The sequence below is a fragment of the Pseudomonas mandelii genome (assembly GCF_024138395.1).
Taxonomy (GTDB): Bacteria; Pseudomonadota; Gammaproteobacteria; order Pseudomonadales; family Pseudomonadaceae; genus Aquipseudomonas; species Aquipseudomonas mandelii_E.
This window is the reverse complement of sequence record NZ_JAMYDU010000028.1, coordinates 1-56390: the sequence shown is the minus strand read 5'-3', so window position 1 is coordinate 56390 and position 56390 is coordinate 1. Positions and strand designations below refer to the sequence as shown.

50 protein-coding genes and 2 tRNA genes are annotated in these 56390 nt (G+C 60.8%); 26 read left to right on the top strand and 26 right to left on the bottom strand.

The genetic code is table 11. The features are described from left to right. Window positions 1-241: 241 nt before the first annotated feature. From NHU87_RS25380 to NHU87_RS25365, 4 genes are all read right to left on the bottom strand, one after another. On the bottom strand, window positions 242-1540 hold the full coding sequence (locus NHU87_RS25380) for a virulence factor family protein (RefSeq protein ID WP_253553431.1): 1299 nt from the start codon (window positions 1538-1540) through the stop codon (window positions 242-244). Continuing rightward, a complete protein-coding gene (gene mprF, locus NHU87_RS25375) occupies window positions 1540-4182 on the bottom strand; it encodes a bifunctional lysylphosphatidylglycerol flippase/synthetase MprF (protein ID WP_253553428.1) in 2643 nt (880 codons plus the stop codon). Before mprF ends, NHU87_RS25380 begins: the two co-directional genes overlap by 1 nt. A gap of 276 nt (window positions 4183-4458) precedes the next feature. After that, window positions 4459-4535 (bottom strand) — tRNA-Met (locus tag NHU87_RS25370). Between the two features lie 220 nt (window positions 4536-4755). Beyond that, window positions 4756-4832 (bottom strand) — tRNA-Met (locus NHU87_RS25365). Window positions 4833-5133: 301 nt separating this feature from the next. On the opposite strand from NHU87_RS25365, the gene dinB reads away from it, so the two are divergent. Then, a complete protein-coding gene (dinB, locus tag NHU87_RS25360; protein WP_201059867.1) occupies window positions 5134-6195 on the top strand; it encodes a DNA polymerase IV in 1062 nt (353 codons plus the stop codon). A 100-nt stretch (window positions 6196-6295) separates the two neighbouring features. Here dinB and NHU87_RS25355 read toward each other — a convergent pair whose 3' ends face one another. The 4 genes from NHU87_RS25355 to NHU87_RS25340 all read right to left on the bottom strand — a co-directional run bounded on the left by NHU87_RS25355 (window position 6296) and on the right by NHU87_RS25340 (window position 11082). Beyond that, on the bottom strand, window positions 6296-7249 hold the full coding sequence (locus NHU87_RS25355; RefSeq protein ID WP_253553425.1) for a hypothetical protein: 954 nt from the start codon (window positions 7247-7249) through the stop codon (window positions 6296-6298). 17 nt (window positions 7250-7266) lie between these two features. Continuing rightward, window positions 7267-8982: a proline--tRNA ligase gene (locus NHU87_RS25350; protein WP_038979208.1), complete on the bottom strand. Its 1716-nt coding sequence runs from the start codon at window positions 8980-8982 to the stop codon at window positions 7267-7269. 142 nt (window positions 8983-9124) lie between these two features. Further along, window positions 9125-10684: an AmpG family muropeptide MFS transporter gene (locus NHU87_RS25345; RefSeq protein ID WP_253553421.1), complete on the bottom strand. Its 1560-nt coding sequence runs from the start codon at window positions 10682-10684 to the stop codon at window positions 9125-9127. A gap of 44 nt (window positions 10685-10728) precedes the next feature. Continuing rightward, on the bottom strand, window positions 10729-11082 hold the full coding sequence (locus NHU87_RS25340) for an MGMT family protein (protein ID WP_038979210.1): 354 nt from the start codon (window positions 11080-11082) through the stop codon (window positions 10729-10731). A 167-nt stretch (window positions 11083-11249) separates the two neighbouring features. Between NHU87_RS25340 and NHU87_RS25335 the strand changes: the two genes are divergently transcribed. Next, the gene (locus NHU87_RS25335; RefSeq protein WP_253553419.1) at window positions 11250-12257 is read left to right on the top strand and encodes a DUF481 domain-containing protein; all 1008 of its coding nucleotides are present in this window, start codon (window positions 11250-11252) and stop codon (window positions 12255-12257) included. 203 nt (window positions 12258-12460) lie between these two features. Here the strand turns inward: NHU87_RS25335 and NHU87_RS25330 are convergent, their stop codons facing one another. Continuing rightward, window positions 12461-12670, bottom strand: coding sequence for a cold-shock protein (locus NHU87_RS25330; protein ID WP_002554837.1), 210 nt, complete (start codon window positions 12668-12670; stop codon window positions 12461-12463). Between the two features lie 353 nt (window positions 12671-13023). Here NHU87_RS25330 and dcd point away from each other — a divergent pair, with 353 nt between their 5' ends. Both dcd and NHU87_RS25320 read left to right on the top strand, forming a co-directional pair. Continuing rightward, window positions 13024-13590 carry a dCTP deaminase gene (gene dcd / locus NHU87_RS25325; RefSeq protein WP_007904652.1) on the top strand — a complete coding sequence of 189 codons (567 nt, stop codon included), beginning with the start codon at window positions 13024-13026 and terminating at the stop codon, window positions 13588-13590. 107 nt (window positions 13591-13697) lie between these two features. Beyond that, a complete protein-coding gene (locus NHU87_RS25320; RefSeq protein WP_253553417.1) occupies window positions 13698-13907 on the top strand; it encodes a hypothetical protein in 210 nt (69 codons plus the stop codon). A 120-nt stretch (window positions 13908-14027) separates the two neighbouring features. Here NHU87_RS25320 and NHU87_RS25315 read toward each other — a convergent pair whose 3' ends face one another. From NHU87_RS25315 to NHU87_RS25275, 9 genes are all read right to left on the bottom strand, one after another. Beyond that, window positions 14028-14792 carry an ABC transporter ATP-binding protein gene (locus NHU87_RS25315; RefSeq protein ID WP_253553416.1) on the bottom strand — a complete coding sequence of 255 codons (765 nt, stop codon included), beginning with the start codon at window positions 14790-14792 and terminating at the stop codon, window positions 14028-14030. Window positions 14793-14805: 13 nt separating this feature from the next. Next, window positions 14806-15924 carry a succinylglutamate desuccinylase/aspartoacylase family protein gene (locus tag NHU87_RS25310; RefSeq protein WP_253553414.1) on the bottom strand — a complete coding sequence of 373 codons (1119 nt, stop codon included), beginning with the start codon at window positions 15922-15924 and terminating at the stop codon, window positions 14806-14808. Between the two features lie 12 nt (window positions 15925-15936). Beyond that, a complete protein-coding gene (locus NHU87_RS25305; protein ID WP_253553412.1) occupies window positions 15937-16647 on the bottom strand; it encodes an ABC transporter permease in 711 nt (236 codons plus the stop codon). Further along, window positions 16644-17372, bottom strand: a complete 729-nt coding sequence (locus NHU87_RS25300; protein WP_253553410.1) for an ABC transporter permease — start codon at window positions 17370-17372, stop codon at window positions 16644-16646. The genes NHU87_RS25305 and NHU87_RS25300 overlap by 4 nt, the downstream gene beginning before the upstream one ends. A 56-nt stretch (window positions 17373-17428) precedes the next feature. Next, window positions 17429-18211, bottom strand: a complete 783-nt coding sequence (locus NHU87_RS25295; protein WP_253553407.1) for a transporter substrate-binding domain-containing protein — start codon at window positions 18209-18211, stop codon at window positions 17429-17431. Between the two features lie 379 nt (window positions 18212-18590). Continuing rightward, complete coding sequence (locus tag NHU87_RS25290; RefSeq protein WP_253553404.1) at window positions 18591-20279, bottom strand: ATP-dependent DNA ligase; 1689 nt, start codon at window positions 20277-20279, stop codon at window positions 18591-18593. Beyond that, window positions 20276-21307 carry a ligase-associated DNA damage response exonuclease gene (locus NHU87_RS25285; RefSeq protein ID WP_253553402.1) on the bottom strand — a complete coding sequence of 344 codons (1032 nt, stop codon included), beginning with the start codon at window positions 21305-21307 and terminating at the stop codon, window positions 20276-20278. The genes NHU87_RS25290 and NHU87_RS25285 overlap by 4 nt, the downstream gene beginning before the upstream one ends. 165 nt (window positions 21308-21472) lie before the next feature. Further along, a complete protein-coding gene (locus tag NHU87_RS25280; protein WP_253553399.1) occupies window positions 21473-23923 on the bottom strand; it encodes a penicillin acylase family protein in 2451 nt (816 codons plus the stop codon). 372 nt (window positions 23924-24295) lie between these two features. After that, window positions 24296-24940 carry a glutathione binding-like protein gene (locus NHU87_RS25275; protein WP_038979220.1) on the bottom strand — a complete coding sequence of 215 codons (645 nt, stop codon included), beginning with the start codon at window positions 24938-24940 and terminating at the stop codon, window positions 24296-24298. Window positions 24941-25086: 146 nt separating this feature from the next. Here NHU87_RS25275 and NHU87_RS25270 point away from each other — a divergent pair, with 146 nt between their 5' ends. Beyond that, entirely contained in the window at window positions 25087-25644 is a 558-nt protein-coding gene (locus NHU87_RS25270) for a cysteine hydrolase family protein (protein ID WP_253553397.1), read from the top strand. 155 nt (window positions 25645-25799) lie between these two features. Here NHU87_RS25270 and NHU87_RS25265 read toward each other — a convergent pair whose 3' ends face one another. The 4 genes from NHU87_RS25265 to NHU87_RS25250 form a co-directional block, all read right to left on the bottom strand. Next, the gene (locus NHU87_RS25265; protein WP_007906737.1) at window positions 25800-26009 is read right to left on the bottom strand and encodes an SEC-C metal-binding domain-containing protein; all 210 of its coding nucleotides are present in this window, start codon (window positions 26007-26009) and stop codon (window positions 25800-25802) included. Window positions 26010-26014: 5 nt separating this feature from the next. Continuing rightward, the gene (locus NHU87_RS25260) at window positions 26015-26506 is read right to left on the bottom strand and encodes an LEA type 2 family protein (RefSeq protein WP_253553394.1); all 492 of its coding nucleotides are present in this window, start codon (window positions 26504-26506) and stop codon (window positions 26015-26017) included. Window positions 26507-26710: 204 nt separating this feature from the next. Continuing rightward, window positions 26711-27187 (bottom strand): YchJ family protein, encoded by a 477-nt coding sequence (locus NHU87_RS25255; RefSeq protein ID WP_253553392.1) that lies wholly within the window; start codon window positions 27185-27187, stop codon window positions 26711-26713. Window positions 27188-27191: 4 nt separating this feature from the next. Then, entirely contained in the window at window positions 27192-27689 is a 498-nt protein-coding gene (locus tag NHU87_RS25250) for a DUF6231 family protein (protein ID WP_123499293.1), read from the bottom strand. A gap of 191 nt (window positions 27690-27880) precedes the next feature. On the opposite strand from NHU87_RS25250, the gene NHU87_RS25245 reads away from it, so the two are divergent. The 4 genes from NHU87_RS25245 (at window position 27881) to NHU87_RS25230 (ending at window position 30588) form a co-directional block, all read left to right on the top strand. Next, window positions 27881-28576, top strand: coding sequence for an OmpA family protein (locus tag NHU87_RS25245; RefSeq protein ID WP_253553389.1), 696 nt, complete (start codon window positions 27881-27883; stop codon window positions 28574-28576). Window positions 28577-28666: 90 nt separating this feature from the next. After that, the gene (locus NHU87_RS25240; RefSeq protein WP_253553386.1) at window positions 28667-29380 is read left to right on the top strand and encodes an OmpA family protein; all 714 of its coding nucleotides are present in this window, start codon (window positions 28667-28669) and stop codon (window positions 29378-29380) included. Between the two features lie 178 nt (window positions 29381-29558). Next, window positions 29559-29837 carry a DUF1145 domain-containing protein gene (locus NHU87_RS25235; RefSeq protein WP_253553382.1) on the top strand — a complete coding sequence of 93 codons (279 nt, stop codon included), beginning with the start codon at window positions 29559-29561 and terminating at the stop codon, window positions 29835-29837. After that, window positions 29830-30588, top strand: a complete 759-nt coding sequence (locus NHU87_RS25230) for a collagen-like protein (protein WP_253553379.1) — start codon at window positions 29830-29832, stop codon at window positions 30586-30588. Before NHU87_RS25235 ends, NHU87_RS25230 begins: the two co-directional genes overlap by 8 nt. Window positions 30589-30627: 39 nt before the next feature. Here the strand turns inward: NHU87_RS25230 and NHU87_RS25225 are convergent, their stop codons facing one another. Beyond that, on the bottom strand, window positions 30628-31086 hold the full coding sequence (locus NHU87_RS25225) for a CopD family protein (RefSeq protein ID WP_253553376.1): 459 nt from the start codon (window positions 31084-31086) through the stop codon (window positions 30628-30630). 99 nt (window positions 31087-31185) lie between these two features. On the opposite strand from NHU87_RS25225, the gene dinG reads away from it, so the two are divergent. The 5 genes from dinG to pdxH all read left to right on the top strand — a co-directional run bounded on the left by dinG (window position 31186) and on the right by pdxH (window position 39201). After that, window positions 31186-33330, top strand: a complete 2145-nt coding sequence (dinG, locus tag NHU87_RS25220; RefSeq protein WP_008005800.1) for an ATP-dependent DNA helicase DinG — start codon at window positions 31186-31188, stop codon at window positions 33328-33330. A 96-nt stretch (window positions 33331-33426) separates the two neighbouring features. Then, window positions 33427-35949: a beta-agarase gene (locus NHU87_RS25215; RefSeq protein ID WP_253553373.1), complete on the top strand. Its 2523-nt coding sequence runs from the start codon at window positions 33427-33429 to the stop codon at window positions 35947-35949. 236 nt (window positions 35950-36185) lie between these two features. Then, window positions 36186-37331, top strand: a complete 1146-nt coding sequence (locus NHU87_RS25210; RefSeq protein WP_253553370.1) for a serine hydrolase domain-containing protein — start codon at window positions 36186-36188, stop codon at window positions 37329-37331. 112 nt (window positions 37332-37443) lie between these two features. Then, on the top strand, window positions 37444-38529 hold the full coding sequence (locus NHU87_RS25205; RefSeq protein ID WP_253553367.1) for an OmpA family protein: 1086 nt from the start codon (window positions 37444-37446) through the stop codon (window positions 38527-38529). 24 nt (window positions 38530-38553) lie between these two features. Further along, window positions 38554-39201 (top strand): pyridoxamine 5'-phosphate oxidase, encoded by a 648-nt coding sequence (gene pdxH / locus NHU87_RS25200; RefSeq protein ID WP_217856680.1) that lies wholly within the window; start codon window positions 38554-38556, stop codon window positions 39199-39201. A 196-nt stretch (window positions 39202-39397) separates the two neighbouring features. On the opposite strand, the gene NHU87_RS25195 is transcribed toward pdxH, so the two are convergent. Then, window positions 39398-39601, bottom strand: a complete 204-nt coding sequence (locus NHU87_RS25195) for a hypothetical protein (protein WP_253553364.1) — start codon at window positions 39599-39601, stop codon at window positions 39398-39400. A 169-nt stretch (window positions 39602-39770) separates the two neighbouring features. Between NHU87_RS25195 and NHU87_RS25190 the strand changes: the two genes are divergently transcribed. Further along, the gene (locus tag NHU87_RS25190) at window positions 39771-40235 is read left to right on the top strand and encodes a glycine zipper 2TM domain-containing protein (protein ID WP_123719780.1); all 465 of its coding nucleotides are present in this window, start codon (window positions 39771-39773) and stop codon (window positions 40233-40235) included. 69 nt (window positions 40236-40304) lie between these two features. On the opposite strand, the gene NHU87_RS25185 is transcribed toward NHU87_RS25190, so the two are convergent. Together NHU87_RS25185 and NHU87_RS25180 are read right to left on the bottom strand one after the other, a co-directional pair. Beyond that, entirely contained in the window at window positions 40305-41447 is a 1143-nt protein-coding gene (locus tag NHU87_RS25185; protein WP_253553361.1) for a fatty acid desaturase family protein, read from the bottom strand. A gap of 26 nt (window positions 41448-41473) precedes the next feature. After that, window positions 41474-42943, bottom strand: a complete 1470-nt coding sequence (locus tag NHU87_RS25180; protein ID WP_253553358.1) for an amidase — start codon at window positions 42941-42943, stop codon at window positions 41474-41476. Between the two features lie 349 nt (window positions 42944-43292). Between NHU87_RS25180 and NHU87_RS25175 the strand changes: the two genes are divergently transcribed. From NHU87_RS25175 to NHU87_RS25125, 11 genes are all read left to right on the top strand, one after another. Further along, a complete protein-coding gene (locus tag NHU87_RS25175) occupies window positions 43293-45140 on the top strand; it encodes a fatty acyl-AMP ligase (protein WP_301271564.1) in 1848 nt (615 codons plus the stop codon). Beyond that, a complete protein-coding gene (locus NHU87_RS25170; RefSeq protein ID WP_253553352.1) occupies window positions 45137-46006 on the top strand; it encodes a LuxR C-terminal-related transcriptional regulator in 870 nt (289 codons plus the stop codon). Before NHU87_RS25175 ends, NHU87_RS25170 begins: the two co-directional genes overlap by 4 nt. Window positions 46007-46357: 351 nt before the next feature. Next, the gene (locus NHU87_RS25165; protein ID WP_253553349.1) at window positions 46358-46624 is read left to right on the top strand and encodes an acyl carrier protein; all 267 of its coding nucleotides are present in this window, start codon (window positions 46358-46360) and stop codon (window positions 46622-46624) included. A gap of 3 nt (window positions 46625-46627) precedes the next feature. Next, the gene (locus NHU87_RS25160) at window positions 46628-49240 is read left to right on the top strand and encodes an aminotransferase class III-fold pyridoxal phosphate-dependent enzyme (protein ID WP_253553347.1); all 2613 of its coding nucleotides are present in this window, start codon (window positions 46628-46630) and stop codon (window positions 49238-49240) included. Window positions 49241-49268: 28 nt separating this feature from the next. Beyond that, window positions 49269-50405, top strand: a complete 1137-nt coding sequence (locus NHU87_RS25155) for an acyl-CoA dehydrogenase family protein (protein ID WP_253553345.1) — start codon at window positions 49269-49271, stop codon at window positions 50403-50405. A 61-nt stretch (window positions 50406-50466) separates the two neighbouring features. Beyond that, a complete protein-coding gene (locus NHU87_RS25150) occupies window positions 50467-51771 on the top strand; it encodes a fatty acid desaturase (RefSeq protein ID WP_253553343.1) in 1305 nt (434 codons plus the stop codon). After that, window positions 51768-52799 carry a ferredoxin--NADP reductase gene (locus NHU87_RS25145; RefSeq protein ID WP_253553341.1) on the top strand — a complete coding sequence of 344 codons (1032 nt, stop codon included), beginning with the start codon at window positions 51768-51770 and terminating at the stop codon, window positions 52797-52799. The genes NHU87_RS25150 and NHU87_RS25145 overlap by 4 nt, the downstream gene beginning before the upstream one ends. A gap of 26 nt (window positions 52800-52825) precedes the next feature. Continuing rightward, window positions 52826-53782, top strand: a complete 957-nt coding sequence (locus tag NHU87_RS25140; protein ID WP_253553339.1) for a fatty acid desaturase family protein — start codon at window positions 52826-52828, stop codon at window positions 53780-53782. A gap of 48 nt (window positions 53783-53830) precedes the next feature. Then, the gene (locus NHU87_RS25135) at window positions 53831-54328 is read left to right on the top strand and encodes an HIT family protein (RefSeq protein ID WP_253553335.1); all 498 of its coding nucleotides are present in this window, start codon (window positions 53831-53833) and stop codon (window positions 54326-54328) included. Between the two features lie 97 nt (window positions 54329-54425). Next, on the top strand, window positions 54426-55940 hold the full coding sequence (locus NHU87_RS25130; RefSeq protein ID WP_253553331.1) for a flavin-containing monooxygenase: 1515 nt from the start codon (window positions 54426-54428) through the stop codon (window positions 55938-55940). After that, window positions 55937-56314 (top strand): hypothetical protein, encoded by a 378-nt coding sequence (locus NHU87_RS25125; protein WP_253553329.1) that lies wholly within the window; start codon window positions 55937-55939, stop codon window positions 56312-56314. The genes NHU87_RS25130 and NHU87_RS25125 overlap by 4 nt, the downstream gene beginning before the upstream one ends. The last annotated feature ends 76 nt before the right edge of the window (window positions 56315-56390 follow it).

Sequence of the window (56390 nt, the reverse complement as noted above, 5' to 3'; positions counted from 1 at the left end):
TCTTAAGGACGCCTTCGCCGGCAAGCCTGGCTCCTACAGAAAAGCGGCTTACTCGCTTAACTGACTGGCATTAGGGCTGGCCCGCGATACCGGCGGCAGACCGACATTGATGTGACAGACATACCGCCATCGCGGGCAAGCCCGCTCCCACAGGGATCTGCGGTGCAGGTTAAATTGCGCTCATATGAAAAAGCCCCCGCAACCATAAGGCTGCGGGGGCTTTTTGTGAGCGCGGCTCAGATCACTCCTGAGCCGCCGTCTCCTTCGCTTGACGCTTCTCGATCACACCCACCAACCGCTGAGCCAGCGCCGGATAGTTCTCGTCGAAGTGATGGCCGCCAGGCAGTTTCATCGCTTCGCCCACCGCAGTCTTGTCGGTACACCCGCTCTCGTCTACTTCTTCTTCACCGTAGATGCACACCACTTTTTCCGGTGGCAGCTTGGCCATTTCCGGGCCGGTGGCGGCTTCTTTGCCGGCGTTGCCGAGCCAGCCTTGGACTTCGATTTCGAAGCTGCCAGTGCGGGCGAAGGCCAGCAGGATGATTGCGTCGACGCGCTGCTGCTCCGCTTCCGGCAGGTGGTTGTAGATGGCGGGCAGTACGTCGGCGCCGAACGAGTAACCGGTCAGGATGAAGCGCTTGGAGCCCCATTTCTGCCGGTAGTGCTGCATCAGTTCGGTCAGGTCCAGAGCACTTTGTTCCGGGCTCTTGTGCTGCCAGTAGTAGCGCAGGGTGTCGATGCCGACCACTGGGTAGCCGATTTTGGCCATTTCGCCGGCCACGTCGCGGTCCAGATCACGCCAGCCGCCGTCGCCAGAAAGGAACAGGGTGACGGTGTCCTTGGCTTGGCCGGCCGGCACTTCCACCACCGGGATCTGCAGGCCGCCGGCGGCTTTATCGCCACCGACGAGGATTTTGCGCAGTTCGTTGTTCAGCACTTGCGGCAGGTTGATGTCGTAGTCGCTGATGCTGGTTTCGGCATTGGGCTGGTCACGCACGAAGCCGGCGCTGGTGTCGTCCGGATTGTCGTTCCAGGCCACCAGCCAATGGCCATGGGCGGCTTTTTTCGGCAGCAGGTGAGTGCAGCCACCGGGTTTTTCCAGGGCCAAGTCAACCGAAATGGCCTGGGCCTTGTCGTCCTTCTGTTCGGCGAGCCAGCGCCACGCGAGCACGGCGCCTGGGCCTATGCCGCTGACCAGGGTAGCCGGGCCTTTCAGTTCGCGCAGACCCGCTTGCAGGGCGCGGCTTTGCAGTAGACAGTCCTTGGGCAAGATCACCTGGACGATCTGCGCCGAGGCGCTGCGGCTCAGGGTGGTCAATTGCTTGTCATTGAGCTTCTGGTCTTCATTGACCGCCACCAGCACCTGAGCCTTCGACGTGGTGCCGGGGATGACGCGGGTCATCGCGGCGCCATCGGCCGGCGTCAGCCGTTCGAGGGTCGGTTCTGGTGCCGGGCGGTTCAGGTACCAGTAACCGCCACCGACCATCAGGGCCAGCACTACCAGTGTGGCGAGTACGTACCGCAGGGAGCGTTGAATCATCAGCGTTTCACCAATCCAGTCAAGCCACCCGCAATCAGGGCGGCAGTGTCGGCCAGGGCCACCAGCGGATCGAGTCCGGCGGGCACGGCCATATAACGGGGTTCCCAGTCGGGCTGGAACTTGTCTTTGAAGCGGCGCAAACCTTGGAAGTTGTACAGCTGCTCACCACGGCGGAAAACCATCGAGCCCAAGCGCTGGGTCAATGGTGCACCGCGCCGGGGTTGTAACCCCGACAACGGCACCATGCCCAGGCTGAAGCGCGCGTATCCATGATTTTTATAATGTTGAATCAAGCCGACCATCATGAACTCCATGGTCAGCTTTGGGGCGTCGGGGTGCGCGCGCATCAGGTCGAGGCTGGCCAGGTCATGGCCGTAAGTCTCGAGCAGGTTGGCGAATGCCACCGGGCGCCCTTCGAAACGGATCACCGCAACCCGGAAGTGCTTGAGGTAGTCATCACTGAAACGCCCGAGCGAGAAGCCTTTCTCGCGCACGTTCTTGCCGGTCAACCAGGCGTCCGAAATAGCCTTGAGCTCATCCATCGGCGCTTGCCCCGGCTCATGGATTTCCAGCGACAGGCCATCACGGGTGCCGCGGTTCCAGGTGTAGCGCAGGTCCTTCATCTCTTTGCCCTTGGCTTCGAGATCAAAGCGGTGCAGATCGACCCGGGCTTCTTCGCCGAGCTTGATCGCGGTCAGGCCGATGTCCATGTAGTACGGCAGATTCTCGGCGCGCACTTGATAGAACACGGGCCGGGCATGGTGGATATCGCAGAGGTCGCGGAACTGCCAGATCATTTCCGCCCGCTGCTGGGGCGGGCCGATCGGGTCGTACAACGCCACCAGGCTGCGGCCACGGCGGGCGTACATCAGAAACGCCTCGTCGTTGGGGTGAAACAGCAGCGCCTTGTCACCGGTCAGGGCCAGGCCGCCATCCGGTTGGGACGAGGCCATGAGAATCTTTACCGCGCGCTCCAGCTCATCGGGCGTCGGCAAGTGGATCACCGGGCGCGCGGTACGCAGCAGCCAAGTCAGGGATACCACCACCAGCAGGACCGCGGCGCCGAGCAGCGAGCGCAGCCCACGCGGGGCATCGGCATCGAGGGTGAACTGCCACCAGAGTTGATGGCTGTAGGGAACGTCCTGATAGGCGAACAGCAGCAACCAGATCGACGCGCCGAGTACGCAGAGGCTGGACACCAGATACAGCGGCGAAAACGGCACTTCGGTCAGGCGACTGGGGCGATAGAACGAACGGCGGAAAACCCCCAGCAAGCTCGCCGTCAGGGTCATCAGGCAAGCCTCTTCCCAGTCGAACCCTTTAAGCAGAGAGAGCAGGGCGCCGACCAACAACAAAATGGTGGTCAGCATCCACGCGGCCGACAGGCGGCGACGCAGCCCCTGAGCCAGCAGCAGGCAAAGCACGCCGACCAGGCTGGCGCCGAAGTGCGAAGCGTCGACCAATCGATGTGGAATCAGAAAACCGATGTGTTCAAGGCGGGTATCGATCTCCGGCGTCACACCGGAAAACAGCAACACCACGCCGGACAGGAACACCAGCACTGCCAGAACAGGCGCGGCCAAGCCAGATGCTGCACGCAACGACTGGCGTGTCTGAAACAGGCGCTGGCCTTCGTTGACCAGCAGCAATACGCAAGCCACCAGCAGCGGCAACACCACGTAGATCAGGCGGTAGAGCAGCAACGCGGCAGCCAATGGCGCGGCACCGAGCTTGTCGGCGAAGGCGGCGAGCAAAATCGCCTCGAAGACCCCGACGCCACCCGGTACATGGCTGAGCACGCCAGCGGCCAGGGCCAATAGATAGACCAGCAGGAACGCACCAAAGGGCGGCGCTTCCGGCAGCAATAGATAGAGCACGGTCGCGGCAGCGGCCACGTCCAGCGCGGTGATGACCAGTTGCAGGAACGTCAGGCGGCGACCCGGCAGGCGCAAGGTGCGGCGACCGGCCTTGACCAGCAGGTTGTCCGGGTAAGGCTGTTCCGGTAAGCGACGGCGATAGATGCCGATGGCCAACACCGTGGAGAGCAGCAGCACGGCTACTGCAATCGCACCCAGCAACGTCTCGGAGAAACCCAGGGCCGCGGAGGCGGCGGGCAGGTTGCTGAGGGTGGCGAGGGCGGCCAGGGGCGGAAGGGCGCAGCCAAGCGAGAGGCTGGCAAACAGAGTCATGTGCGCGACTTCCGAAGCCCCCACACCATGACGTGCATATAAACGGTAGCGAACCGAGCCGCCTGACAGCAGCGAAAGGCCGATGGCATTGCCAATGGCAAACGCGGTGAAGCCGCCCAATGCCAATATTCGCGGCGCCAGCGTCACGCCGGCATAACGGCTGGCCGACCATTCGTAACCCAGCAGAATAATGAAGCCGATGACGGTCGCGCCGAGCGCACCCAGCAAGGCCGGTTTCGGCACTTCCAGAATCGAGTCGTGCAGCGCGTACAGATCGAGTTCGCTCAGCAGGTGACGACAGGCAATCAGCGCGATGGCGAACAACAGCAAAGTGACCGCCAAACCGATGGGTTGACGATATTTGCTGATTCGATCCAGCACGCGCAGACGCTCGGCTTTGATCGGTTGTGTCGCTGTGACGGTGTCTTGTGAATCAGACGAGTTGGCGCGCATCAATCACCTCTTGGATTGTGCGCGACAGGATGGAGGTATCCAGCCAAGTTACCAATCCCTGTGGAAAAAATAATCACAAATATTAACGCCTCTCACCGGGTGTCGGCGGCGGCGCGTCATCAGTCGTAGAAGGTTTCATCTGCGGTTCAGTCTGCGCTGAACTCACAGTCTGGCGATCCCGAATGGCTCACTGCACAGTGACAGATCATTGTTGCGAAAGGACTTTTTCAACAGATACAAAAAAGGCCACTCTTTCGAGTAGCCTTTTTTGATGTTTGGTTGCGGGAGCCGGATTTGAACCGACGACCTTCGGGTTATGAGCCCGACGAGCTACCAGACTGCTCCATCCCGCGTCTGTGTGGCGGCATTCTACAGGCGAACGCCGGAGTGTCAACCGTTAATCCCAGTATGGCTCAAATAAGTTTAAAACGACGGCGAATGGTCGCAGGGGAGACCTAAGTTTCGGAATCAGAACGATTTCTTGTTTCTGGGCGGTAAGGCATAAACGGCTGATTTTTATAAAACAGGCGCGCACAAAAAAGGCCACTCTTTCGAGTAGCCTTTCTTGATGTTTGGTTGCGGGAGCCGGATTTGAACCGACGACCTTCGGGTTATGAGCCCGACGAGCTACCAGACTGCTCCATCCCGCGTCTGTGTGTCGGCATTCTACAGAGGATCGCGGGGCTGTCAACCTTCAATCTCGGTAAAACCTGTTCCTGTTCAAGCGCTTAGGTGAAAAAGGCTACAGCTGATCGGTCTGAAAGGCAGGCAGGGCAAGGCTTGTGGCTCTATCGGGAGGGCGCTTTCGATTGAGAAAATAAATTCCTCAGGTGCTTTTCCTACAAGGGAAAAAGAACATTCAGAGTACTGGTGCTATATACAGGTGTCAGTGAGATACTGCCGGTATGACTCACCCTCACATCATTTATTCGCCATGAACACTGCTTTTATATGACGCAGCGAAAAATCATCCACGTCGATTGTGACTGTTTCTACGCCGCCATCGAGATGCGTGACGACCCGCGCCTGGCCGGTAAGCCATTGGCGGTGGGCGGCTCGGCGGATCGGCGTGGGGTGATTGCCACCTGTAACTATGAAGCGCGGGCTTATGGCGTACGCTCGGCCATGTCTTCCGGGCATGCCTTGAAACTCTGTCCGGACCTGACCATCGTCAAGCCGCGCATGGATGCCTATCGAGAAGCGTCGAAGGAAATTCATACGATCTTTCGCGATTACACCGACTTGATCGAGCCGCTTTCCCTGGATGAGGCCTACCTCGACGTGTCGGACAGCGCGCATTTTGGCGGCAGCGCCACGCGAATCGCCCAGGACATTCGCCGCCGCGTCTCTAATCAATTGCACATCACCGTGTCGGCCGGCGTGGCGCCGAACAAGTTTCTAGCCAAAATCGCCAGCGACTGGAAGAAGCCTAACGGCTTGTTCGTGATCACGCCGGATCAGGTGGAAGACTTCGTCAGTGGTTTGCCGGTGAGCAAGCTGCATGGCGTTGGCAAGGTGACCGCCGACAAACTCGGCAGGCTCGGCATCGTCGATTGCTCGCATTTACGTGAGTGGGACAAATTGGCGTTGGTGCGCGAATTCGGCAGCTTCGGTGAGCGACTCTGGAGCCTGGCTCGTGGGATTGATGAGCGGTTGGTGCACAACGACAGTCGTCGACAGTCGATCAGCGTCGAAAACACTTACGACGTGGACCTGCCGGATTTGGTGAGTTGTCTGGATAAATTGCCCGAGTTGCTGGAATCCCTGAATGGCCGCATGGCACGGATCGACAGCAGCTATCGGCCAGGCAAGCCGTTCGTCAAAGTGAAATTCCATGATTTTACCCAGACTACTTTGGAGCAGGCCGGGGCAGGGCGGGATCTGGGGAGTTATCAGTTGCTGCTGACTCAGGCCTTCAATCGAGGCGGGAAACCGGTGCGATTGTTGGGGATCGGGGTGAGGCTGGAGGATTTGCGGGGCGGGTTTGAGCAGATGGAGTTGTTTGAGCGGTAGTTCAGCGTTGAATGTTCGGGCCTCTTCGCGGGCAAGCCTCGCTCCTACAGGTATGGCATGTTCCCTGTAGGAGCGAGGCTTGCCCGCGAAGCTTTTGACTTTAATTCGGTCCCGGATCCGCCACCAATCGCCCGGCATCCTTGGTCAATGACTTGAGGAATTCGGTCTGCAACTCGGGATCGTTGCGGGTCAGTTCGATCAGGCTCTGTTCCAGCTCGCTGGCTTCTTCTTCCAGACCCAGTTCCGACAGACGTTTGACCCGGTGTACCCACTGGCTCACTTCGTCGTCTTCGAGGTCGTCGTAAATCAGCCCGTGCGCTTCGAGCAGCTTGCCGCGCAAATTGCTGCTGATCGCCAGGGACGAGTCGGTGTGCACATCGTCCTTGTTGTCCTCGACACTGATCTGCAGCTTGCCCAGATGATTGAGGTCATGTTCGGCGAACGGGCTGTCCAGCAGGTTCAGGCGCAACACGCCGTTACGGTCGGTGCTCAGTTCAAAAGTGTTCTTGCCAGCCTTGACCTGCACTGGGCGCTCGCTCCACGGCAGGCTCGAGTATTCCGTGCGCTTGTCGCGCTGGACTTCGTCGATACCTGCCAGGTTCTGTTGCGCCCGGCCATGAGACTGCGCGTTCATGAACGGGTTGAGCCCGGCGAAACCATAGCTGAGCCAGTCCTTCGTCACGCCGTCCGGCAGATTGCCGAGGGCGAACACATTGACCACGTTCGCACCGACACCGGCCACCACGGCCACCGCGCCCAGCGGGATCTCGTAGACCTCCCTCCAGGGTTGGTAAGGCGTGTAGCGATCGTAGTGACGCGTGACTTCGAACTCGGTGACTTCGAAGGTTTTCTGCTCGTGGATTTTCACCCGACGTTGCGGCAGCTCAAGCACCTTGGGCTCGCCGACATCGATCTGCAGGCTATGATCGAGCAATTTGCGCTCGACCCGTTCCTCGTGCTCGCTGCGTTGTGACATCTGATTGGCACAGCCGCTGACCAGCAGGGCGCCGCACAGGGCGGCGCCACCGAGGCCTAAGGTGTTTCGCTTGAACATGACGTCTCTATCTGGTGTCAGCGGCGGATACGGGCCTGGAGGAAGGACAACACGTCAGCGACCGGCAGCGCTTGCGCCTCGGCCTCTGTGCGGCTCTTGTATTCCAGATTGCCGTCGGCGAGGCCGCGGTCACTGACCACGATCCGATGCGGAATGCCGATCAGCTCCATGTCCGCGAACTTGATGCCCGGGCTGGTTTTCTTGTCGCGGTCGTCCAGCAGCACTTCGAAGCCGGCGGCAGTCAGTTCTGCGTAGAGCTTGTCGGTGGCTTCGCGAACCTGTTCGGTTTCGTAGCGCAGCGGTACCAGAGCAATCTGGAATGGGGCCAGAGCATCGCTCCAGATAATCCCGTTTTCGTCGTTGCCCTGCTCGATGGCGGCAGCCACCACGCGGGACACGCCAATGCCATAGCAGCCCATTTCCAGGGTGACTGGCTTGCCGTTCTCGCCCAGCACTTCGCACTTCATCGCTTTGCTGTACTTGTTGCCCAGCTGGAAGATGTGCCCGACTTCGATGCCGCGCTTGATTTCCAGAGTGCCTTTGCCGTCAGGGCTCGGATCACCGGCCACGACATTGCGCAGGTCGGCAACGGTCGGAACCGGCAGATCACGCTCCCAGTTCACGCCGAAGTAGTGCTTGTCGTCGATGTTGGCACCGATGCCGAAGTCGCTCATCAACTCGACGGAACGGTCGATGATGATCGGCAGTGGCAGGTTCAACGGGCCAAGAGAACCGGCGCCGGCGCCAATGGCGTCGCGCAGTTCAGCTTCGGAAGCCATGACCAGCGGGCTGGCAACGCCAGGCTGGTTGGCGGCCTTGATTTCGTTCAGCTCGTGGTCGCCACGGATGATCAGGGCAATCAGTTTGCCTTGCTCTTCAGCATGCACCACCAGGGTCTTGATGGTCTTTTCGATCGGCAGGTTGAAGCCTTCGACCAGTTGCGCAATGGTCTTGGCGTTCGGCGTGTCGACCAGACGCAGCTCTTCGGTAGGCGCGGCACGGGAGGTTTCGCGTGGTACGGCTTCGGCCTTTTCGATGTTCGCTGCGTAGTCGGAACCGTTGCTGAAGACGATGTCGTCTTCGCCGGATTCGGCCAGTACGTGGAACTCGTGGGAGCCGGCGCCACCGATCGAGCCGTTGTCGGCTTCAACCGGGCGGAATTTCAGGCCCAGACGGGTGAACACGTTGCAGTACGCCTGGTGCATGCGGTCGTAGGTGATCTGCAGCGAAGGCTGATCAGCGTGGAACGAATAGGCGTCCTTCATGATGAATTCGCGGCCGCGCATCAAACCGAAGCGTGGGCGGATTTCGTCACGGAATTTGGTCTGGATCTGATACAGGTTGATCGGCAGCTGTTTGTAGCTGCTCAGCTCGTTACGCATCAGGTCGGTGATGACTTCTTCATGAGTCGGGCCGGCGCAGAAATCGCGACCGTGGCGATCCTTGAAGCGCAGCAATTCAGGGCCGTACTCTTCCCAGCGACCGGATTCCTGCCACAGCTCAGCCGGTTGAGTGCTCGGCATCAACACTTCGAGAGAGCCGGCGGCGTTCATTTCTTCACGCACGATGGCTTCAACCTTGCGCATCACTCGCAGGCCCATGGGCAGCCAGGTGTACAGGCCCGAGGCGAGTTTGCGGATCATGCCGGCGCGCAGCATCAGCTGATGGCTGATGACGACCGCGTCGGAAGGCGTTTCTTTCTGTGTGGCGAGCAAAAATTGACTGGTGCGCATGGTTGGCCGTTGTCGGTTGCTGATGACGAGAAATGACGGAACATTGTACGGGCGAGATCTGCTGGCGTACAGGAGTGCGGCCGGCTGTGTGGCAGAGGGCGAAAATCTGCTCGCCCTCTGCGATGTTTCCTGCATAAAGAGCCTACGATTCTTCCGCGACCTGGGTCGGAACCGGTTCCGGCGTCGGTGTCGGACCGGCGCGGCGGTTTTCCTGGAACCAGTGCAGCGCGATCAACAGGAGAGTCGGAACGCCCAGCAGGGCAGTGATCAGGAAGAAGTTGTGATAACCGAATTTCTCCACCATGACCCCTGAGTAACCGCCGATCAAGCGGGGCAGCAAGAGCATGATCGAGCTGAGCAGGGCGTACTGGGTGGCGGAGAATTTGAGGTTGGTCAGGCTCGACAGGTAAGCGACAAATGCCGACGTCGCCAGGCCCGAGCTGAAATTGTCCAGTGAGATGGTGGCGATCAACATCTGCAGATCGGCCCCCATATCCGCAAGCATCAGGAACAGCAGGTTGGTGCCGGCCGATGCAACGCCGCCAATGAACAGGATAGGCAGGATGCCGAAGCGCACGATCAACAGGCCGCCCATGCCGGCGCCGACCAGCGTCATGATCAGCCCGAAAATCTTGCTGACGCTGGCAATCTGATCCTTGGTGAACCCTTGGTCGATGTAAAACACGTTGGCCATCACGCCCATGACCGTATCGGACATTCGATAAGTAGCGATCAGCCCGAGCAGCAACAGAGCCTGCCAGCGGTAACGCAGAATAAAGTCGTTGACCGGGGTCAGCACCGGGGCCAGGCCACGGCGGCCCACGGCCGACAAGCACAGGCCGGTAAGCGTGATATAGAGGATCGCCCGCAGGAACGCGCGGTCTTCGAGCAGCAGGTCGAGCACGCTTGCGTCTTCGAACAGTACGCTGGCGAAGTCAGTGTTGTAGAGCTGAGTGAACAAGGCCGGTACGGACACCAGCAGCACGATCAGCACGAACACGGACGCCAGTTGGTGCACGAAGCTGTAGCGTCCGGCCTGCAACTGAGTGCGCAAAGGCACCGGCGGTTCGCGCATGAACAGGGTGGTCAGCAGCGCCGGGACCATCAAGACGCCAAACAGCACGTAGGTGCCGGTCCATGCCGCATGCTTATAGTTGAAACCGGTCGAGCCGAAGCCTTCGGCGAAGAACAGCGCGCCGGCCGTCGCCAGCAGAGCCGCGACCCGATAACCGGCCATATAGCTGGCTGCCAATGCGGCCTGGCGGCTTTCGTCGGCGATTTCCAGACGATAGGCATCAACAGCGATGTCTTGCGTCGCCGAGGCAAAGGCGACGACCACGGCGATGGCGATCAGCCAGGACAGGTGTTTTTGCGGATCACAGAAGCCCATGCCGATCAGGCCAAGGATTACGAGTGCCTGAGCCAGTACCAGCCAGGAGCGTCGTCGACCGAGCTTGCCAAGAAATGGCAGGCGCCATTGGTCGAGCAGCGGGGACCAGACCCATTTAAAGGCGTAGGCCAAGCCGATCAGGCTTGCGTAGCCGATGGTTTCGCGGGCAACACCGGCCTCGCGCAGCCAGACTGAGAGCGTCGAAAACACCAGCATGTAAGGCAGGCCGGCGGCGAAACCAAGCAGCAAGAGCACGAGCGTCGAGGGGCTGGCATAGGCGGCGAGCGCGGCGCGCCAGGTTTTACGGGGCATGGGCTGGAGTCTGCCTCAAGAATTACGGAAACAAAGCGCGCACTCTAACCGCTGTGCTCTACCGGGCGCCAGCCATGGCGCTGAATATCAACACGATTGTTCAGGATACTGATGCCTTCCATGCGCAATCGGGCCCGTTGTTCATCCCCCGAAGGGCTTCCCACGGGCAGGCTGATCCGACCGCCGGCACCCAGCACCCGGTGCCAGGGTAATTTGGTGTCACCGGGCAATTGGCTCAGTGTCCGCCCGACCCAACGGGCGGCACGACCCAATCCCGCGAGCTCGGCGAGTTGGCCATAACTCACGACTTTGCCCTCGGGTACTTGCGCCAGGGTCAGGTAGAGTGCCGTGCGTCGGATTTGCGCCGCGCTTTCGGTTTCTGCGTTTGAGTCGGTCACGTCCCGGGTTTCCTGAAAGAATGCGCAATTGACCGTCTGTAGAGTAAATCCTGAATCGCCCATTGAGAAATGAACTCAATAGAAATAGTCGGGTCAGTCCTTGTCAGGGCCTTATTCATGAGGATAATGCCGACTTTTTTTCGCAAAGTTGAGCCTTCGATTCGCTTATGTTGTCCAGAACCTTGCTGTGCCTCGCTGTCGCCAGTGCTTCCACTCCCTTGCTTGCCGATACCGTCTGGTTGAAGAACGGTGACAAGTTGAGCGGCAAAATCACCGTCTTTGACGGTGGCAAACTGCTGATTCAGACCGAGTACGCGGGCGCGATCCCGATCGACTGGAAACAGGTCAAAACCCTGGAAAGCGATCAGCAACTGTTGGTCAAACAGGATGCCTACACCGGTGAGAAGTCCAAGTCGCTGCATGCGGCGGAGGATGGCAAGGTCACCCTGGACAATGGCGATGGCCCCAAAACCGTGGAGCTGGCCAGTATCCAGCAGATGCTCAAGCCCAAGCCGGTAGTTGAGGATTTGGTGTGGAAAGGTAATGTCGACATGGCGCTGGATTATCAGCGGGCCGAAAAAGATACTGATGATTATGACGTTGGTTTCAAAACCACCGCGCGTCATGGTCGGTGGCGTCATACGGCGGAAGGTGAGTACAACCGCGAGTTCCAGGATGACGTTGTCACCACTGATAACTGGCGTGCCGAATATTCTCTCGACCGATTCCTCACCGAGAAGTGGTTCTGGCAAGGGCGTTTGAATTACAAGCGTGACCAGATCGAAGAGCTCGCCCGCCAGCGCACCATCGGTACCGGTCCCGGTTATCAATTCTGGGATAACGAACTGGGCGCCTTCTCCTTAGGCTCGCTCCTGAACAACACGGACTATGAGTATTCCAACGGCAACAAGGAAAACTTCTACTCCCTGGCGATGAAGTGGGACTACAACCGCTACCTGATCGGCAAGAAGGTCGAGTTCTTCACCAATGGCGAAGTGGGCAAGCCGTTGTCAGGGGTGGCGGATTACGCCCTCGATGCCGAGGTCGGCCTGCGCTACAAAGTCACCGATTGGGCGTCGCTGAACCTGAAGGCCGAGAAAGACATCATCAGCGGTAGTGATGAGGCTGATCTGAGCAAGACCCGATACACCGCAGGGTTTGGCGTGACCTGGTAACACTGAAAGATCAAAAGATCGTCCGAACGCGGCCCGAACCTTCGGCAGCTCCTACAAATTCGATGTTCGCCGCCATACCGCGGCTGAATACAATCCCCTGTAGGAGCTGCCGAAGGCTGCGATCTTTTTTGCGAGGCAAAAACACACGCCCACAAAAAAGCCCCGCTTTTAAGGGCGGGGCTTTTTACTAAAGCAGTTACAAGTTAGATAACTTGAACTTCTTCAGCTTGCATGCCTTTCTGACCGCGGGTAGCGATGAAAGAAACCTGTTGGCCTTCTTTCAGGCTTTTGAAGCCGTCGGATTGGATAGCTTTGAAGTGAACGAACAGGTCGTCACCGGATTGTGGAGTGATGAAGCCGAAGCCTTTTTCATCGTTGAACCACTTAACGGTACCGGTTTGGCGATTAGACATGGTGTAACTCCTTGAACAAAGATAACTGCGACGCAGGAAGAACCCTGGCCGAGACTGAGTGCAAAGAGCAGGAAAAATTCTTGTAGATGGTTGGATCGAAATTCAACATATCGTGTAGAGATTCTCAGTGACACAAGCAGCACAGTGGCGCCACCTTAACCCTTTTTCCGGAACGTGCCAATGGTTCTTGCGAAGGTTTCTCTGTTTTCATGACTGACGGTGCGTCGAATAGCGGTGAAGACCCTGAATTCACGGGGGATCGGCGAGAATTGTTTCCCGGACTTTGAACCGGAGCGCCTGCCCGGTAAGATGCCGGACAGAATTTTTCCACCTCGCTATTCAGGACACCCGCCATGAGCATCAAATCGGACAAGTGGATTCGCCGCATGGCGCAGGAACACGGCATGATCGAGCCTTTCGTCGAGCGCCAAGTGCGCGGCAGCGACGATAGCCGTGTGATCTCCTACGGCGTGTCCAGCTACGGCTACGATGTGCGTTGCACCAATCACTTCAAGGTGTTTACCAACATCAATTCGGCGATCGTCGACCCGAAAAACTTCGATGCTGGCAGCTTCGTCGACATCCACAGCGACGTGTGCATCATTCCGCCGAACTCCTTCGCTCTGGCCAGCACCGTCGAATACTTTCGCATCCCGCGTAACGTATTGACCATTTGCCTGGGTAAAAGCACCTACGCGCGTTGCGGCATCATCGTCAACGTCACGCCGCTCGAGCCTGAGTGGGAAGGTCACGTGACCCTGGAGTTCTCCAATACCACCAATCTGCCGGCGAAAATCTACGCGAACGAAGGCGTGGCGCAGATGTTGTTCCTTGAGTCGGACGAAGAGTGCGAAGTCTCCTACAAGGACCGTGGCGGCAAGTACCAGGGCCAGCGTGGCGTGACCCTGCCGCGTACCTGAGTCAGCCGTCTGACAAACCGTTGGAATTCCTGAGCGAGCGTACACTCTATGGAATGTACTGCTCCGATTCGCGCAAGGCGGATCGGGCCATCGCTCAGGAGTGCTTCATGAAGATCGATCCACGAATAAGTGCCGAACTGGCAAGGCTTGAGCCCAATCAGGTTGGCGTGCTGGCCTGGTCCTTGTTGGCACATCCGCCAGTTACCATGGCAGGGGGCATCCCCGGCCAGCCTGATCCCGACACCCCCAACGAACAGCCGACAGAACCCGGAGAGCCCACCCTGCCGGATGAGCCGCCTCCTGCGCCTGTGGCCTAAGATTCTGTAGGAGCTGCCGAAGGCTGCGATCTTTTGATCTTAAAAAAATCAACATCAAAAGATCGCAGGCTTCGCCAGCTCCTACGGTGATTCGTAGAGTGGGCGAAACCTGCGATTTTTCTATTTCAGGTTGCCGCTGAGGAACTGCTTCAGCCGCTCACTCTTCGGATTACCCAGCACATCCTCTGGCGCGCCTTCTTCTTCCACCAAGCCCTGGTGCAGGAACAGCACCTGGCTCGAGACCTTGCGGGCGAAGCTCATTTCGTGGGTGACCATGATCATGGTCCGGCCTTCTTCGGCCAGGCCCTGGATCACCTTGAGCACTTCGCCGACCAGTTCCGGGTCGAGCGCCGAGGTGGGCTCGTCGAAGAGCATGACTTCCGGCTCCATGGCCAGCGCGCGGGCAATGGCTACCCGTTGTTGCTGACCGCCCGAAAGGAACGCCGGGTACTGATCCGCCACGCGCGCCGCCAGGCCAACCTTGTCGAGGTAACGCCGGGCACGGTCTTCGGCTTCTTTCTTGCTGCAGCCGAGCACCCGGCGCGGGGCCATGGTGATGTTCTCCAGCACCGTCATGTGACTCCACAGGTTGAAATGCTGGAACACCATGGCCAGGCGGGTGCGGATTCGTTGCAGTTCATCTTCATCGGCGACGCGCATTCCATGACGGTCGTGGATCATCCGGATCGGCTGGCCGTCCATAGTCATGGCGCCGTCGTTGGGTTGTTCGAGAAAGTTGATGCAGCGCAAAAAGGTGCTTTTGCCCGAGCCGCTGGCGCCGATCAGGCTGATGACGTCGCCGGTTTTGGCCTTGAGCGAAACGCCTTTGAGCACCTGATGATCGCCATAGCTTTTATGCAGGCCTTCAATGGTCAGTTTGTACATGGGGCATGCATCCTCAAGGCGAAAGTAGGTAGCCGCTGCGATAGGCTTCGGTGCCCGCGACGTGGGCGATCACCATGCCGGCAGTGGCCATGCGCCGCAGCGAACGGGCGTACATCAGCCCGGCGGCGGTGCAATGAACAGGGGTGACGCGATCATTGATCGGGTCGATCACTTCGGCGATCAGTTGCCCGGCCTCCAGATATTCCCCGGGCAGGGCCGTGAACACCAGCAGCCCGCCCACGGGTGTCGCCACCGGTTCGACACCGGCCAGCGGCGTGGCCGGGTAGGGCAGCTCGGGTAATGGCGCCGGCTCACCGGCAATCGCGCCGAAGTGAATCAGATAATCGATCAGCGCCTGACAGTCGAGGCTGGCCAGCGGGTGATTGACGTCACCTTGGCCGCGCAATTCGACGGTGACTGAAAAACTCCCCAGCGGAATCTCGAACTGCTCGCCGAAGCGCTCTTTCAGCTGCCACCAGAGCAGGGTGAAACATTCGTCGAATGATTGGCCACCCGAATCGGTAGCGAGCAGGCTGGCTTCGGAGCCGATGTAGCGCGCCAGCGGCTCGACCTGCGGCCAGGCCTCAGGCGTGGTGTAAAGGTGCGCCACGGCTTCGAAATCGCAATGCAGGTCCAGCACCATGTCTGCATCGCAGGCCAGCCGTTGCAGGGTCAGGCGTTGGGATTGCAGTTGAGTGCCTGCGGTCTGCCGCGCCAACGCCTTGCGCAGGCTGTCGCGGATCAATTCGAGGTTGCGTTGCGGATCGTCGCCGAGCAGGCCTTCGATCTCGTTGCCGACTTCTTCACTCAAGTCGACGAACCAGCGATTGAAGTTCTGCCCGCTTTCCAGCTCGTAGCGGCCCAGTGGAACGTCCATCAATACTTGTTCCAGGCCGACCGGGTTGGCCACGGGCACCAGCACGATTTCGCTGCGCAGTCGGCCCGCGGCTTCCAGCTCCGCCAGACGTTGCTTGAGATGCCAGGCCACCAACATGCCGGGCAATTCGTCGGCATGCAGGGAGGCCTGGATGTAAATCTTGCCTTTGGCCGACGGTGGGCCGAAGTGGAAGCTGTGAATCTGTCGCACGGTCCCCGGCAGCGGGGCCAGCAGGTCATGAATCTGGTGGCGCATGTACGAGTTGTCCTAGTGAGTCGGCCCGAGGAAGGCCAGCCATCGGCGTTCGGCGAGGCGGAACAGGCCGACCAGCGCAAAGGTAACGGTCAGGTAGATCAGCGCGGCGATGCCGAACGACTGGAATGTCAGGAAGGTCGCAGAGTTCGCATCGCGAGCGACTTTCAAGACGTCCGGGATAGTCGCGGTGAATGCCACGGTGGTCGAGTGCAGCATCAGAATCACTTCGTTGCTGTAATAAGGCAACGAGCGACGCAGGGCCGACGGCATGATCACGTAGGCATAGAGCTTCCAGCCTGTCAGACCGTAGGCCTTGGCCGCTTCGACTTCACCATGCGCCATGCTGCGAATCGCCCCGGCGAAGATCTCCGTGGTGTAGGCGCAGGTGTTCAGGGCGAAGGCCAGGATCGTGCAGTTCATCGCGTCGCGAAAGAATGCATCAAGGACAGGCTGGGCACGCACGGCAGCCAGGCTGTAGATCCCGGTGTAGCAAATCAGCAGCTGGATATACAGCGGCGTGCCCCGGAACAGGTAGGTGTAAAACTGCACCGGCCAGCGGACATAGATCTTGGGCGAAACCCTCGCGATGGACAGCGGGATCGACACCACAAAACCGATGAGCAGCGACGCACTGAGCAGCCACATGGTCATGGCCAGGCCAGTGATGTTGTAGCCGTCGGTATAAAGGAAGGGTCTCCAGTATTCCTGCAAGAGTTCGATCATCGCACGGCCTCCCGGGAACCGGCGGCGTAGCGGCGTTCGAGCCAGCGCAGGACGATATTGGAGGCGCTGGTGATCAGCAGGTAAATCAATGCGGCAAGCACCAGGAAGTAGAACAGTTGATAGGTGCTTTTACCGGCGTCCTGCGCGGCCTTGACCAGGTCGGCGAGGCCGATGATCGAGACCAGCGCGGTGGCCTTGAGCATCACCATCCAGTTGTTACCGATGCCCGGCAGGGCGAAGCGCATCATTTGTGGGAACACCACGATACGAAAACGCTGACCGCGTTTGAGCCCATAGGCAGTGGCGGCTTCGACCTGGCCCCGCGGTACGGCGAGGATCGCTCCGCGAAACGTTTCGGTGAAGTACGCGCCATAAATGAAGCCCAAGGTGATGACCCCGGCGCTGAACGGGTTGATCTCGATGTATTCCCATTCCATGAAATCGGTAAACGAAGTCAGCCAGGTTTGCAGGCTGTAGAAGATCAGCAGCATCAGCACCAGATCCGGCACACCGCGAATCAGCGTGGTGTAGAGCTGAGCCGGTACGCGCACCAGTTTGACTTTTGACAGCTTGGCACTGGCACCGAGCAGACCGAGCAACACGGCCAACAAAAGTGACAACACCGATAACTTGATGGTCATCCAGGTGCCTTCCATCAGCAACGGACCGAAGCCCTTGAGGCTGAAGGCAGAAAGCCCCAGGCTTTGTAATAGGTTTTCGAACATAAATCAGCAACCTGATCGGGTAAAAAAAGCGCCCATCGCGAGATGGGCGCCGGGCATTATTTGCCGCTGTACAGATTCAGATCGCCAAAGTGTTTCTTCTGAATGGTGTCGTAGGTGCCATTGTCGTGTAACGCTTTGATACCTTTATTCAAAAGGTCTTTGAGGTCTTTGTTACCTTTAGAGATACCGATCGCTGTTTTCGACGGCAGCAATTCGCTTTCGACTGGCTTGCTGACTTCGTAGCCTTCGCCTTTTGGTGACTTCAAGAAGCCCAGTTCAGCTTGCAGCATGTCCTGGATTGCTGCGTCGAGGCGACCCGACATCAAGTCCGAATACACCTGATCCTGGTTCTGATAGGCCTGGGTTTTCACGCCAGCCTTGTCCAGCACGGCCTTGGCGTAGGCTTCCTGGATGGTGCCTTGCTCGTAGCCGACGGTTTTACCCTTCAGCGAAGCCGGGTCTTCGGTCAGGCCGGAACCTTTCTTGAACACATAAGCGGTTGGGCCAGAGAACAGTTCGTCGGAGAAGTCGATGACTTTTTCGCGGGCCGGGGTGACGGTCATCGAAGAGATCACACCGTCGAATTTATTGGCCTTGAGGCCCGGAATCATGCCGTCGAAATCGCTTTCGACCCATTTGCACTTGACCTTCAGCTCGGCGCAGATTGCATTGCCCAGGTCGATGTCGAAGCCTACCAGGCTGCCGTCGGCTGCTTTGGACTCGAACGGCGCGTAAGAAGGGTCAACGCCAAAACGCAATTCTTTGTATTCCTTGGCCAGCGCGGAGCCGGCAGCCATGCACAACGCCAGTGCAGAAAGGGTCAGCAATGCTTTTTTCATTATTCAATCCCTAAGAACCAATATGAGCGCTTGTGGCGCAGAAGTACTGTTACTGGAAAGCGTAAGACCTATTCAAAGTAGCAATTTCCGAACCAGAGTCCCGAACAAGCGTTTAAAAGGTAATACAAGAAGTGGCAAAGCGCGATCTGCGCACGAAAATGGGCATCGCCAAATTCCTGCGCCAGGGTGGTGCGCAAGGGCTTGCCCGCTGTAGCAGCTGTCGAGCCTGCGAGGCTGCGTTCGGCTGCGCAGCAGTCGTCAAATCAGAAGTTGCGGTGCGTCAGGCAGACCTTGTCAGACGGTTTCACGACTGCTGCGCAGCCGAACGCAGCCTCGCAGGCTCGACAGCTGCTACAAAGATCAGCCCTCAGAAATCAGGTCAGGCGAGCAAATCCTGCAACGTCGCCAAGCTGTCAGCGTCCTCTACCGACTTATCCTGTCGCCAACGCAACATCCTCGGAAACCGCACCGCAATCCCGCTCTTGTGCCGTTTCGATAGGGCAATGCCCTCGAACCCCAGCTCAAACACCAATGTCGGCTTCACACTACTTACCGGTCCGAACTTTTCCACCGTGGTCTTGCGCACGATGCTGTCGACCTGACGCATTTCGTCGTCGGTCAGCCCGGAGTAAGCCTTGGCGAAAGGCACCAGCGTTCGCTCGCGGGCAGAGGGTGGGCCGTCCCACACGGCGAAGGTGTAATCGGTGTAGAGACTGGCCCGGCGGCCATGGCCCTGCTGGGCATAGATCAGCACCGCATCGACACTGAACGGGTCGACTTTCCATTTCCACCACACGCCCATGTCCTTGGTCCGCCCGACGCCATACAGCGCCTCGCGGGCCTTGAGCATCATGCCTTCGACGCCCAGTTTGCGGGAGGCTTCTCGTTGGCGGGCGAGGTCGAACCAGTCTTCGCCGGTCAGCACGGGCGAGCTCAGTAACACCGGGTTTGCGCAGGTTTTGATGAGTTGTTCCAGCTGAGTACGGCGCGTGGCTTGAGTCTGGTTGCGCCAATCCTCTCCCTGCCATTCCAGCAGGTCATAGGCCTGGATGACCACAGGCACCTCATCGAGGATTTTCTTGCTCAGCATTTTACGGCCGATCCGCTGTTGCAACAGGGCGAAAGGCTGCACGGAAGGTGACGATGGCGATTGCGTGTCGAAGGCGTCCACGGTGCCCGGTGGTGCAGCTTTCCAGGCGACGATTTCACCGTCGATCACCGTGCCATCGGGTAAGCCATGAACCAGGCTCTCCAGTTCGGGGAAGCGTTCGGTCACCAGTTCTTCACCTCGTGACCAGATCCACAAGCGCCCATCGCGCTTGACCACCTGGGCGCGGATGCCGTCCCACTTCCATTCCACTTGCCATTGACTGGCCGGACCGAGCAGGGCTTCGAACTGCTCGACCGGGTGCGACAACGCATGGGCGAGGAAAAACGGGTACGGCTGGCCACCCCGTTGGGCATGCTCATTGGGTGATTCGGGGGCGATGAGCTTCAGGTAACTGGCGGCGCTTGGGCGGTTAGACAGATCGGTGTAACCCACCAGCCGCTGGGCCACACGTTTGCTGTCGAGGCCGGCCATTGCCGCCAGCGCGCGGGTAACCAGCAATTTGGAGACCCCGACACGGAAACTGCCAGTAATCAATTTGATGCACAGCATCAGACTCTGGCGATCCAGTTGCGCCCACAAGGCGGGCAAGCATTCGGCGAGGGTCAGCGGGGGCGCGTTACGCAGCGGTAGCAGTTTGTCTTCAATCCACACTGCCAGCCCATCGGTGGAGGTGTGCTGCGTTTCGGGCAGCACCAGCGAAATGGTTTCCGCCAGATCACCGACGGCCTGATAACTTTCTTCGAACAACCAGGGTGAGAGTCCGGAAAACGCTGTGGCCATTTCCCGCAACATCCGTACCGGCACCAACTGCCGAGGTCGTCCACCGGACAGAAAGTACACCGCCCACGCGGCATCTTCAGGCGCGGCCTGTGCGAAATAGTTCTGCATCGCCGTCAGTTTGGCGTTGCTCGAGGTGGTGGCATCGAGCTCGGCATACAAGTCGGCGAAGGCTTTCATGCCAGCACCTCGGCGCTCTCGGGTTCGAGGACTGTGGTGTCTTCATCATCGCCGTATTCGGTGCTGAAACCCATGGCATCGAGGCCTTGTTCGCGCAGATGGCGCACCAGCACCCCGATCGAACCATGGGTGACGATCACGCGTTCGGCTCCGGTTTGCTCGATGGCCCAAAGCAGGCCGGGCCAGTCGGCGTGATCGGACAGCACGAAACCGCGGTCCACGCCGCGCCGCCGCCGGGTCCCACGCAAGCGCATCCAACCGCTGGCGAAGCCATCGCTGTAGTCACCGAAACGCCGTACCCAAGGGCTGGCGCCAGCCGAAGGCGGCGCGAGGACCAAGGCCTTGCGCATCATCGGATCATGTTTTTTTACTTCGCCGGCATAGACCGTTGGCGGTAAATAAATGCCGCTCTCGCGATAAATCCGATTGATGGGTTCAACCGCGCCATGGGCCAGAATGGGACCAAGACTGGCATCGATGCCATGGAGAATCCGCTGAGCCTTGCCGAAGGAATAGCAGAACAGCACGCTGGTTTTTTCGGCATCCGCATTGGCCCGCCACCACTGATTGATCTCGGCAAAGACCTGCGTCTGGGGTTGCCAGCGATAAATCGGCAGCCCGAATGTCGATTCCGTGATGAACGTGTGACAGCGCACCGGCTCGAACGGCGCACAGGTGCCGTCGGCCTCGGTCTTGTAATCCCCGGAGGCGACCCAGACTTCCCCGCCGTATTCCAGGCGCACCTGGGCCGAGCCGAGTACATGGCCTGCGGGGTGAAAACTCAGTGTTACGCCGTGGTGCAGCAACTGCTCGCCATAGCGCAAGGTTTGCAGGTTGATGTCCTGGCCCAGACGCGCGCGCAGAATGCCTGCACTTGGTGCCGCCGCCAGATAATGTTGATTGCCACGGCGAGCATGGTCGCTGTGGGCGTGGGTGATGACCGAGCGTTCGACCGGGCGCCATGGGTCGATATAGAAATCCCCGGGCGGGCAGTACAAACCTTCAGGACGAGCGATAACAAGGTCCATATTGTTACCCAAATGGAGTGGCCTGCTAGCTAGGAGGTTTGCGCAAGAGGAGAAGTTCTATTTATTTTCATGGGGGTAAAAATCAAAAGATCGCAGCCTGCGGCAGCTCCTACAGGGGAATCGAGTTCATCTGTAGGAGCTGCCGCAGGCTGCGATCTTTTGATCTTATTTACCTGGCGTCAGGGTCAACCGCGTCTTGCCATACACCTTGTCAAAGTTCTGCGGCTGCATCGGCAGGCTCATGTATTGCCCCTTGAGCCATGGATCGACGCTATCGAGATAGTGCGGGCTGGCTGGATTGCCGGATTGGCCGGTACCGTTCTGGCCCATCAGCGGTTCGGCCTGGCCGAAATCGACGATAAAGCGCATGGCCGGCGCCAGCGTTGTGTTGAAGTCTTGACCCCAGGTGAACGCAGCGGTGTTGAGTGTGGTGTGGTCGCCGCCGGCTGCCAGGGGACCGCGCACGGTCTGACCGCTGGCGTTCTTCCACTCGTAGCGGTGCAGTTTGCCCCACTGCCAGGCTTTGTGATCGCCACCCAACTGGCTGTCCCCCGCGCTGATCGCGGCCGCCAGGCTACGGGCGAGGATCGCCGGTTTGTCTTCTTTCTGCGGGGTACGCAGGTCGTCCCAGAACGGACTGTCCTCGCGGCTCAGCAGATGATCGGCCTGCGCCGCGTAAGACAACGTGCCGTTGGCGATAAAGGCTTTCCACGCCGGGCTGTTTTCCGGGCCCAGTTCGTCGAGGAACATCTGCTTAGTGCTTTCCTGCAAGAACAGCTCGTAAATCGCCGCGTCGGCGGAGGTCGGGCTGAGTTTGCCGTCGAAAGCCATCAAGCGCGTATAAGCCTCGCGAGCCTTGCCGCGATCAGCCTCCGGCAGCGCTTCGATGGCTTGCTTGAGTGGCTGAGCCATGCCCGGCGCTCCAAACATTTTCTTCAGCTTGGCAGCGAAGGTGGTGGTCTGGTCGTATTGCATGGCGATCACGCTGCGAGTGTCGTGCTTGCCCACGCCCGCCAGTTCGGCCATGCGCTCGCCGCGCTCCGGTGCCGACCAGGAATTGGACAGTTGCATCCCGTAGCCATGGGGAATGACCCGTTGGTTGGCGGTGCCGAGCCAGCCTTGAGCCGGATCCTGGTCGTACGGATGGAGCATCGGGTCGGCGTAACCGTCCCAGTCGTAGCGACCTTCCCAGCCCGGCGACGGCAGCAAGCCTTCGCCTTCGCGACGGTTCGGGTAGCGACCAGTAACTTGCCAGCCAATATTGCTGGCATCGGCAAACACCAGATTCAGCGCAATGGCGCGTATTTCTCGGCTGGCGTCCGAAGCTTTCTCGATGTTCTGCGCTCGGGACAGGTCGAAAAACGCGTCCAGGGTTTTGTCGTCGGTGAAGTTCGGCGTCTGCAAGGCCAGGCCGAAACCATTCGCCAACGCGGTGCCTTGGGCGCTGTTGAGCAGCGGCCCGTGACGGGTTTCGTACACCGCTTCGCGAATCGGCTTCTGGCCTTTGACGAAGTAGGTTTCGTTACGCACGATAACCGGCTGCCATTTGCCCCCCACGTCGTAGGAAAGGCCATTGCCCTGGCGTTTGATTTTTTCCAGGAACAGGTCCTGGTTATCGCCCATGACCGTGGTCATGCTCCATGCCACTTTGCCGTTGAAACCACCGAGCACCATGGGTAACCCGGCAATGGTCACGCCGGAGGCCTGGTACTTCGGCGCGCGAATCTGTACGTAACTGAACAGCGCCGGCACGCCCAGCGGCCCATGGCTGTCGCTGGCCAACAGGCTTTTGCCGCTGCGGCTGCGTTGCGGGGCGATCGCCCAGTTGTTCGAAGACGTCGCGCCCAGCAGCTTCAGGTCGGACAGTTTACCGGTGGCTTTGCTGATTTCGCTCAGGCCCGGGATTTGCCCGTTGAGTTTGATGCCCTGGAGTTTTTCAGCTTCAGCGACCGGCAGTTTTTCGTCGGGAGCGGAAGGCGTCAGCCACGCCAGTTTGTCGATGCTGATGGTCTGCGCCAGCATCAGCGAGGAAATTTCTTCCGGCAGGTTCGCCGATTGACTGAAATTCAGCAGGCAGAAAATCAGCGCCGAATCTTCAGGTTTCCAGTATTCCGGTTTGTAGCCAGTGGCCGCGAGGTCGGCAGGCAATTTGTCGCGATAGCGGAACAGGTAGGCGTTGACCCCACGCGCATAGACTTCGAAGAATCGCTTGAGGCGCGGCGAAGAGGCCTTGTACAGCTCACCCGCGCTTTTCTTCAGATTGACCGCCCGCATGTAGCGGTCGGCGTCGAGCAGGTCCGAACCGGACATCTCCGCCAGACGGCCCTGGGCGAGCAAACGCAGAGTGACCATTTGCGTGATGCGGTCGCTGGCGTGCACGTAACCGAGGGCGAACAGCGCATCGTGGAAGCTATTGCTCTCGATCAGCGGCATGCCCATGGCATTGCGTCGAATCGAAACGTTCTGCGCCAGGCCTTTGAGCGGTTGCACGCCGGAGGCAGGCGGGAGGGTGTCTTGAGTGTTCCAGGTCTGACAACCGGTCAGGCTTAAAACACCGGCCACTGCTGCGGCAACGCCGAACCGGGGAAGAAAATGTGTGAGGGCTGGCGAGGCCATGGCAAAGCTCCTGCGGGGGTAGTGGTGCCCCGCCTCGAAAGTCGCTGTTCAGTGTTGACGGCGTCTAATGTCGTCAGACTGCGTTGCCGCTCCTCGCCATAGCGGGCTATGACTCGTCGCGGCGCCTTGCCTGACAACATTAGCCACTCGCCAAAACTGAACGGACTTCCGAGGCGGGGCACAATAAAGCCGCTACGTTAGTGAGCAGGAGGTGGCCGCGCAAGCGGCGGCGGTTTATTTCTTTATGTGATCGTTCCCACGCGCAGCAAAGGAATGCAGCCCGTGACGCTTCGCGTCACTTCCAGAGCCGAACGCGCAGCGTCCGTTGAGGCATTCCCACGCGGAGCATGGGAATGATCAGAGTGCAGGGCATCAGGATTTAGGCGGATTCACCTTGGCCACCAGCGCATACGCCTTCACCGTCGCCGGGCGGTTCTGGATGTGGTTGAACCAGCGCAGTACGTTGGGGAAGTCTTCCAGGTTCTGGCTCTGCCACTTGTGAGAAACGATCCACGGGTAGATCGCCATGTCGGCAATGCTGTATTCGCTGCCGGCGACAAAGTCATTGTTGGCCAGTTGCTTGTCGAGCACCCCATACAGGCGGGCGGTTTCGTCGATGTAGCGCTTGATCGCGTAAGGAATTTTCTCTGGTGCGAATTGGCTGAAGTGATGATTCTGCCCGGCCATCGGCCCCAGGCCACCCATCTGCCAGAACAGCCATTGCAGTGCTTGCTGACGCCCGCGCAAATCCTTGGGCAGGAACTTGCCGGTTTTCTCCGCCAGGTACAGCAGAATCGCCCCCGACTCGAACAATGCCAACGGCTCACCGCCATCGACCGGCTCATGATCGACGATGGCCGGGATCTTGTTGTTCGGCGAGATCTTCAGGAACTCGGGTTTGAACTGGTCGTTCTGGCTGATGTTAATCGGGTAAACGTTGTACGGCAGGCCGGCTTCTTCCAGGAATATCGAAATCTTGTGGCCGTTGGGGGTGGTCCAGTAATACAAGTCGATCATGAAGTACTCCAAATCAAGAGACATCGTCAGGTACGGACAGCGACCGTCGGCATCAGGTCGTCCTGTTTGCGTTTGATGGCTTGCCAGTAGCAAGAGGTGATGCTGAAGTGCGGGAAATTCAATGCCCCGGCAGGAGAAAAGTCGGCATGGAGCTCAAGATAAACGCGGCGCTGATCATCATCGATCAACAAAAAGGCATTCTGCATCCCAAGTTGGGCCGCCGAAACAACCCTCAGGCCGAAGAGCGCATCCTGGAGTTGCTGGGGCATTGGCGTCGAACCGGGCGGCCGGTGATTCATGTGCAGCACCTGTCCCGTTCAGAGGATTCAGTGTTCTGGCCGCAGCAATCGGGGGTTGAGTTTCAGGAGCGTTTTCAACCATCGATGGGTGAGTGGCTGATTCAGAAGCAGGTGCCGGATGCCTTTTGTTCGACGGGGCTGGAAGCACGTTTGCGCGAGGCGGGGATTGATCAGTTGATCATCGTTGGCGTGGCGACCCACAACTCGGTGGAGTCCACGGCGCGAACGGCCGGGAATCTGGGATTTGAAGCGTGGGTTGCGCAGGATGCGTGCTTTACCTTCGACAAGGCGGATTTTTTCGGTAACGCCCATTCAGCCGAGGAAGTGCATGCGATGTCGCTGGGTAATTTGCATGGTGAATATGCGACGGTCGTCGGCACAGCAGAAATTCTGACGACTGACTAACCCTGTAGTAGCGAGGCTTGCCCGCGAAGAGGGACAGACATTCAACATTGATGTTGGCTGACAGTCCGCCTTCGCGAGCAAGCTTCGCTCCTACAAGGCACCATTGATACCCGCGATAGCGATTCAACAGGCGAAAAAGATATCCGCCCGAAGCATCAAGCGCCGTGGCATTTCTTGAATTTCTTGCCATTGCCGCAGGGGCAAGGGTCGTTGCGGCCGACGTCTTTCAGGGCGTTGCGCACTGGTTCCTGGTGAGCGTGGCCGCAGTTCGGGCCGTGGACATGGCCATGGTCGTGATCATGGTGGTCGTGATGGTCATGATCGTGGTTGCAGTCAGGGCCATGGACATGAGGTTGTTGGGTCATCGCGGTTACTCCGGAATTAAATCGGCGGCGATTATCACGCCATTGCGTTCCAGGTGCACGTAGTGCGCGATGAATAAACCGGTTTCCATCTCACCTTCCAGGCGATAGGGAATCGGTTGGTCGCCTTTTTTCAGCAGTTTCACCAGGTCCCGGACTTTCGGCCACAGGTTGGTGCGGATCGGCACTTTAAAATAGGCGCTGCGTTTGGGGTCGACCGTGAACCAGTGCTCGTGCTCACCTTCGCTCAGCAATATGTCCCCTAGATGAATGCGATATTCCAGGGCGCGCACTGTCAGGTCGCGATCATTGGGGTTGTCGACGCGAAAATGCAGCAGGAATTTCTGTTCCAGCAGATTGGCCCGGATCACCTCGACCTTGACCAAGTGCACTTGCGGGTCCGGCAGATCGTCGTCGAAGTCGAACCACGACGCACAGCCGCCGAGTCCCAGAAACAGGAGCAAGGTGAACAGCTGTAATGTGCGCCGTTGGGTGCTCATGGTTGAGTTTCTCCTGTTGTAGCAGCTGTCGAGCCCCAGCGAGGCTGCGTTCGGCTGCGTAGCAGTCGTGAATCCGGCTGACGCGGTTTGCCTGAGGCACCGCGAGTTCTGGTTTGACGACTGCTTCGCAGCCGAACGCAGCCTCGCAGGCTCGACAGCTGCTACAGCCGAACGCAGCCTTCGGCAGCTGCTACAGGAATCACCTCAAGCGCCGAAATACCCCGCACAACACTTCTTGAACTTCTGCCCGCTGGCGCACGGGCACGCATCGTTACGCCCGGCCTTGAGTGGCACGGTAGGGTCGATGAAGTACCAGTGGCCGGCGTTCTGTACGAATGACGAACGTTCGCGATGACTGTGTTCGCCGCTGCTGTCGTGCCAACGAGCGGTGAAGGTAACGAAGGCGTGCTCCGGCTGACCGCCGAAAACCTCGGCGCTTTCCACCTCCAGGCCCAGCCAGGTGCTTTGGGCGCTCCAGTCGCTGATCGACTGGCGATCCAGACCGGCCTGTTGTGCGGGCAGGGTGGTCGCCACCAGATAGTCAATTAGCCCCAGTACATAGGCGCTGTAGCGCGAACGCATCAAGACTTCGGCGCTGGGGGCCGGGTGGCCGGCATGGTAATGGCCGCAACAGGCATCGAGGAGGGTGCCGCTGCCGCAAGGGCAAATGGATGTACTCATTGCGTTACCACCAATATTTCCCGAAGTTTTCCGGATTGGCCCAGAAGCGTGAGTTGAGCCAGTCGGGCACCTGTTTATAGTCAAGCAGATCGTAGGTAAACAGCGTCAGTACTTGATCGTCGCGCTGGAAGCGTTCGCTGGCTTGCAGCGCCAGGGAGAAGAAGTCCGTCTCTTGCCAACCGCATGCCGGCAAGTCGGCCAGCACCGCAATGCGACTGGCATTGAGATTACGTATCCCGCCAAGCAAATTCAGGCCGTCGCGCTTGGGCAAATGTTCGAGGCAATCCACCACCAGGGCCAGATCAAACCGCTGTGCTGCCAGTTCGGCGGGCAGTGGCCCGGGCGCAGCAAAGGCGACAATGCTGTCCGGGTGCGCGAGCTTGAATGCCTCAAGCGCGGGGAATTCGCTGGCGCCAATCAGCAACAGACGCGCCGGGGCATAACGATCAAGCAAAGCAGCCAACGCCTGCTGGGGCGTGCGCGAAGAAATACCTGCAATCATCGAAGATCCTCAATCAGAACGCCAAGACTAGCCTGCCGCCACGTTCGGGCCTAGTGCGGGTTTAGCCAAAAAGCGCCGATCTTCCGCGAACACGGGGCAAAACAGCAATGGCCTATTGCTGGCGGAGATTAAAAGTCGGGTCTTTACTCCCTAGAATCGGTTTTAAGCCGATCCCTCAGGAGAAGAACTAGATGAGCATAATTCGGACAGCATTACCCTTGGTTCTGCTAACCAGTGTGTTGACTGGTTGCGCAGGTTTGCAGAAAACCGACTGGCCGACCTGTGCGGCGGTCGGCGGTATCATCGGTGCAGGGCTCGGCGCGACTGAGGCCTCGTCATGGGCGGGGTATGGCGCGCTGCTGGTCGGCGGCACAGCAGCGGCCTGGTGCTGGGTGCATGGCGACGGCGATGAAGACGGTGATGGCGTGCTGGACAGCCGCGACAAGTGCCCGGGGACGCCTAGAGGCGTGCAGGTCGATGCCAACGGCTGCCCTCCACCCGCGCCTGCGCCGGTGGTCGAAGAGGTGGCGGTGGTCAAGGAAGAAGTCATCGTTATCCGTGATGTTCACTTCCAGTTCGACTCGGCCAAGCTCACTCCTGCCGATAAAGACGTACTCGACACCATCGCTACGCGCCTGAAACAGGAATCCTCCAGCGCCCAACTGACCGTCACCGGTCATACCGACAGTGTCGGCAGTGATGCCTACAATCAGAAACTGTCGGACAGGCGCGCTCGTTCGGTGGTGGAATACCTGATTTCCCAAGGCGTGCCACGCAGCAGTTTCGTGTCTGTGACCGGTGCCGGTGAAAGCCAGCCAGTGGCCGATAACAAAACCGCTGACGGCCGTTCGATGAATCGGCGCACGGAAATCAAAATCAACCGCTAGGCCTCTCGCATTCCGCGGCTTGTACAGTCGCGGATGCGGGTCTTTACTCCTGTGTGACCGGTATGGGCCGGTGACACAGGAGCATTCACAATGAGCGTTCTCACAAGGACCGTCTTGCCGGTTCTGCTGCTTGGCAGTCTTCTGACCGGTTGTGCGACTCACAGCGATGGCACCGCCCCCCTCAATCAACGTACCTGGCCGATCTGCAGCGTCATAGGCGGACTGGTCGGCGGTGGTTTGGGCGCAATAGAAAGTAGTGCCTGGGCAGCGGGTGGCGCGGCGCTCGGGATCTTGACCGGTGGCCTGATCTGCTACGCCCAGGATGGCGATGAAGACGAAGATGGCGTCTTCGATCGACGTGATCGCTGCCCCGATACGCCCGCCGATACCCCTGTCGAGCATCACGGTTGCCCGCTGCCGCAATACCCGGCCAGCGTGAAACCTGTTGAACCGCCGGTATCCGAAGTCATCACCCTGAACGGCAACGTTTTGTTCGCTTACAACCAATCGGACCTGATGCCCGAAGCGCGCAGTGAGCTGGATTCCTTGATGGCCAAATTGCAGAACGCCGATGTGGTGAGCGTTAAAGTCATTGGTCATACCGACAGCCAGGGTTCGGACGCCTATAACCAGAAATTGTCGGAACGTCGTGCCAGCAGCGTGGCGGCCTACCTGTTGAGTCAAGGACTGGCGCCGAACAAACTCACCAGCGAAGGCCGGGGCGAAAGCCAGCCGGTGGCCGATAACGATACGGAAGAAGGCCGCGCGCAAAACCGTCGCGTGGAATTGCACATCAATCGCTGAGCACTGTGACAATAGGCACTGTGACTATAAGCCGCGTGATAGAGCCGTCGGACCACGATCAAGGTGGGTCCGGCGGCCAATCCGCGACCTTCGGGAAGAATTTTTTGTTGCCCTCTGGCTTATCCCGCGTGTAAGCCGTTACTGTGCGTGCAAAGAATAATTCTCAACGGGGGAGCGTATGAAGGTGTTTTGGGGGCTGGGGAAGTTGTTGACCCTGCTGTTCTGGTTGGTGGCGCTGGTCAATCTGCTCCTACCGTTTATTCATCCGTTTCATCTGCTGATCAATTTTGCAGGCAGTGTGTTGGCAGGGCTCCATCTTCTGGAGCTGGTGTTCTGCAATCGCAGCCTCAAAGGTCGGGCCCACCCTTGGCGTGATCGCCTGAAGATCGTCTTTTTCGGTGTTTTCCACCTGCAAACCATTCCGGCCCCGGCCGCTTCGAGGGCCTCCCATGCGTAAACTCTGTCTGCTCGCTGCATTTATCAGCCCATTGGCCTGTGCGCAGGTGGTGAGCGTTGAAACCAACTCGATGATGCGCTTGCCCAACACGGCCAGTACCTTGCAACTGGAACGGCTGGAAGTCGCCGATTACGGCACTTTGCTGATTCCCTCGAACGTGACCGAAGTGACGGTCGGTGAGCTGCATCTGGGACGTGACGCGCGGATCGCCATTGTGCCGAGCGAGCAGGCTCTGGCGTTGAAGGTCAGCCGTGCCGAGTTGGCCGAAGGCAGCCAGATCACTGCACGGGGCGCGCCGGGGACTTACCTCAAGGCCGCTCGTTCCGGGCGCAATCTGGATTTGCAGATTAGCGCGTTGAACGCGCCGCAATTGTCGGTAGACGCTCGCGGTGGCGCAGGCGCTCCAGGTTTTGTCGGCCTCGACGGGGCCCACGGTCAAGCACCGGGTTGTACCTGGGGCCAGGCCGGTCGCGGCGCTGATGGCAGTAATGGCAGCGACGGCCAGCCGGGTGCGCCAGGGGCGCTGGTTCGTCTGCAAGTGCCGCGGGATTACCCCGCTGAGCAGATCAAGATCGAGGTTGCGGGCGGGGAGGGTGGTACGGCAGGGCTCGGTGGAAAACCAGGGGCGGGCGGCAAGGCCAAGGGCTGTTTCGTCTATAAAGCCGATGGCGGCAAGAGCGGCCGCCCCGGTGTTGATGGTCAGCCAGGGCCTGCGGGAGTGGCGGGTTCGGTGAGCATTCAGCGGTTGTAAGCCTTCAAGCGATCGTTCCCATGCTCTGCGTGGGAACGATCACGGCCGAGCCGCAGCAATCGCCACCAGCACCAACCCCACCACAAGGTTAATCCCCACCAACCGACGAATCCTGCCCAGCACCGCCGCGCCCGTCGGCCAGTCCTGAGCCGCCACCGCCGTGCGCAGTTCCGGCAGCAACAACGCCTGAATCCGGATAAACAGCGCTGTCATCACTACATACAATCCCATCATCACCTGCACATATCGCGGCGCCGCTTCAAATCCGGCGTACTGCAGATGAATCATGCCCACGCCGCTGATCGGCAACAGCACCACCGCGACCCAGACCCAGCGGAAAAAACCTTGAAACACTTCCACCCACAGCTGCAACCGGGCAGGGCCTTCCAGCGCCTTCATCGCCGCGGGGCGCAAGACCATCCAGGCGAAAAACATGCCGCCGACCCACACCAGGGCGGCCAGGACATGCAGGGTATAAACGATGCCAAAAGGTGTCATTGAGGTACTCCGTTCTGCGCGGGATTGATTAGCGGGGTATGATAGCGGCCGATCCGAACCACTGAAAATTTATCCAGCATTTATTGCGCCCGACAACCAATGATCAGCACCGAACTCAAAACCACGATCCAGGGCGCCTACTCGCGTTTTCTCGAAGCCAAGAGCCTCAAGCCGCGTTACGGCCAACGCCTGATGATCGCCGAAATTGCCAAAGTCCTCGGTGCCATCGACACCGACGACGAAGGCCGGCGCAGTGGCGACCCCGCGATTGTTGCGGTGGAAGCCGGCACCGGTACCGGTAAAACCGTGGCCTACAGCCTGGCGGCCATCCCGACCGCGAAGGCCGCCGGCAAGCGTCTGGTGATTGCCACGGCCACCGTCGCCCTGCAAGAGCAGATCGTCTACAAGGATTTGCCCGACCTGATGCGCAACAGCGGGCTGAATTTCAGCTTCGCTCTGGCCAAGGGACGTGGGCGCTACATGTGCCTGTCCAAGCTCGACATGTTGCTCCAGGAAGGTCACGCGCAGACCGCCACCGCGCAGCTGTTCGAAGAAGAAGGCTTCAAGATCGAGGTCGATGAGGCCAGTCAAAAGCTGTTCACCAGCATGATCGAAAAGCTCGCCGGCAATAAGTGGGACGGCGACCGCGACAGTTGGTCGACGGCGCTGGAAGACGCCGACTGGGCACGCCTGACCACCGATCACAGCCAGTGCACCAACCGTCACTGCCCGAACTTCGGCCAGTGCGCCTTTTACAAGGCCCGCGAAGGCATGGGCAAGGTTGACGTGATTGTCACCAACCACGACATGGTGCTGGCCGACCTGGCCTTGGGGGGCGGCGCGGTTCTACCGGACCCGCGCGACACCATCTACGTGTTCGACGAAGGCCATCACCTGCCGGACAAGGCCATCGGCCATTTCGCGCATTACACACGCCTGCGTTCCACCGCCGACTGGCTGGAAACCACCGCCAAGAACCTCACCAAATTGCTGGCCCAGCACCCGCTGCCGGGTGATCTGGGCAAGTTGATCGAGCAGGTGCCGGAGCTGGCCCGGGAGATCAAGACCCAACAGCAGTTCATGTTCAGCGCCTGCGAGCAAGCCGCCGACTTCAAGCCCGGCGAAGACGTCGAAGGTCGCGAGCGGCCACGTCACCGTTTTGTCGGCGGGGTGATTCCCGAGCACATGCGCGAAATGGGCATCGAGCTGAAGAAAGGCTTTGCCCGCCTGACCGACCTGTTCACCCGGCTCACCGAACTGCTCAAGGAAGGCATGGACGGCGAGGTCAACATCGGCATCGCCAGCAACCAGGCTGAAGAGTGGTATCCGCTGTTCGGCAGCCTGTTGTCCCGATCTTCGGGCAACTGGGAGTTGTGGACCGCCTTCACCGTCGAAGACCCGGAAGATAACCCGCCCATGGCCCGTTGGCTGACCCTGGCCGAAAGCGGTTCGCTGTTCGATATCGAGGTCAATGCCAGCCCGATCCTTGCGGCGGACATGCTCCGGCGCAATCTGTGGAACGTGGCTTACGGGGCACTGGTGACCTCGGCGACCCTGACCGCTCTCGGCACTTTCGACCGCTTCCGCATGCGTGCCGGCCTGCCTAAAACAGCCGTGACCGCGGTGGTCCCGAGTCCGTTTCATCACGCCGACGCCGGCGTGCTGCGGGTGCCGGACCTCAAAGCCGACCCGCGTGACGCACCGGCGCACACCGCGGCGATCATTCGCGATCTGCCACAACTGGTAGAAGGTTCGCGTGGCACCCTGGTGCTGTTCTCGTCTCGTAAACAGATGCAGGACGTGTTCGACGGGCTGGACCGCGACTGGCGCAAGCAAGTGTTCATTCAAGGCAACCTGTCGAAGCAGGAAACCCTGAACAAGCACAAGGCGCGGGTTGATGGCGGAGATTCGAGCGTGCTGTTCGGTCTGGCGAGTTTTGCTGAAGGCGTGGATTTGCCCGGTGCCTACTGCGAGCACGTGGTGATCGCCAAGATTCCATTCTCGGTGCCCGACGATCCGGTCGAAGCGGCCCTGGCTGAATGGATCGAGGCTCGCGGTGGAAATCCATTCATGGAAATCTCCGTGCCGGACGCCTCGCTGAAACTGGTCCAGGCCTGCGGTCGCTTGCTGCGAACCGAAGAAGACCGCGGCACCATCACCTTGCTTGACCGTCGTCTGGTCACGCAGCGCTACGGCAAAGCGATTCTCAATGCGTTGCCGCCATTCCGTCGTGAAATTTCCTGATACGCCGGTGGGCAAATAAGCCCACCGCGTTGTCTACCTCACTGCCACCGCTTTTCCACTGGCCCATTGATGGTCGCTTGGGAGATCCACGTTCCTATGATTCGCCGTTCGTTGCCCGCTGTTTTTGCCTTGATGTTCACAGCCCCTTTGCTGGCGGCTCCTGCCGGCCAGCAGACGCTGTTCAACTTTGTGCGTCCCGCCGACGTGGTTCAGGTGTCGACCCAGGACGCCAGCCTGCCGCAATCCAACGCGGAGCAAACGGCCGAAGGCGAAGTGCTGCGCCGCGTGACCTTCAACCCGGTCGCCCAGCCGACATTGCGCCTGACACCGCAGACTGGTGCCTGGGACTGGTCGCAGTCGGGTGTCATGAGCCTGCGGATCCAGAGTGCGATGAACTGGGCCGTGACCCTGTACGTGAAAATCCAGAGCAACGACGGCAAGACTTTGATCAGCCGTGTCGATCTGCCGGCCGGCCCTGCGCAAACCCTGCTGGTACCACTGCAGCCGAGTTCACCTTTGAGCCAGGGCATGAAAGCCGGTCCGCCGATGCCGATCAACTTCGAAGGCCAGCGTGTATTGCTGGCCAGCAGCACCGGTGAGCTGGACCGCAGCCAAGTGGTGTCGGTGACCTTGTCGATGGATCAGCCGAAAGTCGCCCAAAGCATCTTGCTCGAACGCTTCGGCGTGCAGGACGGCGAGGCTGTCACCAAGGCCGTTTATGGCGGTCTGGTGGACGCCTACGGCCAATCGACCCGGGCCAAGTGGCCGGAGAAGGTCAGCAGCGACGAGCAACTGAAATCCGCAGCGGCCAAAGAACAGCAACAACTGAAGACCTGGCTGGCCGAGCGCGAGAAACAGTCCCTGGACAAGTTCGGCGGCTGGACCAAAGGCCCGGCGTTCAAGGCCAGCGGCTTTTTCCGCACCGAAAAGCGTGACGGCCGCTGGTACCTGGTGACCCCGGAAGGGCATCCGTTCTATTCCCTCGGCGTCAACACCGTGACCCCGAGCGTCAACCAGACCTACATCGCCGGTCGCGAGTGGATGTTCGAGTCCCTGCCCAAACCCGACGAGCCCCTGGCCGCTTATTATGGCGAGGGCGACAACCGTGGCGGCAATGGCGCCGATCAGGGCCGGGCCTACAACGCCGGGCGTTGGTACGATTTCTATGGCGCCAACCTGCAGCGTCTGTATGGCAAGCCTTGCGCACCGGGCAGCGACACCAAGGCCGGTGTCGCCGAAGCAGCCAAGGCCGATGCGGTTGAGGCGACGACCGATAAGGCCGCCGAGCAATCGGTCATTCCTGCGGCTACCGAATCCGCGGCTGGTGTTGCCGAAGCGGCCAAGACCGGTGCCGTTGAAGCGTCAGTCGAAAAAACGGCTGAGCCAACGGCCGCCGAACCCTGCAAAGTGGTGTTCGACGAAAAACGCTGGGCCAGTCATACCCTCGATCGCCTGCAAGCCTGGGGTTTCAATACCATTGGTAATTGGAGCGCACCGGTGTTTGGCAACGCTGACCGAGTGCCGTACACCTTGCCGCTGTCGATCGTCGGCGATTACGCCAGCATCAGCACCGGCACCGATTGGTGGGGCGGCATGCCTGATCCGTTCGATCCGCGTTTCGCCATGGCCACCGAGCGCGCCGTTGCTATCGCCGCCCGCGACCATCGCGACGATCCGTGGCTGATCGGTTACTTCGCCGATAACGAACTGGCGTGGGCCGGTCCCGGCGATGACCCGAAGGCCCGTTACGCGCTGGCCTACGGCACTTTGAAAATGACCACCGATGTGCCGGCCAAACGTGCCTTCCTCAAACAGCTGCGTGACAAGTACCGCAACCAGGCGGGGCTTTCCAAGGCATGGGGCATTGACCTGCCTGCCTGGGAATTGATGGAAGACCCGGGCTTCGTGCCGCCGCAGCCGAGCGCCGAATACCCCGAAATCGAAGCCGACTTCAAATACTTCCAGAAAGTGTTCGCCGACACCTACTTCAAAACCGTCTCCGATTCGCTCAATTGGCATGCGCCGAACCAGTTGTTACTGGGCGGCCGCTTTGCCGTCAGCACCCCTGAAGCCGTCGAGTCCTGCGCGCAATACTGCGACGTGTTGAGCTTCAATATGTACACCCTGCAACCCCAGGACGGTTACGACTTCGCCAGACTGCGAAGCCTGGATAAGCCGGTACTGATCACCGAGTTCAATTTCGGTTCGACCGATCGCGGCCCGTTCTGGGGCGGCGTGACGCAACTGGCGAAGGAAGAAGATCGCGGCCCGGCCTACGCCAACTTCCTTAAACAGGCGATGAGCGAACCGTCGATTGTCGGGGTGCACTGGTTCCAGTACCTCGATCAACCGGTGACCGGTCGTTTGCTGGATGGTGAGAATGGGCATTTCGGGCTGGTAGGCATTACCGATCTGCCGTTTCAGGGCTTTGTTGACAGTGTGCGTAAAAGCAATTTGCAGACCGTCGATCAACTCGGCAAAGAGGCCGAGAAGGCCAAAGCCGAGGCGGAAAAAGCCGCCGAGAACCATGAGGGCGAGGGCGGCAAGCAAGGCGCTGCCGACAAAGGTGCGGAGCAGGGCGCCGGCCATGCGGGTGGGCATTCGGGCAATGGTCATTAACAGCTGAGACCGCGTTATCGTTCTTCGCGGGCAAGCCTCGCTCCTACAGATTGGTTCGTGAGCGACATAAATCCTGTAGGAGCGAGGCTTGCCCGCGAAGGCGTCGGTACAGGCACCATAAGTATTCAATCATTTCCATGACCGGGCGACCGCCCGGCCCGACCCTGTTCCCAAAACCCTCAAGGGCTGGAACAATGCGGGCCACATTGTAGAGCGTTTATCCGGGAGAGTTGTGGGTGCAGATTCAGGGTCATTACGAGCTTAAGTTCGAAGCGGTGCGCGAAGCTTTTGCGGCGCTGTTCGACGATCCTCAGGAGCGTGGCGCGGCGTTGTGCATCCGCATTGGCGGGGAAACCGTTCTCGACCTTTGGGGCGGTACCGCCGACAAGGACGGCACCGAAGCCTGGCACAGCGACACCATTGCCAACCTGTTTTCCTGCACCAAGACCTTCACCGCCGTGACCGCGCTGCAACTGGTGGCCGAAGGCAAGCTGCAACTGGATGCCCCGGTCGCTCGCTACTGGCCCGAGTTCGCTGCCGCCGGCAAAGAATCCGTGACCCTGCGCCACTTGCTCTGCCATCAGGCCGGCCTGCCGGCACTGCGCGAGCTGCTGGCCCCTGAAGCACTTTACGACTGGCAGACCATGGTCGATGCTCTGGCTGCCGAAGCGCCCTGGTGGACGCCGGGTGAAGGTCACGGTTATGCGGCCATCACCTATGGCTGGCTGGTCGGTGAGTTGCTGCGTCGCGCCGACGGTCGTGGGCCGGGCGAGTCCATCGTGGCACGGGTCGCGAAGCCTTTGGGGCTGGACTTCCACGTTGGCCTCGCCGAAAAGGAGTTCCACCGCGTGGCGCACATTGCCCGTGGCAAGGGCAACCTTGGCGATGCCGCGGCCCAACGCTTGCTGCAAGTGACCATGCGCGAGCCGACCGCCATGAGCACCCGAGCCTTCACCAACCCACCGTCTATAATGACAAGCACAAACAAACCGGAATGGCGGCGCATGCAGCAGCCCGCCGCCAATGGCCATGGCAATGCGCGCAGCCTGGCCGGGTTTTACGCCGGGTTGCTCGACGGCAGCCTGCTGGAAAGCGAAATGCTCGATGAGCTGACCCGCGAACACAGCGTCGGTGAAGACAAGACTTTACTGACCCGGACCCGCTTCGGCCTGGGTTGTATGCTCGATCAACCGGACGTACCCAACGCCACCTACGGCCTCGGCCCACGGGCGTTCGGTCATCCGGGCGCCGGCGGTTCCATCGGTTTTGCTGACCCGGAATACGATGTGGCCTTCGGCTTTGTGACAAATACCTTGGGGCCGTACGTCTTGATGGATCCACGAGCGCAAAAGCTTGTGCGAGTACTGGCCACTTGTCTGTAAATCACGCTTAAGGGGGCCAGGGCCGGAACCCGAAAGCCTTTGTGGTTTCAAAGCGCTGTTTATCCGGGCTAACCCGGTCTGATTTTTCATTACTTCATTTTGTGGATATCCAATGTCATCCAATAAAACTCTCGCCCTGGCCCTGTGCTTCGCCATCACCGGTTGCGCACAAACCCCACAAAATGACGCAGACGGTGGCAGCTGGTGGCCATTCGGTTCTTCCGACAAGGTTGCGACCAAAGAGCCAGCCCCGGCCCCGGCTCCGCTGAAACCTGCAGCGACCACTCCGGTAGCCAAGGCCGAGAGCTCCAGCCCTTGGTACTGGCCGTTTGGCTCAGACGAAGTTCTCGACAAAAAAACAGAAGTAAAACCAGAAGCCAAACCGGCTGCTGTGGCCAAGGTTGAGACCGACGCTGGTGGCAAGTGGTACTGGCCGTTCGGCGGCAAAGAGCAGAGCACCGCCAAAGCCGTGCCAATGCCCGACCCGAAAGTCACCCAAGCCTGGCTCGATGACTACGAACCGCGCCTGCGTGAAGCGATCAAGGACAGCAACCTGAAACTTGAGCGTCGCGAAAACGTGCTGGTCGTCACGGCACCGGTAGAAGGCTCGTTCAACCCTGACCGTCCGTCCATGCTGCTGCCGGTAACACTCGGCCCGTTCACCCGTGTCGCGAAAATCCTCGAAGTCGATCCAAAGACTGCCGTGCTGGTACTCGGTCACAGTGATACGTCGGGCGCCGCACCGGCCAACGTGAAGCTGAGCCAGGAGCGCGCCCAAGCGGTGGCGGCGATCTTCCGTCTCAGCGGTCTGCAGCGTGATCGCCTGATGCTGCGCGGCATGGGTGGCGAGGCGCCGCGTGCCGCCAACGACAGTTCTGAAGGTCGTGCCTTGAACCGTCGCGTCGAGCTGTTGGTGACGCCGGCAAACACCATGGTCGCGTTGCTGAGCAAGTACAACATGCCGGCGCCTGCACCGGTGAAAACAATGATCGCTGCGCAAGACATCAAACCCGTGGCCAAGCCTGTGACCCCGGCGCCTGCTGCGAAGAAAGCGGCTGTGCCGGCGACGAAAAAGGCACCGGCCAAGAAAGCAGCCGCCAAGGCTCCAGCCAAAAAAGCAGTGGTGAAAAAGACCGCGCCCGCCAAAGCCGCTGTCGACACCAAGAAAGTCGCTGTCGCCGATGACACAAAGAAGTGATTCGTTAACCAAAAGGAATGCGCCATGACCCGGCCCTTGGCAGATATGCGTCGCGACTACACCCGAGATGGCTTGACCGAGGCGCAAGCCCCGGCCGAGCCGTTCGCGCTGTTCCATCAGTGGTTTGCCGATGCGGTGAAAACCGAGCAGGTGCCGGTGGAGGCGAATGCCATGACGCTGGCCACCGTCGATCAGGACGGTCGGCCACATTGCCGTATTCTGCTGCTCAAGGGCCTGGACGAGCAGGGCTTCACCTTCTTCACCAACTATGAAAGCGACAAGGGTCAGCAACTGGCAGCCAATCCATTTGCGGCCATGACGTTTTTCTGGCCAGCCCTGGAGCGCCAGGTGCGCATCGAAGGACGGGTGGTGAAGGTCACGCCTGAAGAGTCCGACGCTTATTATCAGGTCCGTCCTCTGGGCAGCCGTCTCGGCGCCTGGGCCTCGCCCCAGAGCCGCGTGATCGCCGATCGCGGAGAACTGGAAGCGCTGCTCAAGAACACCGAGCAACGTTTCAGCGATACCCAGCCTCACTGCCCTGAACACTGGGGCGGTTATCGCTTGCTACCCGAGCGCATCGAATTCTGGCAGGGCCGTCCGAGCCGTCTGCACGATCGCCTCAACTACCGCTTGCAGGGCGCCGACTGGGTTCGTGAACGCCTCGCACCGTAAATAGCCTAGTGAGTGAACCGCTTTTTGTAAGAGCCAGGCTTGCCGTAATGCCTGTCAGTTAAGGCGGAATCTGTAGGAGCGAGGCTTGCCCGCGAAGAACGATGACGCGTAATACCTGAAAAAACCGCGGTGCATTCTTCGCGGGCAAGCCTCGCTCCTACAGAAATTTCGCTTAACTGACCGGCAAGCCTGGCTCCTACGTGTTAGGGATATCCTGCCGCTTGATCTTCTGTGTTTGAGCGTTCGCCAGTTGCTGAAGCATAAAGGCTCTTTTCTGTTCGTCTTTACCCGCCAGTGACAACGCCAGATCGCGGTCCATCCAGCGTTTGATCCGCACGTACAACCACCAATGGAAGTACAAGCCGGCGACGGTCGTGACGACAATGATGAAGTAATCCATGAAAATCCTTGGGTCAGCGGCGCAGATTTTGTAATTTGACGCTACTGTGTGCTGAGTTTGAAAAAGCGCCTGTATCGGGCCTGAATGAAACCAATTTTATCCGGGCAATGCCGTGACAGGCGTCAAGCTGCGGAGTTTAATGAATACCTGTCCTATGGAGTTTGATGCTATGCGCAAGTCTGTTCTGCTGGTTGCTTCCTTTTCCACGATGGCGATGTTGCTCACCGGCTGCCAATCGAGCCTGACCGGTGACTCCTACTCCCGTGACGAAGCGCGTCGTGTGCAGACGATTCGCATGGGTACCATCGAAGCCCTGCGTCCGGTGAAAATCGAAGGCACCAAAACCCCGATCGGCAGCGCCGCCGGTGCAGTCGTGGGTGGTGTCGGCGGTAGCGCCATCGGCGGCGGTCGCGGCAGCATCGTCGCAGCGGTCATCGGCGCCGTCGCCGGCGGCCTGGTGGGTTCGGCTGCCGAAGAAGGCCTGACCCGTACTCAAGGTGTGGAAATCACCGTGCGCGAAGACGATGGCAGCATGCGCGCCTACGTACAACAGGTTCAGGAAAACGAAGTGTTCCGTGTAGGTGAGCGTGTGCGGATTGCTACGGTTGATGGCACCAGCCGCGTTACGCACTAAGCGGAATATGGGTAAAAGAAAACCCCGATCAGATGAGCTGGTCGGGGCTTTTTTTTGCGGGTCTTTTCTTCAGCGTTGCGCCTGCTGGTGAAACTCCCCGAACGAGACCATGCGCTGGCGCGTCGGGTCCCACAGCTTGAGCCGCAGGCAGCGATAGATATCCCGTGGATGTAGCGAAGTGGTGATCGGCGCCTGCAACGCCGGGATCGCCGCCATGGCCTCCGGCAATCGGTAGAAGGGGATGCCCGAGTTGGCGTGATGCACATGGTGGTAGCCGATATTGGCGGTGAACCAGGCCATGATCGGGCCGGTGCGCATGTAACTGGAGGAAAAAACTGCGGTGGCGGCGTAGTCCCAGTCGGCGCGCTCGGGGTAACGCACCCCGGGGAAATTGTGCTGGCAGTAGAACATATAGGCTCCCAGCGCCGAGCCGGACAGGCTGGGAATCAGCACCGAGTACAGCAGGATGTCCGGCGCCAGTAGCGCCAGGGCGACGGCGCTCGCCAGGTTCAGCGCCAGAGCCAGCAGCGACCAGAGCCGATGTCGCGGCTGGGTGATCAGCGAAACCATGCAGATGCTGAAAATAAAGATGCTGAATGATGCCAGCAGAATCATCAGCGGATGCCTGGCGACGCGATAGCGAAAGCGTTTGAGGCGTCCGGCTTGGGCATATTCCTCAGTGGACAGCAGGGGAAAGGTCCCCAGGTCGGTGTGGGTGGAAAGCAGCGGGAGGCGGTTTTTCTCTGCTCCGACGTACTGGCAGCTGTGGCCGTGGTGATAGTCATGGGACTGCTTCCACAGGGTCGGCGGGGCCATCAGCAGCAAGCCGAAGGTCTTGAAGAACAGTTCGGCAAAACGCGATCCCTTGAGTATCGCGCCATGCATATAGTCGTGATACAGCACAAACATGCGCACCAGGGACAGCCCCAGCAGCACGCTGCAGGTCAGGCGCAGCGGCCACCACAAGGGCGTGGCCGCCGCCGCGCCGAACAGCCCGATCACCAGCAGTGTCGAGTAGAAATGCCACCAGCTCAGGCGACGGTTCTCCACGGTGAATGGCAGGGTCTGGCGAATCAGTTCCTTGCCATAACGCGCCAGTTTCTCGCGGCTCAGGTTATCGGTGGGCCAAGGCACGGCATCCGGTAAAGGTTGTTTCGTGCCTTGGGTGCTTTGGCGATAAGCGGTGACGGTCGAGGTGTCCAGTGCGCGCATCTTCGGTGCTCTCCTTAGCCTTGGTCTCAGGCGATAACCGCTTCAAGGGAACGGTGCTGCCTGAGCAGCTCCGGGCGCCGGTCCTTCCAGGGGCGGGCCTGTTCCAGCTGGCCGGCCAGGCGAAACAGCAGGGCTTCCTCGCCAAAGGCGGCGCTGAGCATCAGGCCGATCGGCAGTCCCGCGGCATTCCAGTGCAGTGGCAGGGAGATCGCCGGCTGCCCCGAGGCGTTGTGGATGGCGGTGAAAGGGCTGTAGTCGATCAGCGGGCCGTAGGTGTTTTCCAGGTCGCTGGAGTGGATATCCACCACCCCGTTGCGCAACGGCGGTCGGGCCAGGGTCGGGGTCAGCCAGCAATCGTAACGCTGGTGGAAGCGCGCCATTTCCCGGCCGACCTGCTGCAACACCAGCTCGGACATCTGGTACTCCACCGCACTCACGCCGAGGCCGCGCTGGTGCACCGCCCGGGTCAGGTTTTCCAGCTCGCCGGGCCGCGGGCCGCGCCCCAGTTGCAGGCTCATCAGCTCCACGGCGAAGGCAATACCGGAGAACCACAGGGCGCTGAAGGCCTCGGCGAAGCTTTGCAGGTCCAGCTGCGGCGCGGCCTCTTCCACATGATGACCGAGGGATTCGAGCAGGCGCGCGGTGCTTTCCACCGCCGCGATGCAGTCGGGGTGCAGCGGCCGTCCGGCCGGATCGGTGTTGGAGAAGGCGATACGCAAGCGCCCCGGTTCGCGGCTGACCTGGTCGAGAAAGCGCCCCTGCATCGGTGGGGCGCGGTAGGGATCGCCAGGCACTACGCCGTGGGTGGCATCCAGCAGGGCAGCGCTGTCACGCACGCTGCGGGTCAGTACGTGTTCGTCCAGCAGGCCGCTGAGCAGCTCGCCGAAATCCGGGGCCAAGGAGTTACGCGCCCGGGTTGGCTTGAGGCCGACCACGCCGCAGCAGGAGGCGGGTATGCGGATCGAGCCGCCACCGTCGTTGCCATGGGCTGCCGGGACCATGCCAGTGGCCACCGCCGCGGCCGCGCCACCGCTGGAGCCGCCGGTGGAATATTCCAGGTTCCACGGGTTGCGCGCCGGGCCGTAGAAGGCGCCTTCGGTGGTGGGCAGAATCCCGAACTCCGGGGCATTGCTCTTGCCGACGAATAGCAGCCCGGCCTGGCGAAAGCGGCTTACCAGTTCGCAGTCCTGGGGCATGATCCGCCCCTGCAGCATGCGCGAGGACAGGGTCGAAGGCAGACCCTGGCAATCGCCGAGGATGTCCTTGAGCAGAAAGGGCACGCCGTGCAGCGGCCCTGTCGGCGTCGCCTTGTCCTGTTCGGCGGCCATCGCCCGGGCCATGTCGTAGGCCTTGTAGACCACGGCGTTGACCGTCGGGTTGAAGGCTTCGATGCGGTGTATGGCTTCCTCCAGCAGTTCGGAGGGGCGTACTTCCTTTCTTCTGACCAGATCGGCCAGGCCTACAGCATCGAATGTTGCGTATTCGCTGAAAGACATTCAGTTCTCCCTGTGTTGCGCACTCTAGTGGGGGCGGAACACTCCCGTTCCGGCCGGCATTTGCATTACATGGCTGGTTGCACAAGCCCGCCTTGCGCAGGCTCGGTTAGCTGCTTCATATCCTTGGAAAAGAAGGCGACGACGGCGAGCGTGGTGGCAACAAGCCGAGCATGCAGCGAACCCTGGGACGAATATGCGCCGGAGGCGAAAATTGCGGGTATACGCCGTTCGGAGTATTAACTTCGACGGCGTGCTCCCAGAGGATGATCAAGCGCAAGGGATGCGCAAGGCCGTAGAGTTCGGGTCTTGCGGGAGATGGCTAAATACTGCTGCCGGGACATAAATAATAATGACTACGAACGACCACGATAGCGACGTTCCGTATGTGAATTTTTCGGAATGTCTGCAGCGTCACGCACTTAGGATCCCGGACCGATTGGCCTATCGTTTTTTGCAGAATGGGCGAAACGAAGAAGTCCTGATCACCTTCGCTGAACTGGACTGCGCCGCGCGGGCGGCCGCTGCCCGGCTCCAGCTGCATTGCCAGGCTGGAGATCGGGTGTTGATCCTGCTCAAGCCGGGCCTGGACTATGTGATCGCCTTCATGGGCTGTCTGTATGCCGGGATGGTGGCGGTGCCGGCCTATCCGCCGGGGGCCACCAAGACCCTGGATCGGCTGGACGGCATCATCGACGACTGCCAGCCGACGGCGGCGCTGGCCAGTGGCGAGGATGTCCCGACCATTCAGGCCCGGCTCGGCCAGGCCCACAGCCCGCGGGTGCTGGATATGGCGACCCTGGATCCGGCCCTGGCCGGCCAGTGGCGCGCGGCCCGGGTGACGCGAGAGGATATCGCTTTTTTGCAATACACCTCAGGCTCCACCGGTGTACCCAAGGGTGTGGCGGTGACTCACGGCAACCTGATTCACAACTCACGCAGCATCAGCCGCGGCTTCCTGATCCACAAGGATAGCCATATGGTCAGTTGGTTACCGCCGTATCACGACATGGGGCTGATCGGCGGCATCCTGCAATCGCTGTTCGTCGGCTTTGGCTCGACTCTGCTGGCACCGATTCACTTTCTGCAACGGCCACTGCGCTGGTTGCAGGCCATCAGCACCTACCGTGGCACCGTCAGCGGCGGGCCGAATTTCGCCTATGAACTGTGCCTGCGCAAGATCAAGGACGAAGAGCTGGCCGGCCTCGACCTGAGCAGTTGGGAGGTGGCGTTCAACGGCGCCGAGCATGTGCGGGCGCAGACCATTACCGCCTTCCATGAGCGTTTCGCCCGCGCCGGTTTTGCCAGCACGTCGGCCTTTCCCTGCTACGGGCTGGCCGAAGGCACGCTGTTGGTCTGCGTCGGCGGGACAAAACGCGAACCGGTAATTCGTCAGTTCCATGCCGGGTTGCTGGAGGACAATGTGGCCCGTTTGCACGATGGGCAAGTCAGCGACGGCGACGATCGATTGCGCCTGCGCACGCTGGTCAGCAGCGGTCGCGGTATTGCGGGGCAGGGCCCGTTTATCTGCGATCCGCATACCGAGCAGCCACTGGAGGACGGACGGGTCGGCGAGATCTGCATCGTCGGCGACAGCATCGCCAGCGGTTATTGGCAGCGCCCGGAGAGCACCGCCGCGGCCTTTCGCCCGGCAGCGCCAACGCTAGGCTGGCCCCTGTACTTTCGCACCGGCGACCTGGGCTTTCTGCTCGACGGCGAGCTGTTCGTCACCGGACGGCTCAAGGACCTGATCATCGTCAACGGGGTCAATCACCATCCCGGGGATATCGAGAACACTGTGCTGGGCTCCCACGACAGCTTTCGCCCGGACGGCAGTGCGGCCTTCAGCATCGAGGCGGGCGATGGCGAGCAGGTGGTCATCGCCCAGGAAATCGAACGGCGTTCCTTGCGCAGCCTGGATGTGACGCAGCTGTTCAGCGAGCTGAAAGCGCGGCTGTGGCAGCAGCACCAATTGGCGCGGCCGGTGCTGCTGCTGGTGTTTGGCGGCTCGTTGCCGCGCACCTCCAGCGGCAAGATCAAGCGCCAGGAATGCCGCAGACAGTTCGAACCCTGGCTGGCGGCATTGGACGGTATGGCGCCGGCCGAAGCCCATCCCCTGGACAAGTCGGTGGTCGCCGTGGAGAGCAACGGCCGGGTGCTGCGTGACCTCACCCTCGACAGTCAGGTCATGGAAGTATGACTAACCTATCGATCGGCCCGGTGCGTGCGCCCAAACCCGCAGCGCTGCTGTTCGCCCAGCCGGCCTTCTGCGAGCCGCGGCTGGAATTGGCCAACCGTGCGCGATCGGTGCTGTCGCTGCCGCCCACTGACAGCCAGCAGCGGCTGCAACTGACCAGCGTGCTCAACTCCATCACCTCCGCGGGGACCATCGTCGCGCTCAAGCAGCAGACCCAACTGGCCCTGCCGCAGATTCTGCCGTGCGAGAGCTTTGTGTTCGCCAGCGGCCGGATCCGCGCGCACCGGGTGTTCATTTCGCACCTGATCCATTCAGACAGCGGCTGCGATGACCTGATCAAGGCCGTGGTCGGTCACGACGGCATGATTCCACCGCTAGGCATCGACCCCATCGAGCATTGCGGGAGCCCCAAGTTCACCACCCTGGAAAGCCTGGGCAGTCAGGAGGACCAGGTATGGGCGAAGATATTTCGCGAACATGGGGTGCGTAATCTGGGCTGGACGCTGCTGCCCGGATTGCACCGCAACACCTTTACCGGCTACTTTTTTCACAACATCTCGGCCACTGTGGCCCATGAAAGCAAAATGCGCATGATGGTTTTCGCCCCGTACCTGCACATCGCCCTGAACCGGGCGCTGGGCAGCAAGCTGTTGCGCCACACCCCGGGGCCGAACCACGAATTGTTCTCCATCCTGTCCAGCCGCGAAGCGGAGATTTCGCGCTGGGTCGCCCGAGGCAAGACCAACTGGGAGATTGGCCAGATCCTCGGCATCAGCGACAAGACCGTGAAAACTCATCTGCAGAATATCTTCTTCAAACTCCAGGCTTCGAGCCGTGCGCAGATCGCGGCGCTGTTCTGCGACGAGTGAGCGCCGCCTGCTTTTCTTTTATCCCGTAGCCACAAGACAGTGCTGACGCCCTAAGGCAACGTGTGCCTCCCTTCCGGAGAGCGAGCGTGCTCGCGAGCGTCAGCGCAACTGTCGCCAAAACGCTGCTTCGGCCACGGCCTCCCATTCACCGCTACTCCTTACGGAGTATTGAGATGAACCCCCATGACGCCGAGCATCGGCGGTGTAGCAAACGGCCTGCTGCGGCGGGTTATCCACTCTTAAACGCGTTTGCATCAAGACGCCTGTCCAAGCGCTCATCACGCGATTTCACCGCGTGGTGTCGCGGGTCAACGGCCATGCAAAGGAAGCGAAACACGCTGGGAGGCGACTGTGCACATTGACGAAATAACCTTTGCCGTGACCGAAACCCTGGCCAGCCTGCTGGAGGTCGATTTCGGCTCCCTGGATATCGAGCGCTCGTTCCATGAGATGGGCGTCGACTCGGTGCTGATCGTCGGCCTGTCCGCCGAGTTCGAAGACCGGTTCGGCATTTCCCTTGATCCCGAACTGGCCTATCTGCACGACACCGTGAGCAAGGTCAGCCAGCACCTGTACGGCGTCATCAATCAGGGCGCGCTCGGCGCGCTGGGGAGGTAAGTCATGGCGGACTCGTTGCTCAATATCACCCGTCAGGAACTGCTGGAATTCGTCGGTCTCAACGAGACGGTGGTTCGCGCTCAAGGCACCCGTATCGAAACGGCCAGCGGCCAGACCCTGATCGACTTCGTCGGCCAGTTCGGCGCAGTGCCTTTTGGCTATGGCGCGACGCCGATCAGCGAGGCGATCCACAACTTTCTGGCCAGCGGCCAACCGTCGCTGGTGCAGCCGCTGATCAACCCCGGCGTCGAACAACTGGCACGGCGTCTGATCGATCTGGCGCCGGGTGTGCACTCCAAGGTCACGTTCACCACCAGCGGCGCGGAAACCGTCGAAGCGGCGATCAAGCTGTGCCGCGCCGCGACCCAGCGCGAGCTGGTGATTGGTACCCTGACTGGCTTTCACGGCAAGACCCAGGGCGCGGTCGGGGTCACCGGCAAGGCCACATACCGCGAGCCGTTCCAGATTCGCACCGACGGTTTCAGCCATGTGCCCTATGGCGACCTGGAGGCTCTCGAAGCGCTCTTGCAGACCCGCCGCGCCGCGGCCTTTTTTGTCGAGGCGGTGCAGGGCGAGGCGGGCATGATCACCCCGCCGCAAGGCTATCTGCTGGCAGCGCAGAACCTCTGCCGCCAGTACGGCACGCTATTCGTCCTTGATGAAATCCAGACCGGGCTGGGCCGCACCGGCGAACTGTTCGCCGCCACCGCCCATGGTCTGTCGCCGGACGTGGTACTACTCGCCAAGGCTCTGGGTGGCGGGATCGCGGCCATCGGCGCGTGCATCTACGGCGAACAGTGCTGGAGCCGTGATTTCGATCGGCACCACAGCTCGACCTTCGCCATGAATGGCTTCAGCGCCGCCATTGGTCTGGCCGTGCTCGACCAGCTCACGGCCAATGACGGGGCGCTGCTCAAGCATGCGGCGCAGCAGGGCGCCTATCTGTACGCCGGGCTTGCGCGTTTGGTGGAGGCCTATCCCGAGGTATTCCACAGCCTCGACGGCCGCGGCCTGATGCTTGGCCTGAAGTTTCGCCGCTGGAGCGGCGAACGCCTCTACACTCTGTCCCTGGCCAGCGCCTTCGGCGCCCTGGTGCCGATCGTCTGCGGCTACCTGAAAAGCCGTCACGGCGTGTACTGCCTGCCGACTCTTACCGAGGGCAACGTGCTGCGGATCCAGCCGCCGTTGTGCATCGAGCGCGCCGATGTCGACGTGCTGCTCGAAGGCCTCAAGGCGATGGCCGAGCTGGTGGTGCATAACCAGCAGCACCGGCTGATCCTCCAAGCCCACGGTTATGCCGGACCACGGGGGGCCTTGAGCACCTGGGTCGCGCCCGGCAAACCGCGCAGCAGCGGACGCTGCCTGGGGCGCTTCGCCTTCCTGTTGCACCCGACCACCGCCGAAAGCGTCAACGGCGACAGTGTGGTGGACGGCCTCGGGCTGTCGGTGGCGGAAAAAACCTTTATGCAGGGCTGGCTCGACGATTTCTCCGAATGGGCCAAGCCCGACCTCGACGCCGGCGTGTCCTACCACGCCCGCAGCATCTACAACGATGCCGGCGACTATGTCGAAGGCTGGCTGGTCGGTAGCCTGCTGCAACCGCGCGACCTTATGCGCCTGAGCCTGGGCAAACGGCGCAAGCTGCTGGGCAACTACCTGGACAGCGTTGCCGGGCTGGAAGTGGATTTCGTTGGGCTGGGGGCCTACACCTCGGTGATTTCCAACGCGGGTCTCGATGTGCTCAACGAGCGCTTTCACACCACCACCGGCAACAGCTTGACGGCCATGGTTGGCGTCGATGCGCTGCTGACCACCTGCGCCAACCGTGGCGTGCCGCTGGCCAAGCGCCTGACCGGAGTGATCGGTGCCTACGGTTCGGTAGGACGTCTGGCCAGCCTGCGCCTGGGACGCTTCTGCGAGCATCTGGTGTTGCTCGGCAACGCGGCCAACCGTGGCGCCATGGATGAGTTGCGGCTGGTGGGCGGTGAGTTGTACCGCGATGCCTTATTGCAGATCCAGGGCGGCCACAGCACGGGCATCGCCAAGACCCTGGTGCTGCTCCTGCCGAGCCTTGCCAGTGTCGAGCAACTGCTGGACCGCGATCTTGGCGACGATCAGCAACTGCGCGAACTGTTCGACCGCGTCGATACCTTGGCTCAGGACAAGCCACAGGTGCAACCGCCGCTGGTGATCACCGCGGACCTCGCGAGCTGGTTGCCGCGCCTGGAAGCCGTGCTTTCGGCCACCTCTAACGGTTCGGCTTTCATCGACCCGCTGGCCCTGCACCACAACGCGATCATCTGCGACTGTGCCCAGCCGCCGGATATCGGCCACGCCACGCTGGCGTTGCGCCCGGATGTCACGGTGATCGAAGGCGGACTGATCCATCTGCCTGATCGCAGCCAACGCTTCGGCCAGCAGAACCTCACCGGTCTGCCCAGCGGCGTGACCTTCAGCTGCCTGGCGGAAACCATGGTCCTGACCATGGCTGGCCTACAGCGCGACTACAGCATCGGTAAGCGTGCGCCATTGGCGGATGCCGAAGCGATCTTCGATCTGGCCCTCGCCTACGGTTTCGCTCCGGCGGTGGAGCAACTGATCGAGAAAGCCGGTTAACCCTAATCACGAGAAAGGAGTCCACATCATGTCGATGCACAACGCCCGCAACGCTACCGAGAAGTACCTGCCGGGCCTGCTCGCCACCCTTCAGGATCGCGGTCTGATGGCCCTGGAGCAGGCCGAACCGGCTGACCTGTGCGCGCTGTTTCGCGACTACCGCGCCGCCGGCCTGATCATCCCCGAAACCTACGGCGGCCTCGGCGCTTCGCCGCAGGAAACCGTGGAGATCCTAAGGGCCATCGGTTCGCTGTGCCCGTCTCTGGCGGTGATGATGACGATGCACCACCACACCATCGCCACCATCGTGCAGCTGGGCGGGTTGATTCCGGCGGCGGAAGAACTGCTGTGGGGCATCACCCAGAACCAACTGCTGATCGCCTCGGCCTTTGCCGAAGGCAAGCCCGGCTCCGAGATCTTCAACGCCAGCGTCAAGGCGCGGCCGGTGGACGGCGGCTTTATCCTCGACGGCAGCAAGAAGCCCTGCACCATGAGCCACCATATGGATGTAATCGTGGTCGGTGTCGCCTGTGAACAGGCCAACGGCAGCGTCAGCCAGGGGTTTGCCGTGGTCTTCGCCGATGGCAGCGACGTCACCCGTGAACCCTTCTGGAAGGCCACGGTATTGCGTGCCGCCGACAGCAATGCGCTGGTGTTCAACGGCGTGTTCGTCCCCAGCGAGCGCATGCTCCTGGCCGATGGCGCAGACAGTGAAGAGGTGGCCGCCACCGCCATGGAAACCTCGCTCAATGGTTTGAGCTGGTTCCAGCTGATGGTCGGCGGCAGTTACTTGGGCGTGGCCTCGGCGCTGGTCGACAAGCTGCTGCAAAAACCCTTCGCCGACCCGGCGCAACTGGCCCGGTTGTGCATTGAACTGGAGGGCGTCAATCAAGCGCTGTTGGGCACCGCCGGCGAGTTGCAGGCGCAACGGGAAGCACCGATGAACACCTACAACAAGGCGCTGTGCACACGGTTCCTGGTGCAGGCGGCGATAGAGCGCTCGACCAACCTCAGCGTCGAGCTGTTGGGTGGCATGGCCTTTATCGCCTCCGACGAAGTGGCCTATCTGCTGGCGGCGTCCCGGGCGATCTGCTTCCACCCAATCTCCCGTACTGCCGCCACGCCGCTGTTGGCGCAGTTCCTGCGCGAGTCATACAGCGCCTGACTTGCCTGATACCGCTGGGCACCACTTCCGGCCGCGGCAACATGCCTAATGGAGTAGAAGCATGAGTAGCGATTTTCTTTATCCGCCACGACCGGCCAATGTCGGTCGCGGGTTTCACTGCCTGGCCGTTCCGCTGTTCAGTCTGCTGCTGGTGTTCAACACCGCGGCCATCGCCTTGATTCTGGCCCTGTCGTGTACCTTGCAGGCCGGGCGCTGGCTGTTGGCGCGACTGCCGGGGATGACGGCGCTGGGTGGCTGGCTGGTGGCGAGCTATCACCGACTGTTGCAGCCGCTGGCCAACAGGCTGCTAAAGGATCCCCGGGACGAGCCGATCCTGGCCGCCGCCATCAGCCTGGGCCTGACCGCCGGGCCGGTGTTTATCGCCCAACTGTGGCTCAAGGAAATTTCCTGGCCGCTGGTGCTGTCGTTCTATGCCTGCGTCTACGGACCGAATATTCGCGGGTTTGTCCGCTCCTTCAGCGCCATGCATCAGGAAGGTCATGTGCCTGGCGGCATCTTCAAGCGTTCGAGCCTGCTCGATCGATGGGTCGGCAACTCCTTCCTGTATATGTTTTTCGCCATCCCCATGGGGCTGATTCCCCACGCGGCGGCGCACCTGCAACAGCATCATCGGGAGAACGCCGGGCCGCTGGATGTCTACGCCACGGCGCGCTACGACCATGCCAGTGCCTGGGATTTCGCGGTGTATATGGTGCGTGAGGTGATGTACCAGCAGTTCATGGTTTCGCCCTGGCTCTACTTCAAGAGCAAGCACAAGCGCAGCCAGGCCCGGGCCATGGTGCTGGGCAATCTGGTGCATCTTGCGCTGCTCGTCGCGCTGGCGCTCTACAGCCTGCCGATCGCCGTGCTCTACATGCTGGTGCCCTGGTGCGCGAGCAACTTCATGATGGGGGTCATCCATTGGAGCCAGCACGCGTTCTACGGCGGCCAGGAAGACCCGAAGGACTGGATGTACAACACCGTCACTCTGCTGGAAAAACCGGTGAATATCCTCAACGAGGGTTATCACGCCTGCCACCATCACTGGGCGGTCGGGCACTGGTCCGAAAGCCCCGAACTGTTCGAGCGCCTCAAGCCGGAACTGGCGGCCGCGGGGTCCATGGTGTTTCGCGACCTCAGCGTGTTCGACTTGTTCGTGCTGCTGATGCTGCGCCGCTTCGACACCCTGGCGCACAAGCTGGACTGGTGGGAGCCGTTGAGCCACGCGCAGAAGGTCCAACTGCTGCGGCGGCGAGTGCTGCCGGCGCCCATCGCGGCCCATGAAGATGCGCATCGGCAGCGTCTCGCCAAGCCGCGCCAAGCCCACCAACCACAACCGGCGCGTAGCGTCCTGGGCCAGCCATGAACAGACCCCTGACCTTGAAAGTCGCCGCTATCGAACGGGAAACCGACGACGCGGTGACTATCCATCTCAAGCAGCCGATGCTGCGCAAAGTCCGCTACAGCGCCGGCCAGTACCTGACCCTGGAGGTTGATATCGACGGCGCCAAGGGCTGCCGGGCCTATTCCATCAGCAGCACGCCGGGACTGGACAAGACCCTGTCGATCACCGTCAAGCGGGTGGCCGGCGGCAAGGTTTCCAATCGCCTGGTGCAGGAGTTGAGCGCCGGCGATGCAGTGCAGACCCTCGGTACCCATGGCCGCTTCACCTTCGCCCCGCAACCGGGCAGGGGCCGGCACCTGGTGCTGCTGGCGGCGGGCAGCGGGATCACGCCGATATTTTCCATCCTCAAATCGGCCCTGCACTTCGAGCCGGACTCGCGGGTATCGCTGATCTATGGCAACCGCAATCAGGATTCGGTGATTTTCCGCGACAAGCTCGATGAGCTGCAGCGCACCTTCGGCGAGCGCTTGCAACTGATTCATGTGCTGTCGCGGCCGGACACACCGGGGGCCTATGAAGGGCGCCTGACCCGTGAGCGGGTGATGTCGATTCTCGGTTCATTGTCTGGCAGCCAGAACCGCGAGTACTACAGCTGTGGTCCCAGCGGCATGATGGACGAGGTCACCGCCGCCCTGGAGGCTCTGGGCATCGCCCCGGAAACCGTGCATCAGGAACGCTTCACCCCGGCCAAGGCGCCGGCGCTCGCCGGCAATACGCCAAAGCGTGTGGAGCTGCTGATGCAGGGCCAGGCCTTCAACTTCACCGTGGCCCCGGGCCAGACCCTGCTCGACGCCGCCCTGGCCAGCGGGGTGCAACCGCCATTCTCCTGCCGCAGCGGCTTCTGCACCGCTTGCGTTTGCACCCGCCTGACCGGCGAGGTGCGTATGCGCGAGGACCATGGACTGTCGGCGGACGAACTCAGCCGGGGCCAGGCACTGTTGTGCGTGGGTTATCCCATGACGGACGACGTGTGCCTGCAAGTCGATTAGCGATACAGACAGAGGAAGGTCAATTCATGAGTCATTCAACCACTCACGCCGCTGACGATGAACTGCGGCTGGCCAAGCGCTCCGAACTGCGCGTCGACCGCGAGTGCCAGGCCCAGTTGCAGGCACTGATGCAGCCGCAGCCGCTGAAGTTCGCGCTCTGGTCGCTGCTGCATGTGCTGGTCTGGTGTGCGGCGGCGCTGTATATCCTGCTCGGCGACAAACCCTGGGGTCATGCGCTGGCAGTGCTGGTGCTGGGCAACCAGTTGCATGCCTTTACCGTGCTGCAACACGACTGCGGGCATGCCAGCGGTTTTCGTTCGGCGGTGCTGAACCTGTGGGTCGGGCGCTTCATGGCCTGGTTTATCGTATTCCCGTTTTCTTCCTTCACCGAGTGCCACAAATATCATCACCGCTATCTGGGCGATCCGCAGAAAGACCCCGACGATTGGAACTACACCGGCGGGGTGAAGTGGATGTTCCTGCGCATCGCCGTGTTCGTGCCGCGCTTCATCTACTTTTCCCTGGTGCGCTATGGCAAGGCGGTGCGCAACCGGGTACTGCGCGAGCTGGCGTTCAACCTGCTGTCGATGGCAGCGATCGGTGTCTGGTGCTACAGCGAGGGGCTGCTATTGCAGTTCGTGCTGACGTTCATTGCGCCGCTGCTGGTGCTGGCGCTGGTGATCAACCCGATCTCCCGGGGTTACGAACACTTTCCCATGGCGATCCTGGAGGTCGACGATCCACAGCGTCTGGACCTGGCGAAAAATACGGTGACCGTCACCGACCGACTGATCGGCCTGTTGTGGGCCAATATCAACTACCACGTCGAACATCACGTCTACCCCAGTGTGCCTTTCGTCAATCTGCCCCGGCTGGCGGCATTGCTGACCAACAAGCCTTACCTGCGTGATCGCTGGTTGCTGGCGCGGATGTTCGCGCGTCGTCCAGTAACAACTTGCGCCGAACCTCGGCGGGCGACGTGAGCTACATTTACTGCGCCCGACGGCCCGTCACCTACCGAGGATTCACGGATGACCTGTATTTTCTGCCAGATCGCAGCCGACGCCTTGCCCAGCGCCCTTGTCTATCGCGACGAGTACTGCACGGCGTTTATGGATGTACACCCGCTGGGGCAGGGCCATGTGCTGCTGATCCCGCAGGCCCATGTGGAAAAGCTCGAGCAGTTGCCCACGTCGATCCGACAGCACCTGTACCAAGTGTTCGACACCTTGCTGGCGGCCCAGCGCCGCGCCGGTTTCGGGGTGGAGGGCACACACCTGATCGTCAACGACGGCAAGGCCACCAACCAGCACATTCCCCACGCCCATTTGCATCTGGTGCCACGGCGGCGGGGCGACGCGCTGGGCTTCGGGATGCGCATGTTCATGCATTTCACCGGCGTGTTCGGCCGCCGTACCCCTCTGGAAACCCTGCGTCGCCAGGCATTGCTGATCGCCGCCGAACTCGACCCGCAAACGCTGGACAGGCTCGCCCAGCGAGTTGCCGGGCAGCACTCCGAGGTGGTCTAGCCGCCAGGGCCGGCGATTCACAGAAGTTTAAAATAAACAGCCGCGCATGCGCCGCGAACGGTCGCGCCCGGCGTTTTTGCCGTCAGGAGTCAGGAACATGAGTGCGCTACTTCAGGAGCAGGCCGATCCGGCGCGGGTCTATCGGGTATTGATCATCGGCGCCGGGTTCTCCGGCATCGGCATGGCGATCAACCTGCGCCAGCGCGGCGAGCAGAACTTCGTGATCCTCGAACAGGAGGCTGGCGTGGGCGGCACCTGGTGGGTCAATCAGTACCCCGGTTGCGCCTGCGATATCCCATCGCACCTGTATTCGTTTTCCTTCGAGCCCAACCCTGACTGGTCGCGGCGTTTTTCGCCGCAGCCGGAGATTCGCGACTACCTCAACCATTGCGCGCGCAAGTACCAGGTACTTGAGCACTGCTGCTTCAACAGCGCCGTCACCGGCCTGCGCTGGCTGGAAGAGCGCGCCCTGTGGCAGGTGACGGACGCCCATGGCGAGGTGCGTCATGCCCAGGTGGTGGTGGCCGGCACCGGAGCCCTGTCGACCCCGGATTATCCCCGGCTGCCGGGACTCGAGCGCTTCCAGGGGCGGGTTTTTCATTCCCAGCGCTGGGACCATGACTACGCCTTGGCCGGCAAGCGGGTCGGGGTCATCGGCACTGGTGCCTCGGCGATCCAGTTCGTGCCGCAGATCCAGCCACGGGTGGCCAGTCTCGCAGTATTCCAGCGCACGCCGCCGTGGATCATCCCCAAGCCCGACCGGGCATTCTCCTCCCGCGCCCAGCGCTTGTTGCGGCGTTTTCCCGCCGTGCAGCGGCTGTTACGCGGGCTGATCTACACCGCCCACGAAACCCGGGTGTTCGGTTTCGTGTTCAACCCGCGGCTGATGACCCTGCACAAATGGCTGGCGCTCAATCTACTGCGGCGCCAGGTCAAGGACCCGGAGCTGCGTCGGCGTCTGACCCCGGACTACGCCATCGGCTGCAAGCGCATCCTGCTGTCCAACGACTACTTTGTGGCCCTGGCCCAGGCCAACACCCGGCTGGTCACCAGCGGCATTCGCGAGGTCACCGCCGAGGGCGTGATCACCGTCGATGGTCAGCATCATTTGCTGGATGCACTGATCTTCGGTACAGGCTTCAAGGCGCGCACGCCGTTCCCGCCGGGAATGATCCACGGTCGCGGTGGCGCGGATATAGTCGATACCTGGCAGCAGGGCAGCGAAGCCTACAAGGGCACCACGGTCAGCGGCTTTCCCAACCTGTTTTTGCTGATGGGCCCCAATACCGGACTGGGCCATAACTCCATCGTCTACATGATCGAATCGCAGATCGCCTACATCCTCGGCGCGCTGCGGACTCTGCATCGTCCGGGGGTAACCAGCCTCGACGTCGAGCCCCAGGCCCAAGCGCGGTTCAACCAGCGCCTGAGCCATAAACTGCGTGGCGCGGTCTGGAGCGTCGGCCACTGCAAGAGCTGGTACATGGACCCCCAAAGCGGGCGCAACGTCGCTCTCTGGCCGGGGTTCAGCTGGCAGTTCCGCCAGCAGACCCGGCATTTCGATGTCGAGGCCTATCGCCTGACCTCGCAACCACAAGGAGTGAAGCCATGAGTCATCCGGGCAAGAGCGTATTTCTGTTTGGCCTGTACATGTTGCTGCTGGGGGCCGCGCTGGTGCTGGTACCCAATCTGCTGCTGCCGTTGTTCGGATTTGCCCTGACCGATGAGGTGTGGATCCGGGTCATGGGTCAGCTGGCGCTGTACCTGGGGTTTTATTACGTCTGGGCCGGCTACACCGAGCAGCGCGAATTCATGGTCCTGACCGTGGCGATCCGCCTGTCGGTGCCAGTGTTTTTCGTCGCCTTCGTCGCGGCCGGGTTGGTGCCGCCGGTGCTGTTGCTGCTGGCCCTGCCGGACCTGTGCAGCGCCCTGTGGACCTGGCGCGCGCTGAAAGCGCCGGGCGCTGCCCTAATGCCAGTCAGTTAAGCGAGTAAGCCGCTTTTCTGTAGGAGCCAGGCTTGCCGGCGAAGGCGTCCTTAAGAACGCCTTCGCCGGCGCGCCT

What these genes read in the sequence shown, in the direction of transcription:
- NHU87_RS25380 (WP_253553431.1), bottom strand. Translation starts at nt 1,540, where the DNA reads ATGATTCAACGCTCCCTGCGGTACGTACTCGCCACACTGGTAGTGCTG.
- mprF (WP_253553428.1), bottom strand. Translation starts at nt 4,182, where the DNA reads ATGCGCGCCAACTCGTCTGATTCACAAGACACCGTCACAGCGACACAA.
- dinB (WP_201059867.1), top strand. Translation starts at nt 5,134, where the DNA reads ATGACGCAGCGAAAAATCATCCACGTCGATTGTGACTGTTTCTACGCC.
- NHU87_RS25355 (WP_253553425.1), bottom strand. Translation starts at nt 7,249, where the DNA reads ATGTTCAAGCGAAACACCTTAGGCCTCGGTGGCGCCGCCCTGTGCGGC.
- NHU87_RS25350 (WP_038979208.1), bottom strand. Translation starts at nt 8,982, where the DNA reads ATGCGCACCAGTCAATTTTTGCTCGCCACACAGAAAGAAACGCCTTCC.
- NHU87_RS25345 (WP_253553421.1), bottom strand. Translation starts at nt 10,684, where the DNA reads ATGCCCCGTAAAACCTGGCGCGCCGCGCTCGCCGCCTATGCCAGCCCC.
- NHU87_RS25335 (WP_253553419.1), top strand. Translation starts at nt 11,250, where the DNA reads ATGTTGTCCAGAACCTTGCTGTGCCTCGCTGTCGCCAGTGCTTCCACT.
- NHU87_RS25330 (WP_002554837.1), bottom strand. Translation starts at nt 12,670, where the DNA reads ATGTCTAATCGCCAAACCGGTACCGTTAAGTGGTTCAACGATGAAAAA.
- dcd (WP_007904652.1), top strand. Translation starts at nt 13,024, where the DNA reads ATGAGCATCAAATCGGACAAGTGGATTCGCCGCATGGCGCAGGAACAC.
- NHU87_RS25320 (WP_253553417.1), top strand. Translation starts at nt 13,698, where the DNA reads ATGAAGATCGATCCACGAATAAGTGCCGAACTGGCAAGGCTTGAGCCC.
- NHU87_RS25315 (WP_253553416.1), bottom strand. Translation starts at nt 14,792, where the DNA reads ATGTACAAACTGACCATTGAAGGCCTGCATAAAAGCTATGGCGATCAT.
- NHU87_RS25310 (WP_253553414.1), bottom strand. Translation starts at nt 15,924, where the DNA reads ATGCGCCACCAGATTCATGACCTGCTGGCCCCGCTGCCGGGGACCGTG.
- NHU87_RS25305 (WP_253553412.1), bottom strand. Translation starts at nt 16,647, where the DNA reads ATGATCGAACTCTTGCAGGAATACTGGAGACCCTTCCTTTATACCGAC.
- NHU87_RS25300 (WP_253553410.1), bottom strand. Translation starts at nt 17,372, where the DNA reads ATGTTCGAAAACCTATTACAAAGCCTGGGGCTTTCTGCCTTCAGCCTC.
- NHU87_RS25295 (WP_253553407.1), bottom strand. Translation starts at nt 18,211, where the DNA reads ATGAAAAAAGCATTGCTGACCCTTTCTGCACTGGCGTTGTGCATGGCT.
- NHU87_RS25290 (WP_253553404.1), bottom strand. Translation starts at nt 20,279, where the DNA reads ATGAAAGCCTTCGCCGACTTGTATGCCGAGCTCGATGCCACCACCTCG.
- NHU87_RS25285 (WP_253553402.1), bottom strand. Translation starts at nt 21,307, where the DNA reads ATGGACCTTGTTATCGCTCGTCCTGAAGGTTTGTACTGCCCGCCCGGG.
- NHU87_RS25280 (WP_253553399.1), bottom strand. Translation starts at nt 23,923, where the DNA reads ATGGCCTCGCCAGCCCTCACACATTTTCTTCCCCGGTTCGGCGTTGCC.
- NHU87_RS25275 (WP_038979220.1), bottom strand. Translation starts at nt 24,940, where the DNA reads ATGATCGACTTGTATTACTGGACCACCCCCAACGGCCACAAGATTTCG.
- NHU87_RS25270 (WP_253553397.1), top strand. Translation starts at nt 25,087, where the DNA reads ATGGAGCTCAAGATAAACGCGGCGCTGATCATCATCGATCAACAAAAA.
- NHU87_RS25265 (WP_007906737.1), bottom strand. Translation starts at nt 26,009, where the DNA reads ATGACCCAACAACCTCATGTCCATGGCCCTGACTGCAACCACGATCAT.
- NHU87_RS25260 (WP_253553394.1), bottom strand. Translation starts at nt 26,506, where the DNA reads ATGAGCACCCAACGGCGCACATTACAGCTGTTCACCTTGCTCCTGTTT.
- NHU87_RS25255 (WP_253553392.1), bottom strand. Translation starts at nt 27,187, where the DNA reads ATGAGTACATCCATTTGCCCTTGCGGCAGCGGCACCCTCCTCGATGCC.
- NHU87_RS25250 (WP_123499293.1), bottom strand. Translation starts at nt 27,689, where the DNA reads ATGATTGCAGGTATTTCTTCGCGCACGCCCCAGCAGGCGTTGGCTGCT.
- NHU87_RS25245 (WP_253553389.1), top strand. Translation starts at nt 27,881, where the DNA reads ATGAGCATAATTCGGACAGCATTACCCTTGGTTCTGCTAACCAGTGTG.
- NHU87_RS25240 (WP_253553386.1), top strand. Translation starts at nt 28,667, where the DNA reads ATGAGCGTTCTCACAAGGACCGTCTTGCCGGTTCTGCTGCTTGGCAGT.
- NHU87_RS25235 (WP_253553382.1), top strand. Translation starts at nt 29,559, where the DNA reads ATGAAGGTGTTTTGGGGGCTGGGGAAGTTGTTGACCCTGCTGTTCTGG.
- NHU87_RS25230 (WP_253553379.1), top strand. Translation starts at nt 29,830, where the DNA reads ATGCGTAAACTCTGTCTGCTCGCTGCATTTATCAGCCCATTGGCCTGT.
- NHU87_RS25225 (WP_253553376.1), bottom strand. Translation starts at nt 31,086, where the DNA reads ATGACACCTTTTGGCATCGTTTATACCCTGCATGTCCTGGCCGCCCTG.
- dinG (WP_008005800.1), top strand. Translation starts at nt 31,186, where the DNA reads ATGATCAGCACCGAACTCAAAACCACGATCCAGGGCGCCTACTCGCGT.
- NHU87_RS25215 (WP_253553373.1), top strand. Translation starts at nt 33,427, where the DNA reads ATGATTCGCCGTTCGTTGCCCGCTGTTTTTGCCTTGATGTTCACAGCC.
- NHU87_RS25205 (WP_253553367.1), top strand. Translation starts at nt 37,444, where the DNA reads ATGTCATCCAATAAAACTCTCGCCCTGGCCCTGTGCTTCGCCATCACC.
- pdxH (WP_217856680.1), top strand. Translation starts at nt 38,554, where the DNA reads ATGACCCGGCCCTTGGCAGATATGCGTCGCGACTACACCCGAGATGGC.
- NHU87_RS25195 (WP_253553364.1), bottom strand. Translation starts at nt 39,601, where the DNA reads ATGGATTACTTCATCATTGTCGTCACGACCGTCGCCGGCTTGTACTTC.
- NHU87_RS25190 (WP_123719780.1), top strand. Translation starts at nt 39,771, where the DNA reads ATGCGCAAGTCTGTTCTGCTGGTTGCTTCCTTTTCCACGATGGCGATG.
- NHU87_RS25185 (WP_253553361.1), bottom strand. Translation starts at nt 41,447, where the DNA reads ATGCGCGCACTGGACACCTCGACCGTCACCGCTTATCGCCAAAGCACC.
- NHU87_RS25180 (WP_253553358.1), bottom strand. Translation starts at nt 42,943, where the DNA reads ATGTCTTTCAGCGAATACGCAACATTCGATGCTGTAGGCCTGGCCGAT.
- NHU87_RS25175 (WP_301271564.1), top strand. Translation starts at nt 43,293, where the DNA reads ATGACTACGAACGACCACGATAGCGACGTTCCGTATGTGAATTTTTCG.
- NHU87_RS25170 (WP_253553352.1), top strand. Translation starts at nt 45,137, where the DNA reads ATGACTAACCTATCGATCGGCCCGGTGCGTGCGCCCAAACCCGCAGCG.
- NHU87_RS25160 (WP_253553347.1), top strand. Translation starts at nt 46,628, where the DNA reads ATGGCGGACTCGTTGCTCAATATCACCCGTCAGGAACTGCTGGAATTC.
- NHU87_RS25155 (WP_253553345.1), top strand. Translation starts at nt 49,269, where the DNA reads ATGTCGATGCACAACGCCCGCAACGCTACCGAGAAGTACCTGCCGGGC.
- NHU87_RS25150 (WP_253553343.1), top strand. Translation starts at nt 50,467, where the DNA reads ATGAGTAGCGATTTTCTTTATCCGCCACGACCGGCCAATGTCGGTCGC.
- NHU87_RS25145 (WP_253553341.1), top strand. Translation starts at nt 51,768, where the DNA reads ATGAACAGACCCCTGACCTTGAAAGTCGCCGCTATCGAACGGGAAACC.
- NHU87_RS25140 (WP_253553339.1), top strand. Translation starts at nt 52,826, where the DNA reads ATGAGTCATTCAACCACTCACGCCGCTGACGATGAACTGCGGCTGGCC.
- NHU87_RS25135 (WP_253553335.1), top strand. Translation starts at nt 53,831, where the DNA reads ATGACCTGTATTTTCTGCCAGATCGCAGCCGACGCCTTGCCCAGCGCC.
- NHU87_RS25130 (WP_253553331.1), top strand. Translation starts at nt 54,426, where the DNA reads ATGAGTGCGCTACTTCAGGAGCAGGCCGATCCGGCGCGGGTCTATCGG.
- NHU87_RS25125 (WP_253553329.1), top strand. Translation starts at nt 55,937, where the DNA reads ATGAGTCATCCGGGCAAGAGCGTATTTCTGTTTGGCCTGTACATGTTG.